A 56415-nucleotide genomic window follows, 5' to 3' on the forward strand; every position below is an offset into this window, starting at 1 on the left:
GCCGAGCTGTCCGAAGCGCTGAAGCAACTCGGGCCCGATGCCGCGAAACGCGTGCAGGTGCTGTTCGTCACCGTCGATCCGGAGCGTGACACGCCGGCGCTGCTCGGCCAGTACGTGCCCGCGTTCGATCCGTCGTTCATCGGCCTGCGGCCGGCCGACGAAGCGGCGCTGAAGAAGGTCACGAAGGATTTCCGCGTGTACTACGCGAAGGTGCCCGGCAAGACGCCCGGCAGCTACACGATGGATCACACGGCCGCGAGCTACGTGTTCGATCGCGACGGCAAGCTGCGCCTGTTCGTGCGCGATGGCCAGGGCCCCGCCCCGTGGGTCCACGACCTGAAGCTGCTGGTCGACTGACCGGCAGCCGTCGGGCGCACGGCCCGGCGTTGCACGTGACGGCCAATCTGCGCCGTCACGCTTTCCCTCTGTTCCCGTTGTCTGCATGCGCTGCCCGTCGGGCGGCGCGTCGGCTTGCGCGTGCGGTGCGCCGGTGCCGCGTTACGGCAGCGCCGGCACGTTGAAGCCGGATGCGGCGCGCGTGACCCGGAATTCGGTCACGCGATAGGTGGCGAGCCCTTCGGTGACGAACGGGTCGGTCGCGAGGATCGCGTCGAGTGCGTCGCGATCGATGCGGGCCGCGAGGATCACGCCGCCTTCGCGCGGCACCTTCGGCCCCGCCGCGATGAAGATGCCCTTGTCGAACTGCGGCTGCAGATACGCGCGGTGGCGTTCGAGCGCGTCGTCGATGCGCTCGAGCGACGCGGTGTAGTGGATGTCGATGACGTACATGGATGGCCCTGGAATGACGCCGGCGCGTTGCGCACCGGTCGGCCGGTCTTTGTAGCACAGCGGATCGGGGCTGTCGCGCCGGCACGGTCCGTCGCCCGCCAGCTCGCCGTGCCGTCGCGTATTCAAGTTGTAAGCCTCGTTGCCGTAAATAAAAGAGCAACGTTTGCGCGGGACAGGCCGTTCGCGCGCATCGACATCGACAAAGGCACGCAGATGAGCAGAATGAGTTTGAATCGCAAGCTGTGGCTCGCGCTTGCGCTGGTATGGATCGGTCTCCTGGGCGTCGGCGCATGGAGCGCGTACGAGACGCGCGCGACGATGCTGGACGAACGCAAGGCGGGCATCGCGAATCTCGTCGATTCGGCGGCCGGCATCGTGAAGGCGTATCACGCGCTCGCGCAGAGCGGTACGCTGCCCGAGGCCGACGCGAAGCGCGACGCGCTCGCGAGTCTCGCCGCGATGCGCTACGGCGATTCGGGCTACGTGTTCGTGATGGACTCTAAGCCGGTCGTGCTGATGCATCCGACGCTGCCGAAACTCGTCAACACGCAGGTCGGCGACTATCTCGATCCGGACGGCAAGCCGCTGTTCGTGACGATCCTGAACGCCGCGCAGGCGACCGGCAGCGGTTTCGCCGAATATCGCGGGCGGCTGCCGCACAGCGAGACGGCCGTGCCGAAGATCAGCTACGTCACGCGATTCGCGCCGTGGGACTGGAACATCTCGAGCGGCGTGTTCCTGAAGGACATCGACACCCTCTATTACCGGACGCTTCTGGTCCACCTCGCGGTGGTGTTCGTGATCGGCTTCGTGATCAGCGCGGCGATGCTAGTGATCATCCGCAACGTGCGCGGCAGCCTGGGCGGCGAGCCCGACGAAGCGGCCGCGCTCGCGGCGCGCATCGCGCAGGGCGACCTGACGCAGCCGGTACCCGTGCGCGCAGGCGACCGCACGAGCATGATGGCCGCGATGCACGACATGCAGGCGCGGCTGCAGGCGACGATCGGCGGGATCCGCCAGTCGGCCGAATCGATTGCGTCGGCGAGCCGCCAGATCTCGGCCGGCAACGACGACCTGTCGCAGCGCACCGAGGAGCAGGCCGCGTCGCTTGAAGAAACGGCCGCGAGCATGGAGCAGCTGACCGCGACCGTGAAGCAGAACGCGGACAACGCGCGGCAGGCGAGCGGGCTGGCGAACAGCGCATCGGACATCGCGCGCGCCGGCAGCGACGTCGTGAATCGCGTGATCGGCACGATGGGCGAGATCGACGACAGCTCGCGCAAGATCGCCGACATCATCGGCGTGATCGAGGGCATCGCGTTCCAGACCAACATCCTCGCGCTGAACGCGGCGGTCGAAGCCGCGCGTGCGGGCGAGCAGGGCCGCGGCTTCGCGGTGGTCGCGGGCGAAGTGCGCTCGCTCGCGCAGCGCAGCGCGACGGCCTCGAAGGAGATCCGCGAGCTGATCGTCGCGTCGGTCGAGCGCGTGCGCAACGGGTCGACGCTGGTCGGCCAGGCCGGCACGACGATGGGCGAGATCCTGCAGGCCGTCGCGCGCGTGACCGACATCATGGGCGAGATCGCGGCCGCGTCCGAGGAGCAGGCGAGCGGCATCACGCAGGTCGGGCGCGCGGTCACGCAGATGGACCAGGTGACGCAACAGAACGCGGCGCTCGTCGAGGAGGCCGCGGCGGCGGCCGCGTCGCTGCAGGAACAGGCCGCGCGGCTGCGCGATGCGGTCGGCGCGTTCCGCGTCAGCGACGCGGGCGGGCTGGCGTCGCGCCGGGCCGGCGAGCGGGTGGCCGAACCCGCGTTCGGCACGAAGGCGGCCGACGAGGCGGTGGTGATGTGACGCGTGCCGGCCGATGCGCGACACGTTGAAACGCAACTAACGGCCAAGTCGCGCGACGGCCGCCGGCACCGCTGCGGTGCATACCCATATGAGCGGGATGTATTTCACTTCCCGCCGATCCTGTGACACCATTTGCCCCTTCCTGCGAGTCGGGGCTTACCCGTATCGCGCCCCATTTCCAGTAAGCAAGAAAGCGAGAAACAGATGAAGCGTCGCAGTCTCCTGAAGGTATTTTCCGTGCTGGCCACCGGCGCAGCGCTGACGCTGTCGGCAGGCGCGCACGCCGAAGACAAGGTGATCAAGGTCGGCACGGTCGCCGGCCCGGATTCGGAAGTGTGGCAGCTGGTGCAGAAGGTCGCGAAGGAGAAGGAAGGCCTGAACGTGAAGGTCATCGAGTTCAACGACTACGTGCAGCCGAACGCTGCGCTCGACTCGGGCGACCTCGACGCGAACAGCTTCCAGCACCAGCCCTACCTCGACAGCCAGGTGAAGCAGCGCGGCTACAAGATCGTCAGCGCCGGCCTGACCTACATCTCGCCGATGGGCGTGTACTCGAAGAAGTTCAAGGCGCTGAAGGACCTGCCGCAAGGCGCGAAGCTCGCGGTGCCGAACGATCCGTCGAACGAGAACCGCGCGCTGCTGCTGTTGCAGACGCAAGGCGTGATCAAGCTGAAGGCGGGCGCCGGCACGGGCGGCAACAACGCGACGGTGCTCGACATCGCCGAGAACCCGAAGAAGCTGAAGATCTCCGAACTCGACGCCGCGCAACTGCCGCGCGTGCTGTCGGACGTCGACGCAGCCGTGATCAACACGAACTACGCGCTGGCCGCGAACCTGCAGCCGACCAAGGACGCGATCGCACTCGAAGCGCTGACGAGCCCGTATGCGAACCTGATCGCCGTGCGCGCGAAGGACAAGGATCAGCCGTGGGTGAAGAAGCTGGTCAAGGCGTACCAGTCGCCGGAAGTGCGGGAATTCATCAAGAAGCAGTTCAAGGGCTCGATGGTCGCGTCGTTCTGAACGCCGCACACCGGTCGGACCGCTGAACGAAAAGGGCCTGCATCGCGCAGGCCCTTTTTCATTGGCGCCCGGTGTTCGGCGTCCGGCGTCCGGCGTCCGTTCACATCTCGCCGCGCCGCGAGCAGATCGACATGATCTGCTGGATCGCATAGTTGTCGCGCACGCCCGGCAGCGACTGCACGACGCACTCGTGAAAGCGCCGCTCGCGCGGCAGCAGCATCGCGTTGTTGCGATACAGCGCGTCGCAGGAGCGCTGGATCAGCTGCGCCGCCGCGCCGTTGCGGCTTTCGCGCAGCGCGTTGAGCATGCAGTCGTCGTATTGCGCGCTGCCGTCGGTCAGCGCGAACGCCGCACCCGGCAGCGCCAGCGCGACGGCCGCGAATACGATGGCTCGGATCCCCCGTTTCATCTGCCCTCCGATGGAGTGGATTGGGTCGGCCGACAGCATAACGTAAAGCCGCGAGCACGGCTGACGCGTTGGCCGACGCGGGCCGGAGCCGCCGCCGGGCGGGCCTTGCACGCGGTCGCCGGGCGTCGGCGCGAGCTGCGATCCGGCGTGTCGCGCGAAAGCGCGGAGTCAGGCGGTGGTCTGCGGAAATGGTATCCTCGTGCGTTCGCCGCTGCACGCTTTCCCGGAGCGTGCGCGGGCCGATCGCCGGCGTATCGCACGCGCGGCGGCGCCCGCCCGACGGCGGCGGGAATCCATCATCCAGAACCGACACAATACGGGGGAGACTCACCCATGAAGCGATTCAAGACTTTCGCGATCCGTTCGATCACGGCCGGCGTGGCCGCACTCGCGCTGGCCGGTGCCGCGCATGCACAGACCGTCAAGGTACTGTCGATCGTCGACCATCCGGCGCTCGATGCGATCCGCGACGGCGTGCGCGCCGAGCTGAAGGCGGAAGGTTACGGCGACGACAGGCTCAAGTGGGAATACCAGAGCGCACAGGGCAACACCGGCACGGCCGCGCAGATCGCGCGCAAGTTCGTCGGCGACAAGCCCGACGTGATCGTCGCGATCGCGACGCCGGCCGCGCAGTCGGTCGTCGCCGCGACGAAGAGCGTGCCGGTCGTCTATTCGGGCGTCACCGATCCGGTCGCCGCGCAGCTCGTGAAGGGTTGGGGCCCGTCGGGCACCAACGTGACGGGCGTGTCCGACAAGCTGCCGCTCGATCGCCAGGTCGCGCTGATCAAGCGTGTCGTGCCGAATGCGAAGACGGTCGGCATGGTCTACAACCCGGGCGAGGCGAACTCGGTCGTCGTCGTGAAGGAGCTCAAGGAGATCCTCGCGAAGCAGGGCATGACGCTGAAGGAAGCGGCCGCACCGCGTACCGTCGACATCGGCCCGGCCGCGAAGAGCCTGATCGGCAAGGTCGACGTGATCTACACGAACACCGACAACAACGTCGTGTCCGCGTACGAAGCGCTCGTGAAGGTCGCGAACGAAGCGAAGATCCCGCTCGTCGCGGGCGACACCGACAGCGTGAAGCGCGGCGGCATCGCGGCGCTCGGCATCAACTACGGCGACCTCGGCCGCCAGACGGGCAAGGTCGTCGCGCGCATCCTGAAGGGCGAGAAGCCGGGCGCGATCGCGTCGGAGACGAGCAGCAATCTCGAGTTGTTCGCGAATACGGGCGCGGCCGCGAAGCAGGGCGTGACGCTCGCGCCGGACCTGCTCAAGGACGCGAAGACGGTCATCAAGTAAGCGGCCCGACCGCCGCGCTTGCAGGCCCGATCCGGGCCTGAGCGACCTCGCCGGACGGGCGGCTCCCACCCGGAGCCGCCCGTTCGCTTCGCCCGGCCGTACACGTCCGGCCGGGAAGCAACAGGATTTCCCCATCATGTCTCTGTTCTCGTTTCTGGGCGCGCTGGAGATCGGCCTGATCTTCAGTCTCGTCGCCCTCGGGGTGCTGATCTCGTTCCGCATCCTCAACTTCCCCGACCTCACCGTCGACGGCAGCTTTCCGCTCGGCGGCGCCGTCGCCGCGACGCTGATCTCGGCCGGCTACGACCCGTTCACTTCGACGCTGTTCGCCATCGTCGCGGGCGCGGCGGCCGGCTTCATCACCGGCTGGCTGAACGTGTGCCTGAAGATCATGGATCTGCTCGCCAGTATCCTGATGATGATCGCGCTCTATTCGGTGAACCTGCGGATCATGGGCCGGCCGAACGTGCCGCTGATCACCGAGCCGACGCTGTTCACCGTGCTGCAGCCCGACTGGATGCCCGACTACGTGCTGCGCCCGGCGCTGCTCGCGATCGTCGTCGTGGTCGCGAAGCTCGGCCTCGACTGGTTCTTCTCGTCGCAGCTCGGCCTCGCGATGCGCGCGACCGGCGCGAACCCGCGGATGGCGCGTGCGCAAGGCATCGCGACCGGCCGCGCGACGCTGGCCGGGATGGCGCTGTCGAATGCGCTCGTCGCGCTCGCAGGCGCACTGTTCGCGCAGACGCAAGGCGGCGCGGACATCTCGATGGGGATCGGCACGATCGTGATCGGGCTGGCCGCCGTGATCATCGGCGAGACGCTGCTGCCCGCGCGCCGGCTCGTGCTGACGACGCTCGCCGTCGTGCTCGGCGCGATCGTCTACCGGTTCTTCATCGCGCTCGCGCTGAACAGCGAATTCATCGGCCTGAAGGCGCAGGACCTGAACCTCGTGACGGCCGCGCTCGTCACGATCGCGCTGGTGCTGCCGGCGACGCGCAAGAAGCTGTTCGCGCGCAAGAACGGAGGGGCCTGACATGCTGTCCGCACAAGATCTCAAACTCACGTTCAATCCCGGCACGCCGATCGAGACGCGCGCGCTGCGCGGGCTGTCGCTCGAGATTCCCGACGGCCAGTTCGTCGCGGTGATCGGCTCGAACGGCGCCGGCAAGTCGACCTTCCTCAATGCGGTCAGCGGCGACCAGCCGGTCGATGCGGGGCGCATCGCGATCGACGGCACGGAGGTGACGCGCAAGGCCGCGTGGGATCGCGCGCACCTCGTCGCGCGCGTGTTCCAGGATCCGATGGCCGGCACCTGCGAGGCGCTGACGATCGAGGAGAACATGGCGCTCGCGATGGCGCGCGGCGTGCGGCGCGGCTTCCGCGCGGCGCTCGACCGGCCGTCGCGCGAGCTGTTCCGCGACAAGCTGCGGCTCCTGAACCTCGGGCTGGAGAACCGGCTGACCGACCGGATCGGGCTGCTGTCCGGCGGCCAGCGGCAGGCCGTGAGCCTCTTGATGGCGTCGCTGCGGCCGTCGCGGATCCTGCTGCTCGACGAACACACGGCCGCGCTCGATCCGAAGACGGCCGCGTTCGTACTGGAGCTGACCGCGCGCATCGTCGCCGAGAGCAAGCTGACGACGATGATGGTTACGCACAGCATGCGGCAGGCGCTCGACTACGGCGACCGCACGGTGATGCTGCACCAGGGGCAGGTCGTGCTCGACGTGTCGGGCGACGCGCGCAAGGGCCTCGACGTGCCGGACCTGCTGCAGATGTTCGAGAAGGTGCGTCACGAGCAGCTCGACGACGACGCATTGCTGCTCGGCTGACGGGCGGCAGGCGGGCCGGCGGGCTGGCGCGGTGCGGAGTGCTGCATCGTGCCGGTTCGCCGGCGGATTGGTGTGCCGGCCCGGCGATTCGGGCCGGAGGGCGGTGGCGCGCGTTCGGGCGGCGCGATCCGGCCACGCCTGCTCCGGTGCGGCGTAACATGACGGCCGTACCGGCTTTCCCGTCGTTTTTCCTCTGACGAAAACCGGTTTCGCACCGGTGCTGTGCGACGCGAGCACATTGCCATATACTGTATATCCATACAGTTGTGGGTGGCGTCATGCTCGCATCCTCCATTTCTCCCGAATCCCTTCATCCGTCCCTCTGGCGTGGTTCCCAGCTCGCGCGCGGCGGCCCGCGCACGATCGATACCGGCTTCGCATCGCTGTCGGCCGAGTTGCCGGGCGGCGGCTGGCCGGTCGGCGGGCTCGTCGAACTGCTGGCCGCGCAGCCGGGCAGTGGCGAAATGCGGCTGCTCGCGCCCGCGCTTGCACGCACCGTCAGCGCCCGGCGGCCGCTTGCGCTCGTCGCGCCGCCGCAGTCGCCGCATGCCACCGCGCTCGCCAGCCTCGGCGTGCCGGCCGACGCGCTGCTGTGGCTGCGCGCCGGCAGTCGCACCGATGCGTTGTGGGCCGCCGAGCAGGCGCTCAAGACCGGCTGTTGCGGCGCGCTGCTGCTCTGGCAGGACGCGCGGCCCGATGCGCTGCGGCGCCTGCATCTCGCGGCCGCCCGCACGGGCGACACATTGTTCGTGATGCTGCGGCCGCTGTCGGCTGCGCGGCAACCGTCGCCGGCCGTGCTGCGCGTCGCGCTGTATCCGGTGCCGGGCGGCGTGTCGCTCGACATCGTCAAGCGTCGCGGCCCCGCGCGCAGCGAGCCGCTCGTGCTCGACCTGCCGTCGCCCATCGTGGAGAGCCGCTATGCGCGTCTTGCTCGGCATCCATCTGCCGCGCCTGCCGCTCGACGTGTGCGCCCCGCCGCCGTCTGACGACGCGGCGCAAGGCGTGGACGAAGCAGACGAAGCAGGCTGCGCGGTGCTCGAACAAGGCGTCGTGCTGATTGCCGATGCGCGTGCGCGCCGGCATGGCGTGCGCGCGGGCATGAAGCGCGGCGGCGTGCTCACGCTCGCGCCGCACACGCGGCTCGTCGAACGCGATCCCGCGCGCGAGGCCGATGCGCTGCGCGCGGTCGCGCTCGCGTTGCTGCGCTTTTCGCCGTGCGTCGCGCTCGACGACGAAGCCACGCTGATCGTCGACGTCGGTCCGAGCCTGCGCCTGTTCGGCGGCCTGCCGTCGCTGTGCCGCCAGGTGCGCGCGACGCTCGCGGCGCTCGGCTATGCGGCGCGCCTGTCCGCCGCGCCGACCGGGCGCGGCGCGTGGCTGCTCGCGCGCACGTCGGCGCGTGCGCGCATCCGGCGCCGCGTCGCTGGGCAGGCCTCGCTCGTCCGCTCGCTCGACCGGCTGCCCTGCGTGCTGCTGCCCGATGCGCGTCCGTATGCGGGCTGGTTCGACGGCCTCGGCTGCCGCACGCTCGCCGATCTGCGCGGCCTGCCGCGCGCGGGGTTGCAGCGCCGCTGCGGCCCCGCGTTGCTGGCCGCGCTCGATCGCGCATACGGCGACGCGGTCGAGCCGCTGGCGTGGATGGCGGTGCCGCCCGTGTTCGACGTGCGGCTCGAATTGCCGGAGCGCGTCGAATACGCGGAAGCCGTGCTGTTCGCCGCGCGCCGGCTCGTCGTGCAGCTATGCGGCTGGCTCGCTGCGCGGCAGTTGTCGCTGGCTGCGATGACGTTCGATCTCGAACACGAGCGCGGCCGCCAGGCCGTGCCGCCGACGCCGCTCGAACTCGCGTTCGCCGCGCCCGTGCGCGACGAGGCGCACTTCATGCGGCTGCTCGGCGAGCGGCTTGCACGCGTCGAGTTGCCGGCCGCGGTGATCGCGGTGCGTCTGAAGGCCACGCGCGTCGAGTCGGTTGCGCCGCCGGCCGACGATCTTTTCCCCGAGCCGGGCGGTACGCGCGAGACGCGTGCGCGGTTGTTCGAATTGCTGGTCGCGCGGCTGGGTGCGGAGAACGTATTGCGTGCGGCCCCGGTTGCCGATCACCGGCCCGAGGCCGCGAACCGCTGGCTGCCGCTCGATGCGCCGGCCGGCAAGCCGGCCGGCGGGCCGCCTGCGGTGCCGCCGAGGCCCGCGTGGCTGCTCGCCGAGCCGCTGCCGTTGCTGATGCGCGAGAACCGGCCGGTATTTCATACGCCGCTGAGGATGATGTCGTCGGCGGAGCGGATCGAGGCCGGGTGGTTCGATGGTCAACTCGCCGCTCGCGATTACCACGTCGCGCAGGACGAAGCCGGTGCGTGCTATTGGGTGTTCAGGGAGCGGGCGGGGAGCGAGTCCGAGCCGCACTGGTTCCTGCACGGCCTGTTCGGGTGAACGGAGATGGTTGCGGAATTCAGCTGGCTGCCCGATTACGCGGAGTTGTTCTGCCGTTCGAACTTTTCGTTCCTGCATGGCGCGTCGCATGCGGACGAACTGGTCGAGCGTGCGGCGGAACTCGGCTATCGCGGGATCGCGATCACCGACGAATGCTCGTTGGCAGGCGCGCCGCGCATGCACGTCGCGGCGAAGGAGAAAGGGCTGCCGCTCGTCATCGGCTCGTACTTCGAAGTCACGCCGGATGACGTCGCGCCCGGCCACGATCCGGGCCCCGGTGCGTTCGGGCTCGTGCTGCTTGCACAGAATCGCGAGGGGTACGGCAATCTGTCCGAGCTGATTTCATGGCGGCGGATGGCGTCGCCGAAGGGCACCTACACGCTGACGTCGCGGATGCTGTCGGCGCCGCCTGCGGAGTTCGCACACCTGCGCGGCATGCCCGACTGCTTCGCGATTCTCGTGCCCGCGTACCCGGTACGCGCGGACGTGCTCGATGCACAGGTCGCGTGGTTTCGCGCGACGTTCGGCGAACGTGCGCGGCTCGGGCTCGTGCAGTTGCAGCGTGCGCTGGATGGCGCGCAGCGCGAGGAGATTCGCGCGGCGGGTGAACGGCGTGGCGTGCGTATCGTCGCGCTGGGCGACGTGACGATGCATCGGCGCTCGTGCAAGGAGCTGCAGGACGTGATGACGGCGATCCGCGTCGGGATGCCGGTTTCGGAGTGTGGTTATGCACTGGCGCCGAATGCGGAACAGCACCTGCGTTTGCGACAGCGCATCGGGCAGTTGTACTCGGCGGACGAGATCGCGGAGACCTGCGCGATTCTCGATGCGTGCGATTTCAAACTCAGCTCGCTTCGCTACGAATACCCCGACGAGATCGTGCCGAAGGGGCTCACGCCGACGAGCTATCTGGAACAGGAAACCCGGACAGGGGCGGCTGAACGCTATCCGCAGGGTATTCCGGAGAAAGTCGAGAAGCAGATCCGCTATGAACTCGACCTGATTGCACGACTGAGCTACGAACCGTTCTTCCTGACCGTCTACGACATCGTCAAATACGCGCGCAGCCAGAACATCCTGTGCCAGGGCCGAGGCTCGGCCGCGAACTCGGTCGTCTGTTACTGCCTCGGCATCACCGAAGTGAATCCCGAGCAGAGCACGATGCTGTTCGAGCGCTTCATCAGCGCGGAGCGCGGCGAGCCGCCCGACATCGACGTCGATTTCGAGCATCAGCGCCGGGAAGAGGTGATCCAGCACATCTACGAAAAATACGGGCACAACCGCGCAGCACTCGCTGCCGCCGTCTCGACCTATCGTCCGCGCGGCGTGCTGCGCGAAACCGGCAAGGCGCTCGGCGTCGATCCGATGCTGATCGATCGCGTCGCGAAAGGGCATCGCTGGTTCGACGGTAGCCGCGACCTGCTTCAGCAATTCTCGACGATCGGGCTCGATCCGCAGACGCCGCTCATCCAGGCGTGGGCCCAGCTCGCCGCGCGGCTGCTCAACTTTCCGCGCCACCTGTCGCAGCACTCGGGCGGTTTCGTGATCAGCCGCGGCAAGCTCACACGGCTCGTGCCGGTCGAGAACGCGGCGATGGACGGGCGGCGCGTGATCCAGTGGGACAAGGACGATCTCGAGGCGCTCGGGCTGATGAAGGTCGACGTGCTCGCGCTCGGCATGCTGTCGGCGCTGCATCGCGCATTCGACCTGCGCACCGCGTGGCGCGGGCCGCCGGAGCCGGACGGCGAGCCGTTCACGCTGAAGCACATTCCGCAGGATGACAAAGCAACCTACGACATGATCTGCCGTGCCGACACGGTCGGCGTGTTCCAGATCGAATCGCGCGCGCAGATGTCGATGCTGCCGCGCCTGCGGCCGCGCACCTATTACGATCTGGTGATCGAGGTTGCGATCGTGCGGCCGGGGCCGATCCAGGGCGGGGCAGTGCATCCCTATCTGAAGCGGCGGCAGGGTATCGAAAAGGTCAGTTATCCAAAGGAAGACCTGAAGCCGGCGCTCGAACGCACGCAGGGCGTGCCGATCTTCCAGGAGCAGGTGATGCAGGTGGCGATGATCGCGGCCGGCTTCACGCCCGGCGAAGCCGACCAGCTGCGTCGCGCGATGGCCGCCTGGAAGCGCAAGGGTAATCTCGAGCAATATCACCGCAAGATCGTCGACGGGATGCGCGAGCGCGACTATCCGCCCGAGTTCGCCGAACAGATCTTCGAGCAGATCAAGGGCTTCGGCGATTACGGTTTCCCCGAGAGCCACGCAGCGAGCTTCGCGAAACTTGCCTACGCGAGCAGCTGGCTCAAATGCCATGAACCGGCAATCTTCCTCGCCGCGCTGCTGAACAGCCAGCCGATGGGATTTTATCCGCCGTCGCAACTCGTGCAGGATGCGAAGCGCCACGGCGTGCAGGTCATGCCGATCGACGTGACGCAAAGCAACTGGGAGGCCTCGCTCGAAGCGCTGCCCGATCAGCCGCCGCCGCACGGCCAGCCTGCCGTGCGGCTCGGCCTGTCGCTCGTGCGCGGCCTCGGCGAAGCCGCCGCGCGCCGCATCGAAATCGCGCGCGCAGCCGGCCCCTTCGACAACGTCGACACCCTTGCACGCCGCGCGCAACTCGAACGCCGCGACCTCGAAGCACTCGCCGCCGCGAACGCGCTCGCGGCGCTCGCCGGCCATCGCCGCGACGCGTTGTGGCAGGCCGTTGCTGCGGCGCCGGAGCGCGACCTGCTGGCGACCGCGCCGATCGACGAGGAAGAGAAGCCCGCGCTCGGCGCACCGTCGGAAGCCGACGACATCCTCGCCGACTATCACACCACCGGCCTCACGCTGAACCGCCACCCCGTCGCGTTGCTGCGGCCTGCGCTGCGCGCGCGGCGGCTGTCGTCCGCGGCCGAGTTGCACGACCGCCCCGACGGCCGGCTTGCGCGCGCATGCGGGCTCGTGACCGCACGGCAGATGCCGGGCACCGCGAAAGGCGTGATGTTCATGACGCTCGAGGACGAAACGGGTTGCGTGAACCTGATCGTCCGGCCCGAGCTGCTTGCGCGGCAGCGCCGCGAAACCCTCGATTCGCGGCTGCTCGCGGCGTCCGGCGTGTGGCAGGTCGCAAGCGACGTGAGGCACCTCGTCGTGCAGCATTTCGAGGATCTGACGCCGCTGCTCGGCGGCCTGCGCACGTCGAGCCGCGAGTTCCACTGACGCAAGCGCCGGCACGCTGCCCGTGGGCTGCAGTCCGGTGCATACCAATCGGCCGAACTGGTTCTATTTCGGTATCGTTTCCAGCCCTCCAGACCCGGCAAATCCGGCCCTGGAACTGTCCCCTTGCATACCAATTCGGGTAAATCCCTATCCCGTACTTCGTTGTAAACAAAGGCTTTGCTGCTACTAAAACGCTTGCGGGGCAAGGCTTGCGGGGATTTTCGCGAGGCTAATACCAGTTCGTTGACTGGTATTATGGTGGTTATATAATGCGTTCACTTTCGACGGCCTGAGGTCGTCGTCCGACACCCGGAGGCACATGGAAACCGGCTGGTCCGAACTGGCGCCCGATCCCCTCGACGACACGCCGCTCTATCTGCAGCTCGCCCGCAACCTGGCGAGTGCGATTCACGGCGGCGCATGGCGGGCCGGCGAGGCGCTGCCGTCGGAGCGGCTGCTGTCGGTGTCGGTCGGCGTATCGCGGATCACGGCCCGTCGCGCGCTGGCGCTGCTGGTCGAGCAGGGGCTGATCAAGCGGGCGCGCGGGGCGGGCAGTTTCATCACGCCGCGCGTCGCCGATCCGCTGTCGCGTCTCGTCGGCTTCTCCGCGAAGATGCGGCAGCGCGGCTTCGTGCCCGATTCGGTGTGGCTGTCGCGCACGCTGCGCGCCGCGAGCCGCGACGAGATCGCGCGTCTCGGCCTCGCGCCCGGCGCGACGGTGGCGCGGCTCGAACGGTTGCGCCGCGCGGACGGCATCGTGATGGCCGTCGAGCACTCGACGCTGCCGGCCGCGGTGGTGCCCGATCCGCAGGTGCTCGGCGCGTCGCTGTACGAATACCTCGAGGCGCGCGGCATGACCGTCGTGCGCGCGCTGCAGCACTTTCGCGCGGCGAACGCGACGCACGCGATCGCGAAATGGATGGCGGTGAAGCCGGGCTCGGCACTGCTGGTGATCACGCGGATCGGCTACGGCGCCGACCAGCGCGCGATCGAAGTGAGCGAAACGTATTGCCGCGACGACTACTACGACTTCGTCGCCGAACTGAAACGCTGACGCGCGAGACTGCCCGCGCGCGACAGGCGAGAAGCAACGACACGAATGTGCAAATCACGACGCGAATGCCCGCGTCACCAGATCATCAAGAGAACGTCATGCTGACTGGAAACATCCTTACCCCCGACGGCTGGATTCACGGTTCGCTCGACAGCGAGAACGGCCGCATCACCACGCTCGACGGCACACCCGTCGATCCCGCGAAGAACGACGCGCCTTACATCCTGCCCGGCTTCATCGACCTGCACGTACACGGCGGCGGTGGCGCCGACGTGATGGAAGGCGGCGACGCGATCGAGACGATCGCCCGCACGCACGCGCAATTCGGCACGACGAGCCTGCTCGCGACGACGATGACCGCGCCGCGCGACGAACTCATGAAAGTCGTCGGCAACCTCGGCAGCGTCGCGCGCACCCGCACGCCGGGCGGCGCGCGCGTGCTCGGCGTACACCTCGAAGGGCCGTACATCAACCCCGGCAAGCTCGGCGCGCAGCCCGACGCGGCCGTGTCGGCCGTGCTCGACGAAGTGCTGAAGTACCTGTCGATCGCACCGATCCGCGTCGTCACGCTCGCGCCGGAAATCGCCGGCCACATCGAGATCATCGGCGAGATGGCCGCACGCGGCGTACGCGTGCAGCTCGGCCACTCGCTCGCGACCTACGACGACGCGGTCGCCGCGCTCAAGCACGGCGCATGCGGCTTCACGCACCTGTTCAACGCGATGTCGCCGCTGCATCACCGCAACCCGGGCCTCGTGGGCGCGGCGCTTGCTCACGCCGAATACGCGGAAATCATCCCCGACCTGCTGCACGTGCACCCGGGCGCGATTCGTGCCGCGCTGCGTGCGATCCCGCGCCTGTACGTGGTGACCGACAGCACGTCCGCAACGGGCATGCCCGACGGCGAATACCGCCTCGGCAGCCAGCACGTGACGAAGTGCCTCGGCGGCGTGCGGCTGGCCGACGGCACGCTTGCCGGCAGCACGCTGACGATGGACCAGGCGCTGCGCAACCTCGTGTCGCTCGGCCTGCCGATCGCCGACGTGTCGAACCGGATGTCGCGCTACGCGGCCGACTACCTCGGCGTCACCGATCGCGGCCGCCTCGAGCGCGGCGCATGGGCCGACCTCGCGGTGTTCGACCGCGACCTGAACCTCACCGCGACCTACGTCGAAGGAGAATCGATTGTCGAATATGCTTAAGGAAGCGCGCGAGTCCGCCCAGGTCGTCGCCGCGCAGATCGCCGACACCTCGCGCGTCGAAGCGCTCGCCGGCCAATTGCTCGATCACCCGCCGGCCGTTGCGCTGACGGTCGCGCGCGGCAGCTCGGATCACGCCGCGAGCTATTTCGCGAGCCTGACGATGAGCCGCCTCGGCGTGCCGGTCGCGTCGCTGCCGATGTCGGTCGCGACGTTGCAGCAGGCGCCGCTGAAGGTGCAGGATCAACTCGCGATCGCCTTCTCCCAGTCGGGCAAGAGCCCCGACCTCGTCAACACGATGGCCGCGCTGCGCGAAGCCGGCGCGCGTACCGTCGCCGCCGTGAACGTGCTGCCGTCGCCGCTCGCCGACGCATGCGAGCACCAGCTGCCGCTGCTCGCCGGCCCCGAACTGTCGGTTGCCGCGACGAAGAGCTATATCGCGATGCTGTCGCTGTCCGCGCAGATCGTCGCGTACTGGCAGCGCGACGCCGCGCTGATGACCGCGCTGCGCGGGTTGCCCGACGTGCTCGCGCGGGCCGGCCAGCTCGACTGGTCGCAGGCCGTCGCCGCGCTCGCAGGTGTCGAGCGGATGATCGTGATCGGCCGCGGCCTCGGTCTCGCCATTGCGCAGGAAGCCGCGCTGAAGCTGAAGGAAACGTCCGGCATCCAGGCCGAGGCGTTCTCGAGTGCCGAAGTCCGTCACGGCCCGATGGAGCTGATCGACCGCGACTATCCGCTGCTCGTGTTCGCACCGCCGGGGCCCGAGCAGGCCGGCCTGCTGCAGCTTGCCGAAGACATGCGCGCACGCGGCGCCGCCGTGATGCTCGCGGCGCCGGCCGGCACGCCCGGTGCGACGCTGCCGCTCGCGCAGTCCGCCCATCCGGCGCTCGACCCGATCGCCGCCATTCTTTCGTTCTACGTGATGGCGGCGGATCTCGCCGTCGCGCGCGGCCGCAACCCCGACACGCCGCGCCACCTGAACAAAGTCACCGAAACGCACTGATAGCCGAGACAGCCGATGAGACGCGCCGAGGAGTCCCAGTTGAAGAGTTCCACCCATGATCAGATCGTCCTGCTTAGTCCCTTGACGGGGCCGATCGTCGCGCTGGCCGACGTGCCCGATCCGGTGTTCTCCGGCGGGATGTTCGGCGACGGCATCGGCATCGACCCGCTCGCGGGCCAGCTCGTCGCGCCGTGCGCGGGCGTCGTGTCGCATCTCGCGCGCACGGGCCACGCGGTGACGATCACGACGCCGCAAGGCGCGGAAGTGCTGCTGCACATCGGCATCGACACCGTCGAGCTGAACGGGCAGGGCTTCATCGCGCACGTCGAGGCCGGCGCGCGTGTCGAGGCAGGTGCGTTGCTGATCGAGTTCGACCAGGACGCGGTGGCGCGCAGCGCGCATTCGCTCGTGTCGGTGATCGCGATCGCAAACTCCGACGCGTTCGAGGTCGTCGATCGCGCGAGCGGTTTCGCGACGGCCGGCGAGACGCCGTTGCTCGCGCTGCGCGGCAAGGGCGAAGCGGCTGCGCAGGCGGCACGAACCGGTGCGGCGGCAATGAACGAAGTGCGCCGCGAGATCGTGCTCGCGCAGCCGGGCGGCCTGCATGCGCGGCCGGCCGCGCGTGCGCGTGAAGCCGTGCGCGGGTTCGACGCGAGCGTCGACGTGCTGTTCGACGGCCGCAAGGCATCGATCGCGAGCGTCGTCGGCCTGCTCGGCCTCGGTGCCGGCGAAGGCGCGACGGTCGAACTGGTCGGCCGCGGCGCGCACGCGCAACAGGCTGTCGATGCGGTCGAGCACGAGCTGCTGCGCGAAGCGCACGGCGAAGTCGAGGAAAAACCGGCGCGGCTGAGGTCGCCCGCGCCGCAAACGGTCGCGCGCAACACCGGCGCGCCAATCGACCCGAACACGCTCGCAGGCGTGTGCGCGGCGCCCGGCATCGCGGTCGGCACGCTGGTGCGTCTCGACGATGCGGAAATCGTGCCGCCCGAGCAGGCTTCGGGCACGCCGGCTGCGGAAAGCCGCCAGCTCGACCAGGCGCTGAAGGCGGTCGACGCCGAACTCGACGAAACGGTGCGCAACGCATCGGCGCGCGGCGCGGTCGGCGAAGCGGGCATCTTCGCGGTGCATCGCGTGCTGCTGGAAGACCCGACGCTGATCGATGCGGCGCGCGACCTGATCAGTCTCGGCAAGAGCGCGGGCTTCGCGTGGCGCGCGACGATCCGCACGCAGATCGACACGCTGTCGAAGCTCGACGATGCGCTGCTCGCCGAACGCGCGGCCGACCTGCGCGACATCGAGAAGCGCGTGCTGCGCGCGCTCGGTCACACGAACGGCGCCGCGCGTGCGCTGCCCGACGAAGCCGTGCTCGCGGCCGAGGAATTCACGCCGTCCGACCTGTCGTCGCTCGATCGCCAGCGCGTGACCGCGCTCGTGATGGCGCGCGGCGGCGCGACGTCGCACGCGGCGATCATCGCGCGGCAGCTCGGCATTCCGGCGCTGGTCGCGGTCGGCGATGCGCTGTATGCGATCCCGGACGGCACGCAGGTCGTCGTCGATGCGAGCGCGGGCCGGCTCGAACACGCGCCGACCGCGCTCGACGTCGAGCGTGCGCGGCACGAACGCCAGCGCCTGGACGGCGTGCGCGAGGCGAACCGGCAACTGGCAGGTGTTGCGGCGGAGACGGTCGACGGCCGCGCGATCGAGGTCGCCGCGAACATCGCGACGCTCGACGACGCGAACACCGCGGTCGACAACGGCGCCGATGCGGTCGGCCTGCTGCGCACCGAGCTGATGTTCATCCATCGCCAGGCCGCGCCGACGGCCGTCGAACACCAGCAGAGCTACCAGTCGATCGTCGACGCGCTGCAGGGTCGCACGGCGATCATCCGCACGCTCGACGTCGGCGCCGACAAGGAAGTCGATTACCTGACGCTGCCGCCCGAACCGAACCCGGCGCTCGGCCTGCGCGGCATCCGTCTCGCGCAGGTGCGCCCCGATCTGCTCGACGATCAATTGCAGGGCCTGCTCGCGGTGAAGCCGTTCGGCGCGGTGCGCATCCTGCTGCCGATGGTCACCGACGCCGGTGAACTCGTGCGGCTGCGCAAGCGCATCGACGAATTCGCGCGCGCGCAGGGCCGTACCGAGCCGATCGAGGTCGGCGTGATGATCGAGGTGCCGTCGGCCGCGCTGCTGGCCGACCAGCTCGCGCAGCACGCGGATTTCCTGTCGATCGGTACCAACGACCTGACCCAGTACACGCTCGCGATGGACCGCTGCCAGGCCGATCTGGCCGCGCAATCCGACGGCCTGCATCCGGCCGTGCTGCGCCTGATCGACATCGCGGTGCGCGGCGCCGCGAAGCACGGCAAGTGGGTCGGCGTGTGCGGCGCGCTCGGCGGCGATCCGCTCGCGGTGCCGATCCTGGTGGGCCTCGGCGTGACCGAACTGTCGGTCGACCCCGTTTCGGTGCCGGGCATCAAGGCGCGTGTGCGCCGTCTCGATTACCAGTTGTGCCGTCAGCGCGCGCAGGATCTGCTCGCGCTCGATTCGGCACAGGCGGTAAGGGCAGCAAGCCGCGAGGTCTGGCCGCTCGACTGAACGTCGGCGGCGGGCGCGCGGCCCGTTTCGGTACAAGAGCGTAATTGGTTCAACGACGATTAACGACGAGACAAGGATTGGAGGACTGAATGAACGGGAATCCGTTTCTGAAAATACAGGGCCTGGGCCGGGCACTGATGCTGCCGATCGCGGTACTGCCGGTTGCCGGCATCCTGCTGCGACTCGGCCAGCCGGACGTGTTCAACATCAAGATGATCGCCGATGCCGGCGGCGCGATCTTCGACAACCTGCCGCTGCTGTTCGCGATTGGCGTGGCGGTCGGTTTCGCGAAGGACAACAACGGCGTGGCGGCGCTCGCGGGCGCGATCGGCTACCTGATCGAAACCGCGATCATGAAGGACATCGATCCCAAGCTGAACATGGGCGTGCTGTCCGGGATCATCGCGGGTGTCGTCGCGGGCCTGCTGTACAACCGCTACAAGGACATCAAGCTGCCGGACTACCTCGCGTTCTTCGGCGGCAAACGGTTCGTGCCGATCATCACGGGGCTGGTGTGCGTGATACTCGGCATCGTGTTCGGGTACGTGTGGCAGCCGGTCCAGCATCTGATCGACGCGGCCGGCCAGTGGCTGACGACGGCGGGCGCGATCGGTGCGTTCGTGTTCGGCTTCCTGAACCGCCTGCTGCTCGTCACGGGCCTGCACCACATCATCAACTCGCTCGCCTGGTTCGTGTTCGGCAACTTCACGCCGCCCGCCGGCGGCGAGATCGTGCACGGCGACCTGCACCGCTTCTTCGCGGGCGACCCGACCGCGGGCACCTTCATGGCCGGTTTCTTCCCGATCATGATGTTCGGCCTGCCGGCCGCGTGTCTCGCGATGCTGCACGAGGCACCGAAGGAGCGCCGCGCGATGGTCGGCGGCCTGCTGTTCTCGATGGCGCTCACGTCGTTCCTGACGGGCGTGACCGAACCGATCGAATTCAGCTTCATGTTCCTCGCGCCGGTGCTGTACGTGATCCACGCGGTGCTGACGGGCCTGTCGCTCGCGATCTGCCAGATCCTCGGCGTGAAGCTCGGCTTCACGTTCTCGGCCGGCGCGATCGACTACGTGCTGAACTACGGGCTGTCGACGAAGGGCTGGATCGCGATCCCGCTCGGCATCGCGTACGGCGCCGCGTACTACGGGCTGTTCCGTTTCTTCATCCGCAAGTTCAACATGGCGACGCCGGGCCGCGAGCCGGCATCGGCCGATGCGGCTGCCGAGTCGTACGCATCGGGCGGCTTCGTCGCACCGGCTGCGGGTGCCGCCGCGACGGCCGCCGCACCGCGTGCGCAACGCTACATCGCCGCACTCGGCGGTGCGGGCAACCTGTCGGTCGTCGACGCATGCACGACGCGCCTGCGTCTGACCGTCGTCGATCCGGAGAAGGTCTCGGAGCCGGAACTGAAGTCGATCGGCGCGCGCGGCGTGCTCAAGCGCGGTGGCAACAGCGTGCAGGTGATCATCGGGCCCGAGGCCGACATCATTGCCGACGAGATGCGTGTCGCGATCGGCAGCGGCGCGACCGGCGCCGCGTCGACCGCGACGGCCGCCGCCGCGCAGCCTGTCACGGGCGCGGCCGCCGGCCCGCTCGATCCGGAACCGGCGCGCTGGCTCGCGGTGTTCGGCGGCGCGACCAACGTCGCATCGCTCGACGCGGTGGCGACCACGCGCCTGCGTGTGGTCGTGCGCGACCCGTCGGCAGTCGATCGCGATCGCCTCGGTGCGCTCGACGTTGCATGGGTGTCGCTCGACACGTTCCACATCGTCTGCGGCAACGCGGCCGCGCGCTATGCCGAACAGCTCGGTGCGCGCCTGCCGCCGTCGGGCAGCGGGGCAGCCGCGCAACCGGCCTGATGCGATGAAACCTGCCGGATCCGCGTGGCGGGTTCGGCCGGGCGGTAAAACGAAAACGGCTTGCGACGTGTGTGTCGCAAGCCGTTTTTCTTTGGTACCTGCGGTCGCGCGATGCATGCGTTGGCATCGCGCGTCGTCCGTGCGTTCAGCCGATCACGGATTCGTCAGCGTGAAGGTCGGCTTCCGGTAGCCGACACCGGCCCGGTCGAGCTTCGGCAATTCGCGTTGCGTGAGCAGCGTCGCGAAGCCGGCCCAGTCGCGCTGCAGCGCGGCTGTGTCGACGTGATGCGTGTCGCCGCGCTTGAAGCGCACGCCGGCCGCATACGGCAGCTCCCAGTCGGCCCGGTGCCACGCGCGCTCGGCGAGCGCGAGCAGCCGCGGATAGGCCATGTATTCGAGGAAGGTGTCGTTGCGCATCACCTCGCCCCACGCCTGGCCCTGCATGCCTTCGATACGCGGCGCGGGACCCGTGCCGGTGACCTCGAACGGGTTGCCGTCGCGGTCGCCCATCACTTCGGCGTTCTGCGGCAGGTTCTCCGGCGCGAGCGAGAACACCTTGTACTCGTCCGTCGCGTGCGAGCCCCAGTAGTAGCCGCGCTCGCGCGGGTTGAGCGTGTACGGGAAGTCGAAGTACAGGTAGTCGGGCAGCGCGAGCACCGTCAGGTAGCCCTTGCCGCTCAGGTCGCGCGCGCTGTCCGACGCGCCCCAGAAGATCGTGTCCCACAGCGACACCATCACGTGGCGCGTGCTGAAGTCCTGCGGCCCGTTCGCATGCTTGATGCCGTCCTGCCACGCGCCCATCGTGTCGATCCCGTTCGCGTTGACCGCCGCGCTCACCTGTTTCGCGAAACGCGTCGGCAGCTCGTCGATCGACTTGATCTCGCCGCGCTGGAGCAGCGCCGTGCACGCGGGCGAACGCGCCCACGGCTTGTCCTGTGCGGCGAGGTCGATGCGCCCCTTGTTCGGGTCGGTGCCGTTCAGCGGCTGGAAGCCCGCGCCGAGGAAGATGTTCTTCGCTTCGTCGCCGCCGTAGTGCCAGGTATGCAGCGGCGCCTGGGCGTCCGCATGCATCGCCGCGATCTCGCGAATCACCTTCGACGCGAAATTGAGCGCGCCCGGCACGCACGGGTTCAGGTCGCTGCGCCGGTCGTAGAACTGCACCGTCGTCAGGTTCGTCGTGTCCTGCGGATCGAGCAGCCGGTACGCGTTCGCTTCCTGTTCGCGGCCAGCCGCATGCAGCCGCCGGTAGCGCGCTTCCATCGTCACGACGGCCGCCCGCGCATGCGCCGGCATGTCGATCTCGGGAATGATCTGCACGAAGTGCGCGGCCGCGTAGCGCACCAGCGCCACGTAGTCGTCGCGCGTCAGGTAGCCGCCGCCCGAACGGTTGTCGGGGCCGGAGCCGAGCTGCGGCAGCAGGCAGCGCGTCTCGCTCGGGTCGTGGCAGCGGCGCCCGCCGATCTCGGTCAGCTCGGGCAGGCCGGGAATCTCGATGCGCCAGCCTTCGTCGTCGGACAGGTGCAGGTGCAGGCGGTTGAGCTTGTATGCGCTCATCTGGTCGATCAGGCGGCGCAGCGTCGCCGGGTGCTTGAAGTTGCGCGCGAGGTCGACGTGCATCCCGCGATGGGTGAAGCGCGGCGCATCCTCGACGAGCATCGCCGGGATCGGGCCGCCGCCGGCAGGCGCGAGCGAGTAGAGCGTCTGCACGCCGTAGTAGAGGCCCGCGCGATCGTAGCCTTCGATCAGCACGCCGCGCGGCCCGATCGCCAGCCGGTAGCCGCCCGGCGTCGCGATGTCGGCCGGCAGCCGGCGCGGCGCGACGGCGCCGCGGACGGGCACGCGCGCACCGTCGAGCCCGAGGGTCGTCGCGCGTTCGCGCAGCGCCGCGACCTGCGCGTCGGGCAGGTCCGGCAGCGCGAGTTCGACGCCGCGCAGGTCGAGCGTACCGGGCAGCGGCTGTTCGCGCTTCACGCTCGGCAGCGCGCGGCTCGCGTCGGGCCGTGCGGCCACCGGCGGCGCATTGCCGGTCGAGTTGTTCTGCGCGTCGGCCGGCAGCGATTCGACGTAGCGCAGCTCGTCGTCGGTGTCGTTGTAGCGCAGCACGGCTGGCGGCGCGCCGTCGACGACCACGTACGGGCGCGGAATCACGTCGCTGTAGCGCAGCAGCCAGTATTCGGCGACGAACGGCAATTCGAGGCGCTCGCCGGGTGCGAGCCGCACCGAGCCCGGCTGCGGCGTCAGTTCGTACAGGTCGCCGGTGAGCCGCCGCAGCGCGAAGCCCGGGCGGTCGATCCGCAGCAGCCGGCGGATGCTGTGCAGGTAGAGCTTCCAGCCGCCGTCGGCGATTACCTGGTGGCCGCGGTTCTGCAGGATCAGGCGGCCCGTCGCGCAGGCCGCGCCGTCGGCGCCAAGATCGGCGCACGGCACGCCGGCCGTGGCCGCGTGGTTGTTGTCGACGGCGACGCGCAACGCGAGGCCGTTCGACAGCAGCGTCGCGAGACTGGCCGCTTGTGCGCTAGCCAGCGCGGTGCCGGCGGTCGCGCCGGAGGCCGCCGGTGCGGGCTGGGCCGCGATCACGGCCGGCGATAGCGCCGCGATCAGCAGGCTTGCAAGAAGGGAGGGCATGATGCGCTTCATTCGAACTCCTGAGAAAAAAGGGGGCGTAGCGGCGTCGTGGAGCGACGTCGCTGCGATCGGGTCTTTCAGTGGAGCTGCGGGAGATACCAGCACGCGGGGCGATGCGACTGCACCGCGCGCACTCTGCACGCGCGGGCGTGTGTTACGGAACGGGAGGCGGGCACGCGTGCCGATCGGACCGGCTGGGCGGTGTGCGCATGATCATTGGCGGCGCGCGGCAATGGCCGCGGCGGCGGCGAGCCGGCCGCAGCCGACCCTGTTCGGCCGGCCGCGCGCGAGCGCGACGGCGGACGCCGCGGTACGCGGACGTCGACACGGCGCGCAGGCGCGCGCCACACACGGGATTCGCATGTCTCCCCCACCCAGAAGGAATCGGCCTGTCAGCGGCCGTGTCCAAAGATCTTATGAAACCTTTTATTGGTATTCAAGTGGTATCAATCTGGCGCTAAATTGGCATCGACGCGCAGCGCCCGTCCGGACGGGGCGGACGAAAAAAAACCTCGCGCGATGCGAGGTTCGTTCCGGACGGCGGCGGCGCGCTCGGCCGCACGCGTCAGGCGGGCGTCAGTCGCGGCGTGTGCGTACGGGCGCTTCCTGCGGCTTCTGCCGCGCTTCGAGCCACATCGCATTGACGATGCCGAACGACAGCGCGACGCCGATACCGAGAATCCAGCTGAAATACCACATGATCCGACTCCTTGCGAAACGGTGGGCGAGGGCGCGGGCGCGCCCCGGCCCGGTTCTTCAATACATCGAGTGCTTGTTGTCCTCGAGCGTCTGGCGCGTGACCTTGCCGCGCATCACGCGATACACCCAGCTCGTGTAGAGCAGCACGATCGGCAGGAACACGATCACCGCGAACAGCATGACCTGAAGAGTCATGTGGCTCGACGTCGAATCCCATACGGTCAGGCTGCTGCGCGGGTCGAGCGACGACGGCATGATGAACGGGAACATCGAGAAGCCCGCGGTCAGGATCACGCCCGCGATCATCAGCCCCGTGCAGAAGAAGGCAGTCTTCTCCTGCTTCGAGCCGGCCAGCAGCATCGCGAGCAGGCCGCCCGCGATGCCGACGACGGGCGCCGCGATCATCCACGGGAATTCGCCGTAGTTCGCGAGCCACAGGCCCGAGCCGGCGGCGACTTCCTTGAGCAGCGGGTTCGCGACGGAGTCGGTCGGCGCGGGGTGCGTGATGTGGAAGCCGCCGACATACGATGCGATCAGCACGCCGGCCAGCGCGAACAGCACGACCGCGAGGAACGACGCCACGCGCAGCGCGATCGATGCGCGGCGCGCGATCACGCCGTCGGTCTTCATCTTGATGAACGCCGCGCCGTGCGCGACGAGCATCGTGAGGCTGACGAGCCCGCACAGCAGCGCGAACGGGTTCAGCAGCGCCCAGAAGCCGCCGTAGTAGGTCACGCGCAGGTCGCTGTCGAACTTGAACGGCACGCCTTGCAGCAGGTTGCCGAACGCGACGCCGAACACGAGCGCCGGCACGAAGCCGCCGACGAACAGGCCCCAGTCCCAGCCCGCGCGCCAGCGCGGGTCGGGCCGCTTGCTGCGGTAGTCGAAGCCCACCGGCCGGAAGAACAGCGCGAACAGCACGAGCAGCATCGCGAAGTAGAAGCCGGAGAACGACGCCGCGTAGACGAGCGGCCAGGCGGCGAACATCGCGCCGCCGGCCGTGATCAGCCACACCTGGTTGCCTTCCCACGTCGCGCCGACGGTGTTGACGATGATGCGGCGCTCGTCGTCGGTCTTGCCGAGGAACGGCAGCAGCGCGGTCGCGCCCATGTCGAAGCCGTCGGTGACGGCGAAGCCGATCAGCAGCACGCCGACGAGCAGCCACCAGATCAGCTTGAGAGTTGCATAGTCCATAGCGATTCCTTGTTCCGTTTCAGGTGCGTGCTCACGCCGGGGCGCGCTCGCTGGCGGCCGCGAGTTCGTGGTGATAGCGGCCGGTATGCAGCGACGACGGGCCGAGGCGCGCGTACTTGAACATCAGCTTGATCTCGATGACGAACAGGGCCGTGTAGAACAGGATGAAGCCCGCGAGACTCAGGTACAGGTCGGACGGCTGCAGGCTCGACGCGGACAGGTGCGTCGGCAGCACGCCGGCGATCGTCCACGGCTGGCGGCCGAGCTCGGCGACGATCCAGCCGAATTCGATCGCGATCCACGGCAGCGGGATCGCCCACACCGCATAGCGCAGGAACCAGCGACGGTTGTCCTGCAGCAGTTCGCGGCGCGCGCAGAACCAGAACGCGGCAATGAACGTCGCGACGAACAGGAAGCCGAGGGCCACCATGATCCGGAACGAGAAGAACACGGGCGCGACCGGCGGGATCGTCTTCTTCGCGGCGGCCTTGATCTGCTCGGGCGTTGCATCGACCACGTTCGGCGTGAACTGCTTGAGCATCAGCCCGTAGCCGAGATACTGCTTGTGCTGGTCGAACAGCGCGCGCGTCGCGTCGCTCGTGTCGCCCTGCTTGATCTTCTGCAGCGCGCCGTACGCGACCATCCCGCTCTGGATGTGTTCCTCGCTGTGCTTCGCGAGCTCGCGCAGGCCGATCACCGGTTCGTCGATCGAGCGCGTCGCGATCAGGCCGAGCGCGTACGGGATCTTGATCGCGTAGTCGGTGCGCTGTTCTTCCTGGTTCGGAATCCCGATCAGCGTGAACGATGCGGGTGCCGGCTGCGTTTCCCATTCGGATTCGATCGCGGCGAGCTTCATCTTCTGCACTTCGCCGGTCGTATAACCCGATTCGTCGCCGAGCACGATCACGCACAGCGTCGCCGCGAGGCCGAAGCCGGCCGCGACCGCGAACGAGCGCAGCGCGAAGTCGACGTCGCGTTTCTTCAGCAGGTACCACGACGACACGCCGAGCACGAACATCGCCGCCGACACGTAGCCGGCCGACACCGTGTGCACGAACTTCACCTGCGCGACGGGGTTGAACAGCACGTCGAACAGGCTCGTCATCTCCATGCGCATCGTCTGGTAGTTGAACTCGGCGCCGACCGGGTTGTTCATCCAGCCGTTCGCGACGAGGATCCACAGCGCGGACAGGTTCGAGCCCAGCGCGACGAGGAACGTGACCATCAGGTGCTTGACCTTCGACAGGCGGTTCCAGCCGAAGAAGAACAGGCCGACGAACGTCGATTCGAGGAAGAACGCCATCAGGCCTTCGACCGCGAGCGGCACGCCGAAGATGTCGCCGACATAGTGCGAGTAGTACGACCAGTTCGTACCGAACTGGAATTCGAGCGTGATGCCGGTGGTCACGCCCATCGCGAAGTTGATCCCGAACAGCTTGCCCCAGAACTGGGTCATGTCCTTGTAGACCTGTTTGCCGGTCATCACGTAGACGGCTTCCATGATGACGAGCAGCCAGGACAGGCCGAGCGTCAACGGCACGAACAGGAAGTGGTAGAGCGCCGTGATGCCGAACTGCAGACGTGACAGATCGACGACTTCACTGCTTATCATGGTGGTCTCCCTCGGTAGATGCAGGCGCCGGTACCGAGAGGAGCTTCTCGGCGACGGCGGCAGGCGGAAGCGACATGTGCTCGGCCTGCGGATGATTGAAGAATGCGTATTTGAGCGACATCAGGAGGATCAGCTTGACGATCAGCACCAGGGTGATGTCGCGGGCGAGGGTCGGGCCACGTGCCCACGCGGCGATGCGCGCGCGCCAGCCGATCGTACCGGCCGGCCGCGGGGGAGGCGGCGCAGGCTCTTTATTGATCGAGATCAAGGCGATTATCCTGAATCGATTTAGGTCGGATTTGGGGCGACTTTACGTCGGATTTATGACGGCCGTGAAGCTGTTTTAATCCTTTTGCGCCTGACATGCCAATTTTAAAAGGACGGCTTTCCGATGCCGAGTGCTGCGCTGCGGCAGACCGTCGCGAAACGCGGGGCAAAAGTTGAGGCAGATCAAGGTTATGCGGAAGGGGCGCGCAAACGGCCTAATACCTGATGAATCAGGTCAATTAATCAGTAGAGAAAAGGGCGGTGAAACGCGTGTACCAGCGCGTGAAAGCATGCGAAAAAGACGGGCGAAAAAAAACCGCTGCCGGGCAGGCAGCGGTTTCTGATGAAGCGCTCTAAATCGCAGCGATTTACGCGTATTCGGCGAGGGCAGTGCGCATCTTTTTCATTGCGCTCGCTTCGATCTGGCGGATGCGTTCCGCGGAGACGCCGAATTCGGCCGCGAGATCGTGCAGCGTCGAGCCGCCCGAGCCGTCGTCGTCGACGTGCAGCCAGCGCGCCTCGATGATGCGGCGGCTGCGCGCATCGAGTGCCTCGAGCGCCTGCGCGATGCCGTCCGTCTGCAGCATGTCGCGCTGGCGTGCGGCGAGCACGGCGGTCGGCTCGTTGTGCGAGTCGGCCAGGTAGGCGATCGGCGCGTACGACTCCTCGCCGTCTTCCACCTGCCCTTCGAGCGCGATGTCGCCGCCCGACAGGCGCGTTTCCATCTCGGTCACGTCTTCGCGCTTGACGTTGAGTTCCTTCGCGAGGCCGTCGATTTCCTCGGGCGTCATCGCCTGCAGGCCCTTCTTGTGGCTGCGCAGGTTGAAGAACAGCTTGCGCTGCGCCTTCGTCGTCGCGACCTTCACCGTGCGCCAGTTGCGCAGGATGTACTCGTGAATCTCGGCCTTGATCCAGTGAATCGCGTACGACACGAGACGCACGTTCTGCGCCGGATCGAAGCGCTTCACGGCCTTCATCAGGCCGATGTTGCCTTCCTGGATCAGGTCGCCGTGCGGCAGGCCGTAGCCGAGATAGTTGCGCGCGATCGACACGACCAGGCGCAGGTGCGACAGCACGAGGCGGCGTGCCGAGTCGAGGTTGTTGCCTTCGCGGAATTCGGTTGCGTACTGGCGTTCCTCTTCGACGGTCAGCAGCGGGATGCGGTTGACGGCCTGGATATACGCGTCGATGTTGCCGAGCTGACCGGGCAACATCGATTGGGCTGCGAGCGCCAGCGAGCCTGCCGATTCGGCCTTGGCCGGCGTCGGGCTCAGGGTATTCGGGAGGGTCAGGGCGTTGCTCACTAAAAAAACTCCTTTGGAATCAGGGACAAACCCCCGGTCTTGAATGAAATTCCGTGGGCCATCTTAGCACTCCCGCAAGACGAGTGCTAATTCCTTAGAGCGGGCGTGGGCATCCGAGTTCCCGGTTTTTCTATCGAGAAAGTCGAGTCGATAGTCTAATCTGCGACAGAGCGCGCGACGCTAAGTTCCGTAAACCGTTGTTTTTGATGGTAATCAGTAGACGATTTCGATTTTTGTCGTTTTGGAAGGAAGCCATTTCGCTTCGTGATGCCGATCGGAAAAGTCCTTTACCATACCATTCAGTTCGCTCGGGCCATGCCGTCGCGGCTGGCTCCATTCAACCCAAAAAGTTGGAGTGTCAGATGAACAATAAGAAGAATCGCCGGCCCCGCAGCCGGCTTGCGCTGCATGCGTTACTGGCGGCGTCACTTCTGGGCGGATCGGGTGCGGCGTTCGCGGATCGATGGGGGATCCAGGCGGGCGGCGGGTTTTCGGATCGTCGCGGGATCGACAAGGGCGATCTCGGCGTTGTATGGGATCCGGGCTGGAACTGGTGGCAGGTCGGCGGCTGGCACTTCGCGTTCGTCGTCGAAGGCCACGTCGGCTACTGGCACACGGGCGGCAACGTCCACAGCAGCATCGGCGAATTCGGCGTGACGCCGATGTTCCGCTTCATCAAGAGCGCGGGGGAGATTCGCCCGTTCATCGAGGCCGGCGGTGGCGTCCGGCTTCTGACTCATCCGACGATTTCGAACAATTTCTCGCTGTCGACCGCGTTCCAGTTCGCACCGACCGCGGGCGTCGGCGTGCAGTTCGGCCAACGGCAACAGTATCAGGTCGGCTACCGTTTTGAACATGTGTCTAACGCGGGTATCAAAGAGCCGAATCCTGGTATAAATTTCCACCAGTTCTACGTGCAATACAACTTCTGATCCGCACGCCCGCGCACGGCGGGCGCGTTGCCGAGGAGTCAGGCGATGGCGAAGGTGGTCGATGCGATCCGCGCGCTCGAGCGCGATCGGTTCCGGGCGATGGTGGACGGGGACGGTGAGGCGCTCGGCGCGCTGCTGTCGGACAAGGTGTTCTTCGTGCACACCAACGGCAAACGTGAAACCAAGCAGCAGTTCATCGATGCCATCGTTGCCGGCCGCCGCCGCTATCGCCAGATCGAAATCCAGTCGCAGGACGTGCTGCCGGTCGGCGGCGAAACCTGCATCGTCACCGGGCGCGCGTTGATCGAGATGGAAACGAACAACGGCGGCCTGGTCTTTCCGATTGCCTATACGTGCGTCCATACCGAGGAGCAGGGGCGCTGGTGCCTGCTCGCGTGGCAGGCGACGCGGTGCGCGACCGAGACATGAGCGCGCGTGGCGCTCCTTTTCATGTCCCCAACCGAGCGGCCTTCTGGGCCGCTTTTTGCTGGCCCGTGCGGCGCGGATCGCGCGGCGCACGGGCGGTCACGTCCCGCTCGCTGACGTCCAACCCTGATTCGATGCCCGGCCGTCAGGCCGCCGCGCGGCGGTCCGTGCAGTGCCAGGCCGAACGGTTGATGGCGCTGACGACGGCATCGAGCGCGGCGCTCGCCGCATCGGCATGCAGGCCGACACCGTGCCGCAGCGGCGCATCGCCGACCCGGCAGCCGGCCGATACGGCAAACCGTCCGTCCGTCGTACGCACGGATTCGCACGACGCGACATCGATCGCGGCGCCGGCCGCTGCCGCGAAGGCCGCGGCGAAACGTCGCACGGCGTCTTCGGGCATCGCATCGGCGGCGGGCGCCGCCGCGGCGATCTCGCGGTTCCGCCAGCGCGGCCCGCTGCCGTGGCGCGCGGCCGGGCCGTCGGTCTCGAAGAATTCGCGCGCAAACAGCGCGCAGATCGCATCGCCCGTCACTTCCTCGCCGGATGCGTCGGCGAGCGTCTGCACCGCGTGGCTGAATTCGATCTGCACGCGGCGCGTCGGCGTGAAGCCCATTCCGCGTTCGAGCAGGAACGTCGCGCCGCCCTTGCCGGACTGGCTGTTCACGCGGATCACCGCGTCATAGCTGCGGCCGAGGTCGGCCGGGTCGATCGGCAGGTACGGCACTTCCCAGACCGCGTCGGGGCGCTGCTGCGCGAAGCCCTTGCGGATCGCGTCCTGGTGCGAGCCCGAGAACGCGGTGAACACGAGGTCGCCCGCGTACGGGTGGCGAGGATGCACGGGAATCTGGTTGCAGCGCTCGACGACGCGGCGCACCGCGTCGATGTCGGAGAAGTCGAGGCCCGGGTCGATGCCCTGCGTATAGAGGTTCAGCGCGAGCGTGACGAGGTCGACGTTGCCGGTGCGCTCGCCGTTGCCGAACAGGCAGCCCTCGATGCGGTCGGCGCCCGCGAGCAGCGCGAGTTCGGCTGCCGCGACCGCGGTGCCGCGATCGTTGTGCGGATGCACGGACAGCACGATGCTGTCGCGATACGCGAGGTTGCGGTCCATCCATTCGATCTGGTCGGCGAACACGTTCGGGCTCGCGGCCTCGACCGTGGCCGGCAGGTTGACGATCATCTTGTGGTCGCGGGTCGGGCGCCACGTCTGCGCGACTGCGTCGCAGATCTCGCGCGCGAACGTCAGCTCGGTCATGCTGAAGGTTTCCGGCGAGTACTGGAAGGTCCACTGCGTGTCGGGGCGCGCGGCCGCGTGTTCCTTGATGATGCGCGTGCCGTCGATCGCGAGCGCCTTCACGTCGTGTTTCGACATCCCGAACACGATGCGGCGGAACGACGGGCAGACCGCGTTGTACAGGTGCACGATCGCGCGCGGCACGCCTTCGAGCGCGTCGAACGTGCGGGCGATCAGGTCTTCGCGCGACTGCACGAGCACCTCGATCGTCACGTCGTCGGGAATCCGCTTGTCGTCGATCAGCTTGCGGACGAAATCGAAGTCGGTTTGCGACGCCGACGGAAAACCGACTTCGATCTCCTTGAATCCGATCGCAACCAGCATCTCGAAGAATTCGAGCTTCTGCTCGATGCTCATCGGCTCGATCAGCGACTGGTTGCCGTCGCGCAGGTCGGTGCTCATCCACACGGGCGCACGCTCGATGGTGCGGGACGGCCAGCGGCGGCCATTGAGGCGGACGGGCTCGAACGGACGGTACTTGTCTTGCGGATTGCGCTGCATCTTCTGGACCTCGGGTCTCAAGTCGCGAGCGAAGACGGGCGGCATGGGCGACGGTTGGCGCTGCCTCGCACCGCCGCGCGCAATTGCGCCGCGGATGCGGATGATCTTCGCGAATCGGCCGACGGATAGACGGACGAATGCTGACGACTTCGGTTGTAAAAACTACGAGAGGGGTACTGCGAGGAACTGCTGGGAGGGACCGTGCGGACAGCACACGGCGCTACGACAGCCTTAGGCTAGTCGTAGCGATAGCGGCCGCGCTAGGCGGCCGGAGGTAATTCGGAGGGTGTTCGGAAAGGAACGCATGGCGACCACTCTATGCCAGGATGCGGCAGTGTGTCAAATGGTCGGGATAAAGGGGCGGGTCATCAGCGCGCGATACGGGCGATCTGCACGATCGTCGCGACCTGCCGCGCAACGGTGTCCGGTACCGGCACCTCGCCGCGCAGCACGGCGTCCGTCCACGCGGCCGTGGTCGCCGCATCGCGCGATTCGGGCAGCGCGACGGGCGGCGCATCGGTCGACGAACGTTCGGCCTCGATCAGTGTGTCGCACACGCCGTCGTGCAGCCAGTCGACCTGCACCTGGCGCCGCGTGTCGGCGACGGCTTCGCCCTCGGTGCCGCGCGCGAGCAGCGCACCGCCGAGCGCGGCGTCCGGATGATCGCGGAACAACTGCGCGAGGCTGTCGCGGTACGGCGGATGCGTGTAGTTGACGAGCCGCAGGCCGGCCGGAGCGAACGGCTGCAGGATCTTCACGAGCGTGTGCGTCGAGTTGCGCACGCCGAGTACGCTGCGCATCGACAGCAGGTGTGCAATCCGCGGCGCAAGGACTTCGATCGGCGCGAATGCGACGCGGCGCTCGGCCAGCGTGTCCTCGATCGCATCGTGCGACGTCGACGGCGCGAGCGACAGCGCGGAAAAGATCTCCGCGCTCGTCACGCGGCCCGGATCGCGCGCCACACCGTGCACGAGCACCGGCACGCCTTCGCGCGCGAGCAGCAGCGCGAGCAGCGGCACGAGGTTCGGCTGCTTGCGCGCACCGTTGTAGCTCGGGATTGCCACGGGGCGGAACGCGGCGTCCTGCACGCGCACGGGCTCGAACGACGCCTGCGCGGCGGCGAGCATCGCGGCCAGTTCGTCGGCGGATTCGCCCTTCAGCCGATAGGCGATCAGGATCGCGCCGAGTTCGACGTCCGACACGCGTGCGTCGAGCATCGCGCGATACAGCTCGAACGTGTCCTCGGCGGACAGCGCGCGCGCGCCGTTCGGGCCGCGGCCGATTTCCTTGATGAAGCGGGCGCACGGGAACGGAACGGTGGCGGGATCGAGGGAAGCGGTCATCGGGGCGTGGGGCGGGCGGCCGGCATCGGGCCGCGCGGTGAGCGGTGAGGAATGCCCCGAGTATCGCACGGGCGCGGCCGCGCATCGTGCCGCGCTACACTCTGGGTCCCGGCGGTGCGCGCGCCGGCTGCGCCGCGCCCGTGCCGTTGCCGGCCGAATACGACTACGAGAGACATCCCATGAAGCTCTACAGCTATTTCCGCAGTTCCGCGTCGTATCGTGTGCGGATTGCCCTGAACCTGAAGCAGCTGCCATTCGACTACGTCCCCGTGCACATGCTGCGCGACGGTGGCGAGCAGCTGAAGGACGCGTACCGCGCGCTGAATCCGGACGCGGTCGTGCCGACGTTGATCGACGACGCGGCGACGCTGCAGCAGTCGCTCGCGATCATCGAATATCTCGAGGAAACCCATCCCGAGCCCGCGCTGCTGCCGACGCAGCCGGTCGATCGTGCGTACGTGCGCGCGGTCGCGCTGCAGATCGCCTGCGAAATCCATCCGCTCAACAACCTGCGCGTGCTGAAGTACCTGAAGCACACGCTGAAGGTGCCCGAGGAGGCGAAAAACGCGTGGTACCGGCACTGGATCGAGGCAGGTTTCGAGACGCTCGAGACGCGCCTCGCGAGCGATCCGCGCACCGGCAAGCTGTGCTTCGGCGACACGCCGACGCTCGCCGACGTGTGCCTCGTGCCGCAGGTGTTCAACGCGAACCGCTTCTCGATCGACACCACGCGCTATCCGACGATCCAGCGGATCGTCGACCATGCCGCGACGCTCGACGCGTTCAAGGCCGCCGAGCCGGGCGTGCAGCCCGACGCGGAATGAGCGCGTCGTGCCCGCTGCGGGCATGAGCGGGCGCGCATGAAAAAGGGCGCCCGAAGGCGCCCCGTGCGATGCGTGCCGGCGAGGTTCAGCCGAGCAGCGCGTCCGCGAATTCCACTGCGCTGAACGGCTGCAGATCCTCGACCTTTTCGCCGACGCCGATGAAGTACACGGGCACCGGGCGTTGCCGCGCGATCGCGGCGAGGATCCCGCCCTTCGCGGTGCCGTCGAGCTTCGTGACGATCAGGCCCGTGAGGCCGAGCGCGTCGTCGAATGCCTTCACCTGCGTGAGCGCGTTCTGGCCGGTGTTCGCGTCGATCACCAGCAGCACTTCGTGCGGCGCGCCGTCGTGCGCCTTCGAAATCACGCGCTTCACCTTCTTCAGCTCTTCCATCAGGTGGAGCTGCGTCGGCAGGCGGCCGGCCGTGTCGGCCATCATCACGTCGATCTTGCGCGCGCGCGCGGCGCTGACCGCGTCGAAGATCACCGCGGCCGGATCGCCGCTTTCCTGCTGCACGACCGTCACGTTGTTGCGCTCGCCCCAGACCGCGAGCTGTTCGCGCGCGGCCGCGCGGAACGTGTCGCCCGCGGCCAGCAGCACCGACTGGTCGAAGCTCTGCAGATGCTTCGCGAGCTTGCCGATGCTGGTCGTCTTGCCCGCGCCGTTCACGCCGGTGATCATCATCACGAGCGGCTGCGCGCGGCCGAGCATCAGCGATTTCTCGAGCGGTGTCAGCAGCTCGACGAGCAGGTCGTGCAGCGCGTCCTTCACCTGCTGCGGGTCGGTCAGGCGGCCCGTGCGCACCTTTTCGCGCAGCGCGCCGAGCAGGTACTCGGTCGCTTCGACGCCCGCGTCGGACATCAGCAGCGCGGCTTCGAGCTCCTCGTACAGGTCCTCGTCGATCTTCGTGTTGACGAACACGCCGGTGATGCTCGAGCCCGTTTTCGCGAGCCCCGTTTTCAGGCGCGCGAGCCACGACTTCTTCGCGGAGGCGTCCTGCAGCGGCGGCGGGACGATCTCGACCGTCTCGACGACTTCGTCGCGGCCGTCGTTGGTCGGCGTGACCGTCATCACGACGGCCGGCGCGGCCGGTTGCGCCGGTGCCTGCGGCACATCGGCCGCGGGCGGCGCCTCGAGCACGGGCGTCGCATCGGACGGCTCGTCCGCTTGCTGCGCATCGGCCGATTGCGATTCCGCCGGATCGGGCTCCTGCGATTTCTTGAATCGTTTGAAGAAACTGAACATGGTCTGACGTCGGGAAGAGGGCAGGCCCGCCGAGAGGGGCGGGGCGCCGGACGGGCCGTTCTGCGTTCGCGCGGGCGCGGCGCACGGCGGCCGAAACCGTGCATTTTATCAGTGCGGCGTGGCGCTCGCGTCAGTGCGCGCTGCCGCTGTGGTAACGTGCGCCTGTTTGGCGGTGCGCCCCGGTGCGTACCCGGTCCCTCCGTCGTCGATATTCCGTATGTCCCGTTCCTCTTCCGGCCGCCCGGCGGCCCCTCCTGCCCGCGGCAAGCCGCACACGATCCGCATCATCGGCGGCGACTGGAAGCGCACGCCGCTCGCGGTGCTCGATCTCGACGGCCTGCGGCCGACGCCCGATCGCGTGCGCGAGACGCTGTTCAACTGGCTCGGCCAGGATCTCGAAGGCTGCCGCTGCCTCGATCTGTTCGCGGGCACCGGCGCGCTCGGCTTCGAGGCTGCATCGCGTGGCGCGGCGAGCGTCGTGATGGTCGAGCGCCACCCGCGCGCCGCGCAGCAACTGCGGGCGATCAAGGACAAGCTCGGCGCGCGCGCGGTCGAAGTTGCCGAGGCCGACGCGCTGCGGCTCGCGGCCGGGCTCACGCCGGGTGCGTTCGACGTGGTGTTCCTCGATCCGCCGTTCGGCGAGCCGGCCGTGCTCGATCGAGCGGTCGCGCTGGCGGCGCCGCTCGTCGCGGCGGACGGTGCGCTGTACGTCGAAACGGGGGCGGAACTCGACCCCGCCGCGCACGAGGCGCTCGCAGGCTGGCAGGTGGAGAAGCACGGCAAGGCAGGTGCGGTTCACTATCATTTGCTGCGGCGCGAAAATGATGAATAATGCGCGTTCCATACGAGGCGGCGCGCCGCAAAGGCGACGCATGCCCATCTCGGCAGTGGCGTGCGCATCGCGCGGCTGCCATCCCGTTTGCGTGATGACAGGAGGAGCGACATGGTAGTCGCCGTGTATCCCGGTACGTTCGATCCGCTGACACGCGGGCACGAAGACCTCGTGCGGCGTGCGTCGAGCATTTTTGATACGCTGGTTGTGGGCGTCGCCGACAGCCGCGCGAAAAAGCCGTTCTTCTCGCTCGAAGAACGTCTGACGATTGCGAACGAGGTGCTCGGCCATTATCCGAACGTGAAGGTGATGAGTTTCACTGGCCTCCTGAAGGATTTCGTCCGGACCAACAATGCACGCGTGATCGTGCGCGGCCTGCGTGCCGTGTCCGATTTCGAATATGAGTTCCAGATGGCAGGGATGAATCGCTACCTGCTGCCCGACGTCGAGACGATGTTCATGACGCCGTCCGATCAGTACCAGTTCATCTCGGGGACGATCGTGCGCGAAATCGCGCAGTTGGGCGGCGATGTCAGCAAGTTCGTGTTCCCGTCCGTCGAGAAGTGGCTGACCGAGAAAGTGACGGCGATGGGAGGCCCTGCCGCGTGATGCGGCGCCGGCCGGTTTCGTTGCGAAGCCGGTCGCCGGCCTGAAGAAGTGAGATCAGTATGGCTTTGATGATTACCGACGAGTGCATCAATTGCGACGTGTGCGAGCCCGAGTGCCCGAACGGCGCGATTTCGATGGGCCCGGACATCTACGTGATCGACCCGAACAAGTGCACCGAGTGCGTCGGCCATTTCGACGAACCGCAGTGCCAGCAGGTGTGTCCGGTCGAATGCATTCCGCGCGATCCGCAGCATGACGAATCGCACGCGCAATTGATGGAGAAGTATCACGCGTTGATCGCCGTGAAGGGCGACGACGCGTCTTGACCTGGCGGTGACGCGCGCCCGTTGACTGGCGGGCGCGCGTTCCGCTTTCAGATCGGCGCCGCCCGGCGCCGGTTCTTCCTGCTCAGGCCAGCAACTCGCGCAACGCCGCGACGAGCGCGTCGCATTCGGCGTCGGTGCCGACCGTGATGCGCAGGTGCTGGTCGATCCTCGGCAGCCGGAAGTGCCGCACGAAAATTTCCCGTTCCTTCAGTTTCGCCGCGATCGTGCCCGCATCGTGCGCGGGATGGCGTGCGAACACGAAATTCGCGGCTGACGGCACGATGTCGAAGCCGAGCGCGTCGAGCGCATGCGTGAGCCGCGTCCGGCTCTCGACCACGCGCCGGCAGGTCGCGTCGAAATAGTCGGTGTCTTCATATGCGGCCTGCGCGGCGACCTGCGCGAGCCGGTCGAGCGGATAGGAGTTGAAGCTGTCCTTCACGCGGTTCAGCGCGTCGATCAGCGCCGCGTCGCCGAACGCGAAGCCGACGCGCATGCCCGCGAGCGAGCGCGCCTTCGACGTCGTGTGCACGACGAGCAGATTCGGATGACGGTCGATCAGCGTAATCGCCGACTGCGCACCGAAATCGACGTACGCCTCGTCGATCACGACGACCGACGACGGATTCGCGGCCGCGATCCGCTCGACGTCCGTGAGCGGCAGCGCGCGCCCGGTCGGCGCATTCGGGTTCGGAAACAGCACGCCGCCGGCGTCGTCGAGATAGTCTTCGACGCGGATCGAGAAGTCGTCCGCGAGCGGCACGATCGTGGTCTCGATGCCGTACAGGCGCGCGTAGGTCGGATAGAAGCTGTACGTGATGTCCGGAAAGCGCAGTGGCCGGTCGTGCTTCAGCAGCGCCTGGAACGTGTGCGCGAGCACCTCGTCGGAACCGTTGCCGACGAACACCTGCTCGGGCTTGATGCGGTGATGGGCCGCGACCGTCTCGCGCAGCGCACGCGCGACCGGGTCGGGATAGCGGCGCAGCGTGTCGCCGGTCGTGCCGAGTTCGCGCGCGATCGCCGCGACGACACGCGGCGACGGCGGATAGGGATTCTCGTTGGTGTTCAGCTTGACGGGGTGCGCGAGCGCGGGCTGCTCGCCCGGCACGTAAGGCACGAGTTGCTGAACGACGTCGCTCCAGTAACGGCTCACCGCTTGGCTCCTGTCGGGCAAAACGTCGAGATTACCGCATGTGCGCGTCGCGGTGGGGCGGGCGAAGCCGCCCGGCGACGCCGGACGGCCCGATGCACCGGGCCGGTGCGAGGTTGGATCAGTTGCGATGCAGCTGCATCGTCGCGCGGTCGAGTTCGCCCTTGACGACCATCGGCATCACGGCGAGCGCGCGTTCGATCGACGCGTCGATCACGTCCTGCTCTTCGCGACGCGGCGGCTTCAGCACGAAATTCGCGACGTCGGGCTTCGCGCCGGCGCGTGCGCTTTCCGGAATCAGGTCGCGCGGATGGCCGATGCCGATCCGCAGCCGCCAGTATTGCTGAGACGACAAGTGCGCGGTGATGTCCTTCAGGCCGTTGTGGCCGCCGCTGCCGCCGCCGAGCTTCAGCTTCACGGTGCCGGGCGGCAGGTCGAGCTCGTCGTGTGCGACGAGGATCTGGTCGGGCAGGATCTTGAAGAATTGAGCGAGCGCGACGACCGACTGGCCGGAGCGGTTCATGTAGGTCTGCGGCTCGAGCAGATGGACTTCCTCGCCGTGCAGGCGCGCTTTCGCGTAGAAGCCGTGGAAGCGGCGTTCGTCGCGCAGCGTCGTGCCGGCTTCGCGGGCGAGCTGGTCGATCAGCCAGAAGCCGGCGTTGTGGCGCGTCGCGGTGTATTCCGCCCCGGGATTGCCGAGGCCGACGATCAGTTTGATCATGACGTTTCGAAGGCGGCAACGGCCGCCTGGGCGCAGAAAAAGAAAAACCCGCCGGGCAAGCCGCGGCGGGTTGCGTCGACCGTTTCGAGAAACGGATCGATGGGGCGCGTAGGCAGCCGCTTAGGCAGCCGGCGTTTCGCCTTCGGCTGCGTCCGACACGGCACCAGCCGGGATCGTTGCCGATGCGACAACCGGGTTTTCCGCTTCGACGTGCGAGACCAGCGCGACGCCCTTCGGCAGCGTGATGTCCTTCGCGTGCAGCGATTGACCGGCTTCGATCTTCGACAGATCGACTTCGAGGAACTCCGGCAGGTCAGCCGGCAGGCACTCGATTTCGATTTCCGTCGCGACGTGCGAAACGATCGCGCTCGACAGCTTCACGGCCGGGCTGACTTCTGCGTTCAGGAAGTGCAGCGGTGCCTTCGTGTGCAGCTTCTTCTTCGCGTCAACGCGCTGGAAGTCCACGTGCAGCACCAGTTGCTTGAACGGGTGGTATTGCACGTCGCGCAGCAGAACCTGTTGCGATGCGCCAGCCACTTCGAGGTCGAGGATCGACGAGTGGAAAGCTTCCTTCTTCAGGGCGTGCCACAGGGCGTTGTGATCGAGTTCGATCTTTTGCGGGGCTGCTTCGCCACCGTAAACGATACCCGTGGTCTTACCAGCGTTGCGCAGGCGGCGGCTCGCACCCGTACCTTGCTCTTGGCGCTCGAAAGCGACGACTTTCATATGATTCTCCAATAGCTGCCCGCGACCAGGCAGTAAAACGGGGCCGTCAAACGGCGGCCCCTGATGAAACGGCCGGGGTTTCGTCTATCCCGTCCGATTGTGCAAAAAGCGAAGCGTTGCCGCTTCGCTTTCTGCGCATGCTTTGTTCGGTCGATTCGCGATCAGGATTCCGCGAACAGCGACATCACCGAATCGCCGCGGCGGATACGCGAGAACGTCTCGGCCAGCAGGCTCGCGCTCGTCAGCGAGCGGATCTTCGGGCAGGCGAGCGATTCGGCCGACAGCGGGATCGTATCGGTGACGACCAGCTCGTCGAGTGCCGATGCGGCGATGCGGTCTGCGGCGCCGCCCGACAGCACGGGGTGCGTCGCATACGCGAACACCTGCTTCGCACCGCGATCCTTCAGCACTTGTGCGGCCTTGCAGAGCGTGCCGGCCGTATCGACCATGTCGTCCATGATCACGCAGGTGCGGCCTTCGACTTCACCGATGATGTTCATCACTTCGGCGATGTTCGCCTTCGGACGACGCTTGTCGATGATCGCGAGATCGCAGTTGAGCTGCTTCGCGAGTGCCCGGGCACGCACCACGCCGCCGACGTCCGGCGAAACGACGAGCAGATCCGAGTAGTTCTGCTTGCGCAGGTCACCCAGCAGGATCGGCGTTGCGTAGATGTTGTCGACCGGGATGTCGAAGAAGCCTTGAATCTGGTCGGCGTGCAGATCCATCGTGATGATCCGCTCGACGCCGGCGATTTCCAGCATGTTCGCGATGACCTTCGCCGAGATCGCGACACGCGCCGAACGCGGGCGTCGATCCTGACGGGCATAGCCGAAGTAGGGGATGGCTGCGGTGATCCGGCCGGCGGATGCGCGCTTGAGCGCATCGACCATGATCATCAGTTCCATCAGGTTGTCGTTCGTCGGCGCGCACGTGGATTGCAGGACGAAGACGTCCTTGCCGCGCACGTTTTCCTGGATCTCGACCTGGATCTCGCCGTCGGAGAAACGGCTGACCATTGCTTTGCCGAGGGGAATACCAAGGATATTGACGACTTCCTGGGCGAGCGCGGGATTCGCGTTGCCAGTAAAGACCATCAGGCCATCATGGCTGTGGCTGCTCATCGTGCACCTGCTTCAGGCTTGGGCGGGAAATGCGGGAAAATTTTTGGCAGGGGAGGAAGGACTCGAACCCTCGCATGCCGGAATCAAAATCCGGTGCCTTGACCAACTTGGCGACTCCCCTACACTTAACTGACTGCTTCACCGAACTCGTGTAGGCCGTTCGGCAAAGTAAAACTTCATGACGCGAAAGCGAAGAGCGGATGCTCGTTCAGACTCTCGGCAACTGCGCCGTTCCAACTGGCGGGCAGCTTGGCTTTCGCCGCTTCTGCCTCGTGCTTGCTGTGAAACGCTGCAAACACGCTTGCTCCGGAGCCGGTCATCCTCGCGGGGGTCAAATCATACAACCATTTAACCGCCTGCGCAACTTCCGCGTACTTCCTTGTTACAACTCCCTGCATGTCGTTCCGGCCGAAGCTGTCTGGCCATCCCGCATCGCTGGTTTGCTGTGCAAGAAAGTCAGCAATTGTGACGGGCTTCGTATTTCTTGTCAACAACTCATCTGAAAATATTTCAGCGGTCGGGACATGAACGCTTGGCGTCACAACCAAGAACCAGCGAGTCGGCAATTGTACCTCAGCTAATTCCTCTCCGATACCCTCTGCGAACGCATTTTTTCCAAAAATAAAAAACGGGACGTCTGCGCCGAGTTTGACCGCGAGCGACTGGAGCTCGGCACGCGACAGGTCGAGCTGCCACAGGCGGTTCAGCGCGAGCAGCGTCGTCGCCGCGTCGGAGCTGCCGCCGCCGAGGCCGGCGCCCATCGGCAGGCGCTTGTCGATCTCGATGTCGACGCCGTGCGCGGTGCCCGTATGCGCTTTCAGCAGATTGGCCGCGCGCACGACGAGATCGCTTTCCTCGGGCACGCCGGGCACGTCGGTGACGCGCGCGACACGGCCGTCGTCGCGCAGCGTGAAGTGCAGCGTATCGCCCCAGTTCAGCAGCTGGAACACGCTCTGCAGATCGTGATAGCCGTTCGGGCGGCGGCCGGTGATGTGCAGGAACAGGTTGAGTTTCGCGGGCGCAAGGCAGTTGCGCAGCGAGCGGGTCGAATCGGTCATGCGTATGTCTGGGCTGGGCCGGTGCTCACTGGTCGAGCACGAGCTTGATATCGAGCGGCGGTGTCGCGCGCACGAGGTTGACGCGTTTGACGCCCGTGGCCGGGGCATCCGCGTAGGCAAGGTAGTCGATCGTCCAGCCGTCCTGGCGGATCTGCTTGACGCGCGTGCCGTCGGCCGGGTCGCGCACGGTTTCCGCTTGCGTCGCGGGTGCGGCCGTCGGCAGCAGCCAGTAGCGCAGGCCGGCGAGCGGCAGTTCGAAGCCGAGCGTTTTCTGCATCAGGTCGCCGACGTCCGGTGCGTATTGCGTCGGACGGTTCGGCAGTTCGAGGGAGGCCGCCTGCGGCGTCGATTTCACGATCGCGAGCGTCTGGCCGAGCGGGCTGCGCAGCTCGAGCGACACGTCGTCGCCGTGCTCCTGCCAGTCGAAGTTGCCGTACACGTGCTGCTGCTTGCCGAGACGGTCGTCGTACTGCACCGCGAAGCGGCCATGGTAAGCGTGCGTCGCGGCCGTTTGCAGCACCGCGCCCGTCGTCGGCGCGCCGGCCGACGGTGGCGTACTCGCGCAGCCGGCGAGCGCGAGCGCCGCGCCGGCCGCGGCCAGCGTGCGCTGCGCGCGGGAGGACAGGGAAAGCGTCGGGAACATCCGCATCAGAGACCGTTGACCTGGAGGCGCTTCAGCGTCTGCACGAGCGTGTCGTTGTCGGGTTCGAGCTTCTGCGCGTCACGCCACGCGGTGCGCGCGTCGTCCTGCGCGCCGCTCTTCCACAGCACTTCGCCGAGGTGTGCGCCGATTTCGGCGTTCGGCTGCAGTTCGTACGCGCGCCGCAGGACCTTCGTCGCACCGGCCGTATCGCCCATCCGGTACTTCACCCAGCCGAGGCTGTCCATGATGTAGGCGTCGTTCGGCGCAAGCGTCATCGCCTTGTCGATCAGCTTGCTGGCTTCGGGCAGGCGCTGGTTGCGGTCGGCCAGCGAATAGCCGAGCGCGTTGTACGCCTGCGGGTTGTCGGGCTGCGTGCGGATCAGCTCGCGCAACTGCTTTTCCATCGTCGTGTAGTGGCCGGTCTTTTCGGCCGCCATCGCGTAGTCGTAGCGCAGGTCGGGATCGTCCGGGAAGTCCTGGACCGCCTGCCCGAGCCGTGCCTCGGCCTCCGGATAGCGCTTCGCGGTGAACAGGATCGACGCATCGGTGCGTGCGACCACGGCCGCGTCGCGCGGATCGGTGATCGGCAGGTCGTCGAGCACCTTGCGTGCCTCGTCGGTCTTGCCCTGTTTCTGCAGCAGCTGCGCGCGCGTGATCTGCGCGGGCAGGTAGTGCTGGCTCGTCTGGTCGACCTTGTCGAGCCATTGCGACGCCTGCGCGTCGTTGTTCTGGTCGATCGCGATCTGCGCGAGGTAGATGTAGCCCTGGCCGACGTCGAGGTTCGGCTGCTTGTCGCCGAGCTGCACGTACTGCTTCAGGTAGGCGGTCGCTTCGTCGAGCTTCTTCTGCTGGATCTTGATCAGCGCGAGCGCCATCAGCGGCGTCGGATCCTTCGAGTCGAGCTTGCGCATCGTCTCGAACTGCTTCTGCGCGTCCTCGAGGCGATCGTCGGCGAGATACAGCTGCGACAGCGCCAGCCGCGCATCGCGCGACTTCGGATTCTGCTGAACATACTTCTCGAACGACGCGATGCCGGCCGCGCGTTCCGCCGGGCCCATCTGCGACAGCATCAGCGCCGCCGGCAGGTAGTCGGGGCGCAGCGCCAGCGCCTGCTTCAGCGACTGCGCGGCGCCGTCCTTGTCGTCGACCGCGAGCTGTTGCCGCGCGATCGCGAGCTGCGCCTCGGGCCGGTTCATGTCGCTCTTCAGCATGTCCTTCAGCACCGCGAGGCCGCCGACGCGGTCGGAGCCGCGCACGAGCAATGCCTGCAGCGCGAGGATCGCGGGGCCGCGCGTCTCGCCGGTCGCGCGGGCCAGCTCGCGCGCGAGCATCGGTTGCGCGTCGGCCGGCTTGCCGGCGAGCACCAGCAGCGCGGCGTCGACCTGCGACGCCCGGTTCGAATCCGGCGCGTACTGGCGCCACAGGTTCGCGGCGGACAGTGCGTCGGCCGGGCTCTGCGCACCGAGCGCGATTTCGGTCGCGCGCTGCGCCATGCGCGGATCGCGCGTGTCGCGGGCGAGCGCGAGGTAGGTCTGGTAGGCCGGGGCCGGCTGGTTGCGCTGGAGCGCGACCTCGGCGGCGAGCACCTGGTAGACGATCTGGCTCGTCAGCGGCACACCGGGGAGATTCTTCTGCTCGTCCGGCATCACATGCTCGAACGCACCCTGCGGCTCCGCGTCGTCCGATGCCGGATCCTGCGCGTGGGCCGGGAAGGCGGTGAGGGTCCAGGCGGCAAACAACGCGGCGCCGAGTGCACGGCGGACCGGGAAGGCGCGCGCGCCGCGCACGGCGGCGGGACGCTTCTGAAGCAGCTTCGAGGGCAGGGTCATGGAAATCCGTTCGATGTTTCAACCGATTGTAACGCGCTCGCTACAATACACGCACGATCGGTAATCCAGTCTCAGACCTGCAAAACATGCCAGAGTTGCCAGAAGTCGAAGTCACGCGCCGGGGCATCGAGCCCTTTGTCGCAGGCCGCCGCGTCGAGCGTGTCGACGTCCGTACCGCGATGCTGCGCTGGCCCGTGCCGGCGGGGCTCGCCGAGCAGTTGCGCGCGCGCGAGGTGATCGCCGTCGAGCGGCGCGGCAAGTATCTGCTGTTCGAGGTCGACGCCGGCTGGTTCATCGTCCATCTCGGCATGACGGGCACGCTGCGCGTGTTGCCCGCGGCCGGCGTGCCGGTCGCCGCGAAGCACGACCACATCGACTGGATCTTCGACGAATTCGTGCTGCGGTTCCGCGACCCGCGCCGCTTCGGCGCCGTGCTGTGGCACCCGCGCGAAGCGGGCGACGTGCATGCGCATCCGCTGCTCGCGAGCCTCGGTGTCGAGCCGTTCTCGCCCGCGTTCACCGGCGCGCTGCTGCACGCGCGCACGCGCGGCCGCACGGTGTCGGTCAAGCAGGCGCTGCTCGCGGGCGACATGGTCGTCGGCGTCGGCAACATCTATGCGTCGGAGAGCCTGTTTCGTGCCGGCATCCGGCCGACGACGGCCGCCGGCAAGGTCTCGCTGCCGCGCTACGAGCGGCTGGCCGACGCAGTGCGTGCGACGCTTGCCGACGCGATCGAGCGCGGCGGCAGCACGTTGCGCGATTTTGTCGGCAGCAACGGCGAAAGCGGCTACTTCCAGCTCGACTGCTTCGTCTACGACCGTGCGGGCCAGCCGTGCCGCGTATGCGGCACGCCGATCCGCCAGATCGTGCAGGGCCAGCGATCGACCTATTTCTGCCCGACCTGCCAGCGTTGAAACCTTTTTTCACGATTAGATAACTTGAAGCCGCCCCGCATCGCCCCCGCTCCGTTCCCCGTCACGCCGCTGCATCGCACGTTCGCCACGCGCCTCGTCGCGTGGCAGCGCGAGCACGGCCGCCACGACCTGCCGTGGCAGAACACCCGCGATCCATACCGGATCTGGTTGTCGGAAATCATGCTGCAGCAGACGCAGGTGTCGACCGTCATTCCGTATTACACGCGCTTTCTCGAACGCTACCCCGACGTTGCCGCGCTCGCGGCCGCGCCGACCGACGACGTGATGGCGCTGTGGGCGGGGCTCGGCTACTACTCGCGAGCGCGCAACCTGCATCGCTGCGCGCAGGTCGTCGTTGCCGAGCATGGCGGTGCGTTTCCGGCAACGCCCGACGCGCTGGCCGAACTGCCGGGCATCGGCCGCTCGACGGCCGCGGCGATCGCGTCGTTCGCCTACGGCGCGCGCGCGACGATTCTCGACGGCAACGTGAAGCGCGTACTCGCGCGCGTGTTCGGCGTCGAGGGGTTTCCGGGCGAGAAGCGCGTCGAGAACGACATGTGGGCGCTCGCCGAATCGCTGCTGCCCGACGCGGCGAACGCGGCGGACGTGAGCGCCTATACGCAGGGGCTGATGGATCTCGGCGCGACGCTGTGCGTGCGCGGCAAGCCCGATTGCGCGCGCTGCCCGTTCGTGGGCGACTGCGTCGCGCAATCCACGGGCCGCCAGCGCGAACTGCCGGCCGCGCGGCCGAAGAAGGCCGTGCCGACGCGCAAGACCTGGATGCTCGTGCTGCGTGACGGCGACGCCGTGTTGCTGGAACGGCGGCCGCCGACCGGCATCTGGGGCGGGCTGTGGAGCCTGCCGCAAGCGGACGGCGATGCCGCACTCGCGGAACTCGCGCGCGGCTTCGGCGGTGGCGGCACGGTGCCGCTCGCGCCGCTCATGCACACGTTCACGCATTTCCGGCTGGAGATCGAGCCGCGGCTGAGCGACGTGGCGGACGGCGGCGGATTGCCTTCGTCCGCACGAGACGCCGATACCGCGTGGGTGCCGCTGAGCCGGCTCGATGCGTACGGCGTGCCGGCGCCCGTGCGCAAGCTGCTCGACGCACTGAGCGGGCCGCTGTTGTAACGAAGGGAGAGGGCGCCGAGTTGCCCGGCAATCGCCGGGCCGGCGACGCTTACAGCCAGCCGTGCCGGTCGAGCACGTGGTGCACGGCGTCGATGCGTGCGCCGACATCCGGAAACTCCATCAGCTTCTGCCGCGCACGCAGGTCGAGCGGCAGCAGTTCCGCGAGGCGGTTGGACACCCAGCTCGGATCGTCGAGGCGGAACGGTTCGCCGAACGGCATTTTCTCCGGATCGGACTTCTTCAGCGCGTTGATGATGCGCTCGAGCACCTCGGCGCACGAACCGAATTGAGCGAGCGTCTGCTCGCCTTCGAGCGGGATGTCGTCGGGCAGCGGCTCCGCGATGCCGACCAGCAGTCCGTTGCCTTCCACGCGATACGACAGCAGCTCGAAACGCTGCGTGCCGACCGCCTGCAGATACAGCATCCCGAATTCACCGGTATCGCACTCGGTGATGCGCGCCATGCAACCGATGGTCTCGGGCACCGACACGGCGCCGTCCTGCGCGACCTCCGGCCCGCTCTTCAGCAGGCACACGCCGAACGGCGCGTCATCGCGCAGGCACGCGCGGGACATGTCGAGATAGCGCGCCTCGAACACCTTGAGCGGGAGCAGGCCTCCCGGAAACAATACCGTGTGCAGTGGAAACAGCGGCAGGTCGATCAGGGAGGTCGATAGGGAGGACATGGCGCGCTGACAAGGGAGCGGGCGTCGCTAGGGTCGGGCGACCTCGGAGACGAGCCGCGACGACGCGTCGACATCCACTGGCGCGTCACGATGCCGCACGATCACGTTCGCCTCGTGCGCAAGGCGCGCGGCGAGCGTTTCCGCGATGAACACCGAGCGATGCTGGCCGCCCGTGCAGCCGATGGCGACGGTCAGGTAGCTGCGGTTGTCATCACGGAAGTGCGGCAGCCATTTCATCAGGAACGCATGGATGTCGTCGATCATCTGGTGGACGATCGGCAGTGCGTCGAGAAAGGCGATGACCGGCTGGTCGAGCCCGGTGAGCGGGCGCAACTCGTGGTCGTAGTACGGATTCGGCAGCGCGCGCACGTCGAACATCAGGTCGGCGTCGAGCGGCACGCCGCGCTTGAAGCCGAACGACTCGAACATCACCATCAGGTCGTTGTCTTTCTGCTCGATGAAGCGCTTGACCCAGGTGCGCAGCACGTTCGCGCGCAGCGTGCTCGTATCGATCTGGTGGCCGAATTCGGCGAGCGGCGCGACGAGGTCGCGCTCGCGCTCGATCGCTTCCTCGAGCGACGACAGCAGGCCGACGTCCGCATCGTGCGACAGCGAGCCGGACAGCGGATGGCGGCGGCGCGTTTCGGAGAATCGCTGGATCAGCGCCTGGGTGCTTGCGTTGAGGAACAGCACGCGCACGTCGTGCTCGCCCGACAGTTCGCGGATCAGGCCGGGCATTTCGTCGAGCGACGCGCTCGAGCGCGCGTCGATCGCGACCGCGAGCCGCTGCTGGCCGTTCTGGGCGAGGTAGCGGGCGAGTTCGGGGAGCACGTGCGGCGGCAGGTTGTCGACGCAGTAATAGCCTGCGTCTTCGAGCGCGTTCAGCGCGACGGATTTGCCTGAGCCGGAGATGCCGGTGATAAGGACGATGCGCATGGGAAGCAGAGAATCCTGACGTTTCATCATAGCACCGGCTCGACGCGTCGGCGTTGCGCGGCCGGCGCGTGCGGGTTACACCAGTTTGCCGGGGAACTGACTGTCGGGATCTTGCATCGCGAGTCGTTGCCGATCCATGAAATCGCGCAACGTGTCGATTCCGCGCAACTGCAGGATCGTGTTCCGGACGGCCGCCTCGACCAGCACCGCCAGGTTGCGGCCGGCCGCCACCTGGATCGTGACCTTGCTGATCGGCAAGCCGAGCACGTCGACGGTCTGGCTTTCGAGCGGCAGGCGCTGGAATTCGCCGTCGGGGCGCCGTACGAGCTGGACGATCAGCTTCAGCTTCATTTTCCGCCGTACGGCGGTTTCACCGAAGATCGTCTTGATGTCGAGCAGGCCGAGGCCGCGCACTTCGAGCAGGTTCTGCAGCAGCGGCGGGCAGCGCCCTTCGACGAAATCGGGGCCAAGTCGGACGAAATCGACCGCGTCGTCGGCGACGAGGCCGTGGCCGCGGCTGATCAGTTCGAGGCCGAGTTCGCTCTTGCCGAGGCCCGAATCGCCGGTCAGCAGCACGCCCATCCCGAGGATGTCGATGAACACGCCGTGCAGCGTCGCGCGCGGCGCGAGGATGCGCGACATGTAGAGCCGAAGGCTGTCGATCACCGCGGCGGCCGACATCGGCGTCGTGAACAGCGGGGTGGACGAGCGCGTGCAGCGCAGCACGAGTTCGGGCGGGGCCGCGGCGCCGCCGGCGACGACGAGGAACGGCGGCTCGAGCGCGATCAGCTCGGCCATGTGGCGCGAGCGGTCTTCGTCGGTCTGCCGCTGGTAGTAGTCGATCTCGGCTTCGCCGAGCACCTGGATCCGGTTCGGGTGGATCAGGTTCAGGTGGCCGACGAGGTCGGCGCTCGACGTCGCATTGCCGACGGTGTCGGCGGAAAAGCCGCGCTCCCAGCCTTCATGCCCCGTCAGCCAGCTCAGTTTCAGCGTGGCCGCGTTGTCGTCGAAGATGCTCTGGGCGTTGATGCTGGACGTATCCATGACTCTCGTCACTCCAATGAGCCGGTGCATGCGCGCGGCGACGGGCGTCGCCATGCCGAGCCGGCGCCGGGCGGCCCTGGACGGCGGCATGTGCCGCCTCGTACCGGAAAAAATTCCGCCCGGATCAACTCAAGGTTGCCACTGAGTGAGCAGGCGATGCAACTCGGCGATATCCGTTTCGTTGTGCAGACGCTCGCGCGCGTCGCGATCGGATAGCAGTTGCGCGATTTCCGACAGGATCTCGAGGTGCTGCTGGGTGGCTTGCTCGGGGACGAGCAGGAAGATCAGGAGGCCGACCGGCTGGCCGTCGGGCGCTTCGAACGGGATGGCATCGGCGAGGCGGACGAACGCGGCGAGCGGGTGCTTGAGACCCTTGATGCGACCGTGCGGAATCGCGACCCCTTCGCCGAGCCCGGTCGAACCGAGGCGCTCCCGCGCGAACAGGTTGTCCGTGACGGTGCTGCGGGCGATGCCGTTCTGATTCTCGAACATCAGCCCGGCTTGTTCGAAGACGCGTTTCTTGCTGGTGACTGAGAGGTCGATGACGACGTTCTCTATGGGCAGGATTTTGGCTAGGCGATTCATGTTGGCAGGCGATTGGGCGGCCTGGGGTCTCCTTGCTGCGGCAGACTGATTTTCCATGTTCGGTGATATCAAGGCATGTGGCATCGGCAACCTGCTACGCAGCTACCGCACCCAACGCCCCCCGGCGATAACCGAAACATTATAGAGCACAGCCGCGTGCGTGGCGCGGCACGGTCGGACCGGTTGCACCATAGCGCGGAGTCGCAAAAAAAACGCCCGGCGAACCGGGCGGCGTGCGTGTTGCAGTGAAGGTTATTGCGGCGGCAGTTCGATCTGGTCGATCGACGGTTGAAGCTTGATCGGGTCGTGCGCGTGCGTTTGCAGGCGCTCCATGTGCTTGACGACCTGGCGATCCAGCTTGTCGATCAGCAAATCGATCGCAGCGTACAGGTTGCCGTTCGCGCTTTCGACGAAGATGTCCTTGCCCTTCAGGTGCAGGTTGATTTCCGCGCGCTGCTGCTTGTCCTTTTCCTTGTGATTGTCGACCGAGAGGATCACAGTGCCATCGATCACCTGATCGCTATGCCGTAGCACCCGGTCCAGCTTGGTGATCACGTATTCGCGAATTGCAGGCGTGACTTCGAGATGATGTCCACTGATCTTCAGGTTCATAGTGCTTCTCCAAGCGAGTGACCACCCGGCCGCATCGAGGCGGCGCTCCGGTCGACTTGCCCTGCCGCACGTGGCGGCGTATCGCTGACAGGTCGCCCGGCCTGTTCCCCGTGTGCGCGGTGGCCGGAACACGCCTGCCGCCGGGCAGGCAGCAGGCCTAAAGAGACTTTCGCAGATTGACGGCCGGGATCTTGAGGGCTTCGCGATATTTCGCAACCGTGCGGCGCGCGACCACGAACCCCTGTTCTGCCAGCAGCTCGGCAATGCGGCTATCCGAAAGTGGCGATTTTGGGTCTTCAGCTCCTATCAGTTGCTTGATCAGGGCTCGGATGGCGGTCGACGAAGCGGCGCCACCGGTGTCGGTCGAGACGTGAGATCCGAAGAAGTACTTAAATTCAAGCGTCCCGAACGGGGTCAGCATGTACTTCCCGGTTGTCACACGGCTGACAGTCGACTCGTGTAGGCCCAGCGTATCAGCTATTTCCCGCAAAACCAAGGGGCGCATGGCAATTTCACCGTGCGCAAAGAAGTTCTTCTGACGCTCGACAATAGCCTGCGCGACACGCAGGATCGTGTCGAAACGCTGCTGGATATTCTTGATCAGCCAGCGCGCTTCCTGGAGCTGTTGCTTCAGCGAACCGGCCGACGGATCACCGCGGCTGTTGCGCAGGATGTTCGCGTACAGGTTGTTGATCCGCAGGCGCGGCACGACTTCCGGATTGAGCTCCGCGAGCCATCCCTGGCCGGCCTTCTTCACGATGATGTCGGGCACGACGTAGTCGGCCTCGGCCTTGCCGTACGCGGCGCCGGGGAACGGCTCCAGCGAGCGGATCAGCGCATGCGCGTCGCGCAGCGCGTCGTCGCTTGCCTTCAGGTGCTTGCGCAACCGTGTGAAATCGCGGGCGGCGAGCAGTTCGAGATGCTGCGACACGATCTCGAGCGCGAGCGTGCGTGTCGGGGACGGATCGAGGCGCAGCAGTTGCAGCTTCAGGCATTCGGACGCCGAGCGCGCGCCGACGCCGGCCGGGTCGAAGCTGTGCAGCAGCGCGAGCGCCGCGTTCAGTTCGTCGCAGTCGATTTCCAGCTCGGGCGGCAGGTCGGTGAGCACTTCGTCGAGCGTCGCGGTCAGGTAGCCGTCGTCGTCGAGCGATTCGATCAGGAACATCACGAGCGCACGATCGCGCGGGCCGGCCTGCGTGACGCGCAACTGCGCGGACAGGTGGTCGCGCAGCGACGTCGCGGCTTCCTGCACCTGCAGCGGTGGGAGGTCGTCGTCGTCGGACGCGCCGCTCGCGCGGCCGAACTCATCGAGATTCCATTGCGGGCCGTCGTTGCCGTCGCCGGACCCATACCCGTCGTAATCGTCGGCGCCGCCTCGCTCGTCGCGCTCCGCACGATCGCTGGACGTGCTGCTGCCGTTTGACGAGGCCGGCTCGGTGTTCTGCGCGGGCGGCGTCTGCGCGATCAGCGATCCGTCCGCCGCGACGCGCAGCGGGCTCGCGATCCATTCGTCGTCGTTCTCGAGCAGCGGGTTCTGCGCGACGGCCATCGCGACTTCCTGCTGCAATTCGAGCGTCGACAACTGCAGGAGCCGGATCGACTGCTGCAGCTGCGGCGTCAGCGCCAGATGTTGCGACAGGCGGAGTTGAAGGCTGGCTTTCATGGCAAGGAGGGAGTCATACCGGCAGTTTGCCACGACCCAGGCGCGTTGAGCCATCCGCGATTACGCGCGGCGCGCGGCCCGGCCGCAAGCATGGCCGCGGGCATGGTTGCAAAGCGGGGAGCCGCCCCGCGCGGCGATGCCGGGCGGGGGCAGCCAGCCACGAGAGAGCGTTACATGCGGAAGTGTTCGCCGAGGTACACGCGGCGCACGCTTTCGTTTTCGATGATTTCGCTCGGTGCGCCGGCGGCGAGCACCGAGCCGTCGCTGATGATGTACGCGTGATCGCAGATGCCGAGCGTTTCGCGGACGTTGTGATCGGTGATCAGCACGCCGATGTTGCGCTGCTTCAGGAACTTGACGATCTTCTGGATCTCGAGCACCGCGATCGGGTCGACGCCGGCGAACGGTTCGTCGAGCAGGATGAAGTTCGGGTTGGTCGCGAGCGCGCGTGCGATTTCGACGCGGCGTCGCTCACCGCCCGACAGCGACAGCGCGGGGTTCTCGCGGAGGTGGCCGATCTGCAGTTCGTCGAGCAATGCCTCGGTGCGCGACGAGATCGCGTCCTTCGACAGCCGCTTGCCGTCTTCGCCGTGCTGCAGCTCGAGCACCGCGCGGATGTTTTCCTCGACGGTCAGCTTGCGGAACACGGACGCTTCCTGCGGCAGGTACGACAGGCCGAGCGACGCGCGCTTGTGAATCGGCAGCAGGCTGATCGAGCTGCCGTTCAGCGAGATCTCGCCCGCGTCGAGCGGCACGAGGCCGACGATCATGTAGAACGACGTGGTCTTGCCGGCGCCGTTCGGGCCGAGCAGGCCGACGACTTCGCCGCTCTTCACGTCGAGCGACACGTCCTTGACGACCGTGCGCGAGCCGTAGCGCTTCTTCAGGTTGCGGACGACGAGCGAGCTCGTGGTGCCGGCCGGCTGGCGGTTCGGTAGCGCGTTCATTGGCCCGGCGCTCCCTGGATCGTGGTCGACGGCGACAGCTTCGCCGGCGCGCCGTTCAGCGGCGCGGGGCCGCCATTCTTCGGCGACAGCATCGCGCGCACGCGGCCGTTCGGGTTGCCCGGCGCGGCGACGTCCTTGCCGCCCTTCGCGGTGTAGAAGTCACGCTGGCCGTCGTACGTGATCACGCTGCCGTGCACGGTATCGGCGACAGTCGACGTGCCCTGCAGGCGGCGTACGGTCGCGGCGGTCGTCAGCGTGGTCAGGTCCTGCTTGCCGTCGTAGTCGATGCGCTCGCCGTCGCCGTCGATGTATTCGTCGAGGCCTTCGCGCTTCTGGCGGAACGTCGCGTGCTTCTTGCTGCTGCCGAACGACGTTGCGTACTGATAGCCTTCCGGGTCCTGGCGCACTTCGACGCGATCGCCCTTGATGATGATCGTGCCCTTCGTGATCACGACGTTGCCGGTCGCGACCGTGACCTGCTTCAGGTCGTCATAGGTCAGGTTGTCGGCCTCGACGTTGATCGGCTTGCTCTGGTCGGCCTTCTCGGCATGGGCGAGCGGCGCCAGCCCGATCAGCGGGAGCGCCACGAGCGTCGCGGCGAGCGCGGCGCGGACGGCGCGCGCAGCGCCGCCGGAAATCTGTCGAGGGAACGGTTCGTTCATGCAGTCACGTGAGGGATGCGTCACTTGGGTTGACCTTTCGAGCCGCCGGACGTGTCCGCGGCGGCGATCGTGCCGCGCACGTTGCCGTAAAGCTCGATGACCCGGGTGACGTTGTTGTACTTCATGCCGTCGGTCGCGTTGACGAGCGACAGGCCGCGCTGAAGTTTAACCGGCTTTTCGGTCTGGATCACATCGTCATTGACGAAGATCCGGAAATGCTGGGAATCAGCCTGCATCTGCGGATCGCCGCCGCCGGCCGCACGGAGGATGCGCGCATTGTCGTACAAATCGACGATCGACACGTCGCCGTTGACGGTGCCGCGCTTCGCGGTGGTCGTCACGACCGGCTTGCCGGGCTGGAACGCGCGCATGGCCGGATCGGTCAGGTCGCTGTTTTCGGTGTCTTCGTAATGGATCAGCTTCGCGGCCGTCAGCCGGTACTGGGTCGTGCCGGACTGGTCGAGCTCGGTGACCGAGAAGTTGTCCGCGAAATAGTCGGGCGTGTGGCGCTTCGGCTGCACGATGCCCTCGCCGGGCGGCGGCAGCGTGGCCTGCAGCAGCCACCACGTGATGCCCGCGAGCGCGGCGACCGCGACGAGCGGCAGCAGCTGGGTCCAGCGGAAATGCGTATTCATCCGTCAGGCTCCGCAGGCCGCTGCGAGCAGCGCGTCGTAGCGGCGCTGCGCGCGCAGGATCGCGTCGCAGACTTCGCGCACGGCGCCCTGGCCGCCGCGGGCCTCGGCCACCCAGTGCGCACGGGCGATCACCTCGGGGTGCGCGTTCGCGGGGGCCGTCGCAAAGCCGCAGCGCAGCATCACGGGCAGGTCGGGCCAGTCGTCGCCCATGTAGCCGCACGCGTCGGCGGTGAGGCCGAGCGACGCGATCAGGTCGGCGAACACGGTGAGCTTGTTCTCGACGCCCTGGAACAGGTGCGCGATCTTCATTTCCTTCGCGCGCGCCGCGACGATGTCCGAGCGGCGGCCCGTGATGATCGCGGTCGCGATGCCGGCTTCGCCGAGCAGCTTCACGCCGTGACCGTCGAGCGAATTGAACGACTTCATCGTGTCGCCGGCCGCGGTAAACAGCAGGCCGCCGTCGGTCAGCACGCCGTCGACGTCGAAAATCATGAGCTTCACGCGGCTCGCGCGTTCGGCCGCAGTCAGCGCTGCGCTCATCAGATCACCTTCTTCGAAAACAGGTCGTGCATGTTCAGCGCGCCGATCAGCGCGCCGTCGGCATCGACCACGAGCATCTGGTTGATCCGGTGGCGCTCCATCAGTTCCACGGCTTCGACCGCGAGATGATCGGGTGCGATCGTGCGCGGGTCGCGCGTCATCACGTCGGTGATCGCCAGCGTGCGGAAATCGCCGTCGCGCGCGAGCACGCGGCGCAGGTCGCCGTCCGTGAAGATGCCGACGACCTTGCCGCCGGCGTCGACCACGGCCGTCATGCCGAGGCGCTTCGCGGTGATCTGGAACAACGCGTCCGACAGCGTCGCGTCGAGCCCGACTGACGGGACGTCGTCGCCCGAGCGCATCACGTCGCGCACGTAGGTGAGCAGGCGCCGGCCGAGCGCGCCGCCCGGGTGCGAGCGCGCGAAATCTTCCGAACCGAAGCCGCGCGCGTCGAGCACGGCGACGGCAAGCGCATCGCCGAGCGCGAGCGCAGCGGTCGTGCTCGCGGTGGGCGCGAGGTTCAGCGGGCACGCTTCCTTCGACACCGCGGCGTTCAGGTTCACGTCGGCGAGCGTGCCGAGGCTCGACTCCGCGCGGCCCGTGATCGCGATCAGCTTCGCGCCGATCCGCTTCACGAGCGGCAGGATCGCGACGAGTTCTTCCGACTCGCCGGAATAGGAGATGCCGATGAAGACGTCGTCGGAGGTGACCATCCCGAGGTCGCCGTGGCTGGCCTCGGCGGGGTGGACGAAGAAGGCCGGCGTACCGGTGCTGGCCAGTGTGGCTGCGATCTTGCGGGCGATATGCCCCGATTTGCCGATACCGGACACCACCACGCGGCCGCGGCAGCCGAGCAGCAGCGCGACGGCCTGGACGAAGCCGCCGTCGAGCTGGTCGCGCAGCGCGCGCACGGCGTCCGCCTCGATGTCGAGCACGTCGCGGGCGAGCGCGAGCGCCCGGTCATCATTGATTTTCGCTATCATGCGCGGAGTATAGCAAAGGCGTTTGTTCGCCGCGCCGGGCCTTCGGTCTCGTCCGATGTCGCCTGTCCACCGCCACCACCCGCGCCCGCATTGCCGTGGCCCCGACGAACGAGGACGCTTCGCCTGTGATTTCCCCGCTCGAAATGACCCTGCTGCTGCTGCTGGCCTCGGTGGTGGGCGTCGTCGTATTCCGCTCGTTGAACCTGCCGCCGATGCTCGGCTATCTGACCGTCGGCATCCTGGTCGGCCCGCATTCGTTCGGCATCGCCGCGGATCTCGAACGGGCCGAGCACCTCGCGGAATTCGGCGTGGTGTTCCTGATGTTTTCGATCGGCCTCGAATTCTCGCTCGCGAAGCTGAGGGCGATGCAGCGGCTCGTGTTCGGGCTCGGGTTGCTGCAGGTGGTCGCGACGCTCGTGCTCGCGCTCGTGCTCGGCATGGTGTTCGAGCACTGGGTGCACATCACGTGGCAGGGCAGCATCGCGCTCGGCGGCGCGCTCGCGATGTCGTCGACGGCGATCGTGTCGAAGATGCTCGCCGAGCGGCTCGAGATCGAGACCGAGCACGGCCGCAACATCTTCGGCGTGCTGCTGTTCCAGGATCTCGCGGTGGTGCCGCTGCTGATCGTGATCGCCGCGTTCGGCGCCGAATCGTCGAAGGACCTCGCGATCACGCTCGGCTTCGCGGCGGTGAAGATCGTGATCGCACTCACGCTGCTGCTGGTCATCGGCCAGCGCTTCATGACGCGCTGGCTCAACGTCGTCGCGCGGCGCCGCTCGCAGGAACTGTTCGTGCTGAACCTGCTGCTCGTCACGCTCGGCGCCGCGTTCATCACCGACCGCTTCGGCCTGTCGCTCGCGCTCGGCGCGTTCATCGCGGGGATGCTCATCTCCGAGACGCCGTTCCGCCATCAGGTGGAAGAGGACATCAAGCCGTTCCGCGACGTGCTGCTCGGCCTGTTCTTCGTGACGACGGGGATGCTGCTCGATCCGCGCGTGATCTGGGAGCACCCGTTGCTCGTGCTGGGCTTCTTCGTCGGTCAGATCCTGTTCAAGGGGACGATGATCGCGGGGCTCGCGCGGCTGTTCGGCGCGACGCCGGGCGTCGCGATGCGCACCGGCATCGGCCTCGCGCAGGCCGGCGAATTCGGCTTCGTGCTGCTGAACCTGATCCTCGACCGGCATCTCGTCGATTCGACGCTGCTGCAGGCGATCCTCGCGTCGATGCTGCTGTCGATGCTCGCCGCGCCGTTCCT

At 67.4% G+C, this 56415-nt stretch carries 52 protein-coding genes and 1 tRNA gene (2 of these 53 cut by a window edge); 23 read left to right on the top strand and 30 right to left on the bottom strand.

The window, feature by feature from the left end:
• Positions 1-357 carry the 3' portion of an SCO family protein gene (locus HWX87_RS24065; protein WP_176049611.1) on the top strand. It extends 261 nt beyond the left edge of the window, so 357 of the gene's 618 nt are visible here — the last part of the coding sequence; its start codon lies beyond the left edge, outside the window; it ends in the stop codon at positions 355-357.
• Positions 358-498: 141 nt separating this feature from the next.
• On the opposite strand, the gene HWX87_RS24070 is transcribed toward HWX87_RS24065, so the two are convergent.
• On the bottom strand, positions 499-789 hold the full coding sequence (locus HWX87_RS24070; RefSeq protein WP_176049662.1) for a YciI family protein: 291 nt from the start codon (positions 787-789) through the stop codon (positions 499-501).
• A gap of 213 nt (positions 790-1002) precedes the next feature.
• On the opposite strand from HWX87_RS24070, the gene HWX87_RS24075 reads away from it, so the two are divergent.
• Positions 1003-2640, top strand: coding sequence for a methyl-accepting chemotaxis protein (locus HWX87_RS24075; RefSeq protein WP_176049612.1), 1638 nt, complete (start codon positions 1003-1005; stop codon positions 2638-2640).
• Between the two features lie 204 nt (positions 2641-2844).
• Positions 2845-3660 (top strand): MetQ/NlpA family ABC transporter substrate-binding protein, encoded by an 816-nt coding sequence (locus HWX87_RS24080; protein WP_174986233.1) that lies wholly within the window; start codon positions 2845-2847, stop codon positions 3658-3660.
• Positions 3661-3760: 100 nt separating this feature from the next.
• Here the strand turns inward: HWX87_RS24080 and HWX87_RS24085 are convergent, their stop codons facing one another.
• On the bottom strand, positions 3761-4069 hold the full coding sequence (locus HWX87_RS24085) for a VF_A0006 family four-cysteine protein (protein ID WP_176049613.1): 309 nt from the start codon (positions 4067-4069) through the stop codon (positions 3761-3763).
• Between the two features lie 333 nt (positions 4070-4402).
• Here HWX87_RS24085 and HWX87_RS24090 point away from each other — a divergent pair, with 333 nt between their 5' ends.
• The 11 genes from HWX87_RS24090 (at position 4403) to nagE (ending at position 20544) form a co-directional block, all read left to right on the top strand.
• Complete coding sequence (locus HWX87_RS24090) at positions 4403-5368, top strand: ABC transporter substrate-binding protein (protein ID WP_176049614.1); 966 nt, start codon at positions 4403-4405, stop codon at positions 5366-5368.
• A 136-nt stretch (positions 5369-5504) separates the two neighbouring features.
• The gene (locus HWX87_RS24095; protein WP_176049615.1) at positions 5505-6401 is read left to right on the top strand and encodes an ABC transporter permease; all 897 of its coding nucleotides are present in this window, start codon (positions 5505-5507) and stop codon (positions 6399-6401) included.
• 1 nt (position 6402) lies between these two features.
• Positions 6403-7197: an ABC transporter ATP-binding protein gene (locus HWX87_RS24100; protein ID WP_176049616.1), complete on the top strand. Its 795-nt coding sequence runs from the start codon at positions 6403-6405 to the stop codon at positions 7195-7197.
• Positions 7198-7475: 278 nt separating this feature from the next.
• The gene (gene imuA, locus HWX87_RS24105) at positions 7476-8183 is read left to right on the top strand and encodes a translesion DNA synthesis-associated protein ImuA (protein ID WP_176049617.1); all 708 of its coding nucleotides are present in this window, start codon (positions 7476-7478) and stop codon (positions 8181-8183) included.
• Positions 8116-9621: a DNA polymerase Y family protein gene (locus HWX87_RS24110; RefSeq protein WP_176049618.1), complete on the top strand. Its 1506-nt coding sequence runs from the start codon at positions 8116-8118 to the stop codon at positions 9619-9621. Before imuA ends, HWX87_RS24110 begins: the two co-directional genes overlap by 68 nt.
• A 6-nt stretch (positions 9622-9627) precedes the next feature.
• Entirely contained in the window at positions 9628-12831 is a 3204-nt protein-coding gene (locus tag HWX87_RS24115; protein WP_176049619.1) for an error-prone DNA polymerase, read from the top strand.
• Between the two features lie 319 nt (positions 12832-13150).
• Entirely contained in the window at positions 13151-13885 is a 735-nt protein-coding gene (locus tag HWX87_RS24120; protein ID WP_176049620.1) for a GntR family transcriptional regulator, read from the top strand.
• Between the two features lie 98 nt (positions 13886-13983).
• Positions 13984-15087, top strand: coding sequence for an N-acetylglucosamine-6-phosphate deacetylase (nagA, locus tag HWX87_RS24125; RefSeq protein WP_176049621.1), 1104 nt, complete (start codon positions 13984-13986; stop codon positions 15085-15087).
• Positions 15080-16087, top strand: a complete 1008-nt coding sequence (locus HWX87_RS24130) for an SIS domain-containing protein (protein ID WP_176049663.1) — start codon at positions 15080-15082, stop codon at positions 16085-16087. Before nagA ends, HWX87_RS24130 begins: the two co-directional genes overlap by 8 nt.
• A 15-nt stretch (positions 16088-16102) precedes the next feature.
• Positions 16103-18685, top strand: a complete 2583-nt coding sequence (gene ptsP / locus HWX87_RS24135; protein WP_176049622.1) for a phosphoenolpyruvate--protein phosphotransferase — start codon at positions 16103-16105, stop codon at positions 18683-18685.
• Positions 18686-18774: 89 nt separating this feature from the next.
• Positions 18775-20544, top strand: a complete 1770-nt coding sequence (gene nagE, locus HWX87_RS24140) for an N-acetylglucosamine-specific PTS transporter subunit IIBC (protein ID WP_176049623.1) — start codon at positions 18775-18777, stop codon at positions 20542-20544.
• Between the two features lie 153 nt (positions 20545-20697).
• Here the strand turns inward: nagE and HWX87_RS24145 are convergent, their stop codons facing one another.
• The 6 genes from HWX87_RS24145 to rpoH form a co-directional block, all read right to left on the bottom strand.
• Positions 20698-23181: a family 20 glycosylhydrolase gene (locus HWX87_RS24145; protein ID WP_176049624.1), complete on the bottom strand. Its 2484-nt coding sequence runs from the start codon at positions 23179-23181 to the stop codon at positions 20698-20700.
• Positions 23182-23745: 564 nt separating this feature from the next.
• On the bottom strand, positions 23746-23868 hold the full coding sequence (gene cydX / locus HWX87_RS24150; protein ID WP_166723818.1) for a cytochrome bd-I oxidase subunit CydX: 123 nt from the start codon (positions 23866-23868) through the stop codon (positions 23746-23748).
• Between the two features lie 57 nt (positions 23869-23925).
• On the bottom strand, positions 23926-25062 hold the full coding sequence (cydB, locus tag HWX87_RS24155) for a cytochrome d ubiquinol oxidase subunit II (protein WP_176049625.1): 1137 nt from the start codon (positions 25060-25062) through the stop codon (positions 23926-23928).
• Between the two features lie 31 nt (positions 25063-25093).
• A complete protein-coding gene (locus HWX87_RS24160; RefSeq protein WP_124452095.1) occupies positions 25094-26674 on the bottom strand; it encodes a cytochrome ubiquinol oxidase subunit I in 1581 nt (526 codons plus the stop codon).
• Positions 26661-26948 (bottom strand): cytochrome oxidase putative small subunit CydP, encoded by a 288-nt coding sequence (gene cydP, locus HWX87_RS24165; protein ID WP_176049664.1) that lies wholly within the window; start codon positions 26946-26948, stop codon positions 26661-26663. The genes HWX87_RS24160 and cydP overlap by 14 nt, the downstream gene beginning before the upstream one ends.
• A gap of 361 nt (positions 26949-27309) precedes the next feature.
• Positions 27310-28245 (bottom strand): RNA polymerase sigma factor RpoH, encoded by a 936-nt coding sequence (gene rpoH, locus HWX87_RS24170; RefSeq protein ID WP_176049626.1) that lies wholly within the window; start codon positions 28243-28245, stop codon positions 27310-27312.
• 362 nt (positions 28246-28607) lie between these two features.
• Between rpoH and HWX87_RS24175 the strand changes: the two genes are divergently transcribed.
• Positions 28608-29177, top strand: a complete 570-nt coding sequence (locus HWX87_RS24175) for an acyloxyacyl hydrolase (RefSeq protein ID WP_176049627.1) — start codon at positions 28608-28610, stop codon at positions 29175-29177.
• A gap of 45 nt (positions 29178-29222) precedes the next feature.
• Positions 29223-29606, top strand: coding sequence for a nuclear transport factor 2 family protein (locus HWX87_RS24180; protein WP_176049628.1), 384 nt, complete (start codon positions 29223-29225; stop codon positions 29604-29606).
• 142 nt (positions 29607-29748) lie between these two features.
• Here HWX87_RS24180 and leuA read toward each other — a convergent pair whose 3' ends face one another.
• Positions 29749-31398 (bottom strand): 2-isopropylmalate synthase, encoded by a 1650-nt coding sequence (leuA, locus tag HWX87_RS24185; RefSeq protein WP_176049629.1) that lies wholly within the window; start codon positions 31396-31398, stop codon positions 29749-29751.
• Between the two features lie 368 nt (positions 31399-31766).
• A complete protein-coding gene (ybiB, locus tag HWX87_RS24190; RefSeq protein WP_176049630.1) occupies positions 31767-32741 on the bottom strand; it encodes a DNA-binding protein YbiB in 975 nt (324 codons plus the stop codon).
• Positions 32742-32920: 179 nt separating this feature from the next.
• On the opposite strand from ybiB, the gene maiA reads away from it, so the two are divergent.
• Positions 32921-33565, top strand: coding sequence for a maleylacetoacetate isomerase (gene maiA, locus HWX87_RS24195; protein ID WP_176049631.1), 645 nt, complete (start codon positions 32921-32923; stop codon positions 33563-33565).
• Between the two features lie 85 nt (positions 33566-33650).
• Here maiA and ftsY read toward each other — a convergent pair whose 3' ends face one another.
• Positions 33651-34808 carry a signal recognition particle-docking protein FtsY gene (gene ftsY, locus HWX87_RS24200; RefSeq protein ID WP_176049632.1) on the bottom strand — a complete coding sequence of 386 codons (1158 nt, stop codon included), beginning with the start codon at positions 34806-34808 and terminating at the stop codon, positions 33651-33653.
• A gap of 217 nt (positions 34809-35025) precedes the next feature.
• Between ftsY and rsmD the strand changes: the two genes are divergently transcribed.
• From rsmD to HWX87_RS24215, 3 genes are all read left to right on the top strand, one after another.
• Entirely contained in the window at positions 35026-35640 is a 615-nt protein-coding gene (gene rsmD, locus HWX87_RS24205; RefSeq protein WP_176049633.1) for a 16S rRNA (guanine(966)-N(2))-methyltransferase RsmD, read from the top strand.
• A gap of 111 nt (positions 35641-35751) precedes the next feature.
• Complete coding sequence (gene coaD / locus HWX87_RS24210) at positions 35752-36249, top strand: pantetheine-phosphate adenylyltransferase (protein ID WP_021163047.1); 498 nt, start codon at positions 35752-35754, stop codon at positions 36247-36249.
• Between the two features lie 59 nt (positions 36250-36308).
• On the top strand, positions 36309-36575 hold the full coding sequence (locus tag HWX87_RS24215; protein ID WP_006477774.1) for a YfhL family 4Fe-4S dicluster ferredoxin: 267 nt from the start codon (positions 36309-36311) through the stop codon (positions 36573-36575).
• Positions 36576-36657: 82 nt separating this feature from the next.
• Here the strand turns inward: HWX87_RS24215 and hisC are convergent, their stop codons facing one another.
• The 8 genes from hisC to HWX87_RS24255 form a co-directional block, all read right to left on the bottom strand.
• The gene (gene hisC / locus HWX87_RS24220; RefSeq protein WP_176049634.1) at positions 36658-37725 is read right to left on the bottom strand and encodes a histidinol-phosphate transaminase; all 1068 of its coding nucleotides are present in this window, start codon (positions 37723-37725) and stop codon (positions 36658-36660) included.
• A 118-nt stretch (positions 37726-37843) separates the two neighbouring features.
• Positions 37844-38443 (bottom strand): aminoacyl-tRNA hydrolase, encoded by a 600-nt coding sequence (pth, locus tag HWX87_RS24225; protein ID WP_006477776.1) that lies wholly within the window; start codon positions 38441-38443, stop codon positions 37844-37846.
• A gap of 120 nt (positions 38444-38563) precedes the next feature.
• Positions 38564-39169 (bottom strand): 50S ribosomal protein L25/general stress protein Ctc, encoded by a 606-nt coding sequence (locus HWX87_RS24230; protein WP_176049635.1) that lies wholly within the window; start codon positions 39167-39169, stop codon positions 38564-38566.
• Between the two features lie 161 nt (positions 39170-39330).
• On the bottom strand, positions 39331-40293 hold the full coding sequence (locus HWX87_RS24235) for a ribose-phosphate pyrophosphokinase (protein ID WP_176049636.1): 963 nt from the start codon (positions 40291-40293) through the stop codon (positions 39331-39333).
• 44 nt (positions 40294-40337) lie between these two features.
• Positions 40338-40414 (bottom strand) — tRNA-Gln (locus tag HWX87_RS24240).
• Between the two features lie 55 nt (positions 40415-40469).
• Positions 40470-41351: a 4-(cytidine 5'-diphospho)-2-C-methyl-D-erythritol kinase gene (gene ispE, locus HWX87_RS24245; RefSeq protein WP_176049637.1), complete on the bottom strand. Its 882-nt coding sequence runs from the start codon at positions 41349-41351 to the stop codon at positions 40470-40472.
• A gap of 25 nt (positions 41352-41376) precedes the next feature.
• Positions 41377-42000, bottom strand: a complete 624-nt coding sequence (gene lolB / locus HWX87_RS24250) for a lipoprotein insertase outer membrane protein LolB (protein ID WP_176049638.1) — start codon at positions 41998-42000, stop codon at positions 41377-41379.
• Positions 42000-43823, bottom strand: coding sequence for a tetratricopeptide repeat protein (locus tag HWX87_RS24255; RefSeq protein WP_176049639.1), 1824 nt, complete (start codon positions 43821-43823; stop codon positions 42000-42002). Before HWX87_RS24255 ends, lolB begins: the two co-directional genes overlap by 1 nt.
• Before the next feature lie 86 nt (positions 43824-43909).
• Here HWX87_RS24255 and mutM point away from each other — a divergent pair, with 86 nt between their 5' ends.
• Together mutM and mutY are read left to right on the top strand one after the other, a co-directional pair.
• Positions 43910-44737 (top strand): bifunctional DNA-formamidopyrimidine glycosylase/DNA-(apurinic or apyrimidinic site) lyase, encoded by an 828-nt coding sequence (mutM, locus tag HWX87_RS24260; protein ID WP_176049640.1) that lies wholly within the window; start codon positions 43910-43912, stop codon positions 44735-44737.
• A gap of 24 nt (positions 44738-44761) precedes the next feature.
• Positions 44762-45868 (top strand): A/G-specific adenine glycosylase, encoded by a 1107-nt coding sequence (gene mutY / locus HWX87_RS24265; RefSeq protein ID WP_176049641.1) that lies wholly within the window; start codon positions 44762-44764, stop codon positions 45866-45868.
• Between the two features lie 49 nt (positions 45869-45917).
• Here mutY and HWX87_RS24270 read toward each other — a convergent pair whose 3' ends face one another.
• From HWX87_RS24270 to kdsD, 11 genes are all read right to left on the bottom strand, one after another.
• Positions 45918-46553: an LON peptidase substrate-binding domain-containing protein gene (locus HWX87_RS24270; RefSeq protein WP_176049642.1), complete on the bottom strand. Its 636-nt coding sequence runs from the start codon at positions 46551-46553 to the stop codon at positions 45918-45920.
• A 27-nt stretch (positions 46554-46580) separates the two neighbouring features.
• On the bottom strand, positions 46581-47489 hold the full coding sequence (rapZ, locus tag HWX87_RS24275) for an RNase adapter RapZ (protein WP_176049643.1): 909 nt from the start codon (positions 47487-47489) through the stop codon (positions 46581-46583).
• Between the two features lie 75 nt (positions 47490-47564).
• Positions 47565-48533, bottom strand: coding sequence for an HPr(Ser) kinase/phosphatase (hprK, locus tag HWX87_RS24280; RefSeq protein ID WP_011353227.1), 969 nt, complete (start codon positions 48531-48533; stop codon positions 47565-47567).
• A 129-nt stretch (positions 48534-48662) separates the two neighbouring features.
• Positions 48663-49175, bottom strand: a complete 513-nt coding sequence (locus HWX87_RS24285; RefSeq protein ID WP_034195643.1) for a PTS sugar transporter subunit IIA — start codon at positions 49173-49175, stop codon at positions 48663-48665.
• Positions 49176-49370: 195 nt separating this feature from the next.
• Complete coding sequence (gene raiA, locus HWX87_RS24290) at positions 49371-49730, bottom strand: ribosome-associated translation inhibitor RaiA (RefSeq protein WP_006477786.1); 360 nt, start codon at positions 49728-49730, stop codon at positions 49371-49373.
• A 157-nt stretch (positions 49731-49887) separates the two neighbouring features.
• Positions 49888-51393: an RNA polymerase factor sigma-54 gene (locus HWX87_RS24295; RefSeq protein WP_176049644.1), complete on the bottom strand. Its 1506-nt coding sequence runs from the start codon at positions 51391-51393 to the stop codon at positions 49888-49890.
• A gap of 170 nt (positions 51394-51563) precedes the next feature.
• Positions 51564-52340 (bottom strand): LPS export ABC transporter ATP-binding protein, encoded by a 777-nt coding sequence (lptB, locus tag HWX87_RS24300; protein WP_034189275.1) that lies wholly within the window; start codon positions 52338-52340, stop codon positions 51564-51566.
• Positions 52337-53002 carry a lipopolysaccharide transport periplasmic protein LptA gene (gene lptA, locus HWX87_RS24305; protein ID WP_176049645.1) on the bottom strand — a complete coding sequence of 222 codons (666 nt, stop codon included), beginning with the start codon at positions 53000-53002 and terminating at the stop codon, positions 52337-52339. The genes lptB and lptA overlap by 4 nt, the downstream gene beginning before the upstream one ends.
• A gap of 20 nt (positions 53003-53022) precedes the next feature.
• The gene (lptC, locus tag HWX87_RS24310) at positions 53023-53637 is read right to left on the bottom strand and encodes an LPS export ABC transporter periplasmic protein LptC (protein WP_176049646.1); all 615 of its coding nucleotides are present in this window, start codon (positions 53635-53637) and stop codon (positions 53023-53025) included.
• A 3-nt stretch (positions 53638-53640) separates the two neighbouring features.
• On the bottom strand, positions 53641-54177 hold the full coding sequence (locus HWX87_RS24315; RefSeq protein WP_176049647.1) for an HAD family hydrolase: 537 nt from the start codon (positions 54175-54177) through the stop codon (positions 53641-53643).
• A complete protein-coding gene (gene kdsD / locus HWX87_RS24320; RefSeq protein WP_176049648.1) occupies positions 54177-55160 on the bottom strand; it encodes an arabinose 5-phosphate isomerase KdsD in 984 nt (327 codons plus the stop codon). The genes HWX87_RS24315 and kdsD overlap by 1 nt, the downstream gene beginning before the upstream one ends.
• A 125-nt stretch (positions 55161-55285) precedes the next feature.
• Between kdsD and HWX87_RS24325 the strand changes: the two genes are divergently transcribed.
• Positions 55286-56415, top strand: the 5' portion of a protein-coding gene (locus tag HWX87_RS24325) for a monovalent cation:proton antiporter family protein (RefSeq protein WP_176049649.1). 877 nt of this gene lie beyond the right edge of the window; 1130 of the gene's 2007 nt are visible here — the first part of the coding sequence; its start codon is at positions 55286-55288; its stop codon lies beyond the right edge, outside the window.

The organism is Burkholderia sp. BCC1644 (assembly GCF_902833225.1).
GTDB lineage: Bacteria > Pseudomonadota > Gammaproteobacteria > Burkholderiales > Burkholderiaceae > Burkholderia.

Bases quoted from the DNA above. Each gene is read 5' to 3' on its own strand.
- HWX87_RS24070 (WP_176049662.1), bottom strand. From the start codon at position 789: ATGTACGTCATCGACATCCACTACACCGCGTCGCTCGAGCGCATCGAC.
- HWX87_RS24075 (WP_176049612.1), top strand. From the start codon at position 1,003: ATGAGCAGAATGAGTTTGAATCGCAAGCTGTGGCTCGCGCTTGCGCTG.
- HWX87_RS24080 (WP_174986233.1), top strand. From the start codon at position 2,845: ATGAAGCGTCGCAGTCTCCTGAAGGTATTTTCCGTGCTGGCCACCGGC.
- HWX87_RS24085 (WP_176049613.1), bottom strand. From the start codon at position 4,069: ATGAAACGGGGGATCCGAGCCATCGTATTCGCGGCCGTCGCGCTGGCG.
- HWX87_RS24090 (WP_176049614.1), top strand. From the start codon at position 4,403: ATGAAGCGATTCAAGACTTTCGCGATCCGTTCGATCACGGCCGGCGTG.
- HWX87_RS24095 (WP_176049615.1), top strand. From the start codon at position 5,505: ATGTCTCTGTTCTCGTTTCTGGGCGCGCTGGAGATCGGCCTGATCTTC.
- HWX87_RS24100 (WP_176049616.1), top strand. From the start codon at position 6,403: ATGCTGTCCGCACAAGATCTCAAACTCACGTTCAATCCCGGCACGCCG.
- imuA (WP_176049617.1), top strand. From the start codon at position 7,476: ATGCTCGCATCCTCCATTTCTCCCGAATCCCTTCATCCGTCCCTCTGG.
- HWX87_RS24110 (WP_176049618.1), top strand. From the start codon at position 8,116: ATGCGCGTCTTGCTCGGCATCCATCTGCCGCGCCTGCCGCTCGACGTG.
- HWX87_RS24115 (WP_176049619.1), top strand. From the start codon at position 9,628: ATGGTTGCGGAATTCAGCTGGCTGCCCGATTACGCGGAGTTGTTCTGC.
- HWX87_RS24120 (WP_176049620.1), top strand. From the start codon at position 13,151: ATGGAAACCGGCTGGTCCGAACTGGCGCCCGATCCCCTCGACGACACG.
- nagA (WP_176049621.1), top strand. From the start codon at position 13,984: ATGCTGACTGGAAACATCCTTACCCCCGACGGCTGGATTCACGGTTCG.
- HWX87_RS24130 (WP_176049663.1), top strand. From the start codon at position 15,080: ATGCTTAAGGAAGCGCGCGAGTCCGCCCAGGTCGTCGCCGCGCAGATC.
- ptsP (WP_176049622.1), top strand. From the start codon at position 16,103: ATGAGACGCGCCGAGGAGTCCCAGTTGAAGAGTTCCACCCATGATCAG.
- nagE (WP_176049623.1), top strand. From the start codon at position 18,775: ATGAACGGGAATCCGTTTCTGAAAATACAGGGCCTGGGCCGGGCACTG.
- HWX87_RS24145 (WP_176049624.1), bottom strand. From the start codon at position 23,181: ATGAAGCGCATCATGCCCTCCCTTCTTGCAAGCCTGCTGATCGCGGCG.
- cydX (WP_166723818.1), bottom strand. From the start codon at position 23,868: ATGTGGTATTTCAGCTGGATTCTCGGTATCGGCGTCGCGCTGTCGTTC.
- cydB (WP_176049625.1), bottom strand. From the start codon at position 25,062: ATGGACTATGCAACTCTCAAGCTGATCTGGTGGCTGCTCGTCGGCGTG.
- HWX87_RS24160 (WP_124452095.1), bottom strand. From the start codon at position 26,674: ATGATAAGCAGTGAAGTCGTCGATCTGTCACGTCTGCAGTTCGGCATC.
- HWX87_RS24175 (WP_176049627.1), top strand. From the start codon at position 28,608: ATGAACAATAAGAAGAATCGCCGGCCCCGCAGCCGGCTTGCGCTGCAT.
- HWX87_RS24180 (WP_176049628.1), top strand. From the start codon at position 29,223: ATGGCGAAGGTGGTCGATGCGATCCGCGCGCTCGAGCGCGATCGGTTC.
- leuA (WP_176049629.1), bottom strand. From the start codon at position 31,398: ATGCAGCGCAATCCGCAAGACAAGTACCGTCCGTTCGAGCCCGTCCGC.
- ybiB (WP_176049630.1), bottom strand. From the start codon at position 32,741: ATGACCGCTTCCCTCGATCCCGCCACCGTTCCGTTCCCGTGCGCCCGC.
- maiA (WP_176049631.1), top strand. From the start codon at position 32,921: ATGAAGCTCTACAGCTATTTCCGCAGTTCCGCGTCGTATCGTGTGCGG.
- ftsY (WP_176049632.1), bottom strand. From the start codon at position 34,808: ATGTTCAGTTTCTTCAAACGATTCAAGAAATCGCAGGAGCCCGATCCG.
- rsmD (WP_176049633.1), top strand. From the start codon at position 35,026: ATGTCCCGTTCCTCTTCCGGCCGCCCGGCGGCCCCTCCTGCCCGCGGC.
- coaD (WP_021163047.1), top strand. From the start codon at position 35,752: ATGGTAGTCGCCGTGTATCCCGGTACGTTCGATCCGCTGACACGCGGG.
- HWX87_RS24215 (WP_006477774.1), top strand. From the start codon at position 36,309: ATGGCTTTGATGATTACCGACGAGTGCATCAATTGCGACGTGTGCGAG.
- pth (WP_006477776.1), bottom strand. From the start codon at position 38,443: ATGATCAAACTGATCGTCGGCCTCGGCAATCCCGGGGCGGAATACACC.
- HWX87_RS24230 (WP_176049635.1), bottom strand. From the start codon at position 39,169: ATGAAAGTCGTCGCTTTCGAGCGCCAAGAGCAAGGTACGGGTGCGAGC.
- HWX87_RS24235 (WP_176049636.1), bottom strand. From the start codon at position 40,293: ATGAGCAGCCACAGCCATGATGGCCTGATGGTCTTTACTGGCAACGCG.
- ispE (WP_176049637.1), bottom strand. From the start codon at position 41,351: ATGACCGATTCGACCCGCTCGCTGCGCAACTGCCTTGCGCCCGCGAAA.
- lolB (WP_176049638.1), bottom strand. From the start codon at position 42,000: ATGCGGATGTTCCCGACGCTTTCCCTGTCCTCCCGCGCGCAGCGCACG.
- HWX87_RS24255 (WP_176049639.1), bottom strand. From the start codon at position 43,823: ATGACCCTGCCCTCGAAGCTGCTTCAGAAGCGTCCCGCCGCCGTGCGC.
- mutM (WP_176049640.1), top strand. From the start codon at position 43,910: ATGCCAGAGTTGCCAGAAGTCGAAGTCACGCGCCGGGGCATCGAGCCC.
- HWX87_RS24270 (WP_176049642.1), bottom strand. From the start codon at position 46,553: ATGTCCTCCCTATCGACCTCCCTGATCGACCTGCCGCTGTTTCCACTG.
- rapZ (WP_176049643.1), bottom strand. From the start codon at position 47,489: ATGCGCATCGTCCTTATCACCGGCATCTCCGGCTCAGGCAAATCCGTC.
- hprK (WP_011353227.1), bottom strand. From the start codon at position 48,533: ATGGATACGTCCAGCATCAACGCCCAGAGCATCTTCGACGACAACGCG.
- HWX87_RS24285 (WP_034195643.1), bottom strand. From the start codon at position 49,175: ATGGAAAATCAGTCTGCCGCAGCAAGGAGACCCCAGGCCGCCCAATCG.
- raiA (WP_006477786.1), bottom strand. From the start codon at position 49,730: ATGAACCTGAAGATCAGTGGACATCATCTCGAAGTCACGCCTGCAATT.
- HWX87_RS24295 (WP_176049644.1), bottom strand. From the start codon at position 51,393: ATGAAAGCCAGCCTTCAACTCCGCCTGTCGCAACATCTGGCGCTGACG.
- lptB (WP_034189275.1), bottom strand. From the start codon at position 52,340: ATGAACGCGCTACCGAACCGCCAGCCGGCCGGCACCACGAGCTCGCTC.
- lptA (WP_176049645.1), bottom strand. From the start codon at position 53,002: ATGAACGAACCGTTCCCTCGACAGATTTCCGGCGGCGCTGCGCGCGCC.
- lptC (WP_176049646.1), bottom strand. From the start codon at position 53,637: ATGAATACGCATTTCCGCTGGACCCAGCTGCTGCCGCTCGTCGCGGTC.
- HWX87_RS24315 (WP_176049647.1), bottom strand. From the start codon at position 54,177: ATGAGCGCAGCGCTGACTGCGGCCGAACGCGCGAGCCGCGTGAAGCTC.
- kdsD (WP_176049648.1), bottom strand. From the start codon at position 55,160: ATGATAGCGAAAATCAATGATGACCGGGCGCTCGCGCTCGCCCGCGAC.